Origin of the sequence: Pseudomonas sp. TWR3-1-1 (genome assembly GCF_049896545.1) — a bacterium.
GTDB classification, from domain to species: domain Bacteria; phylum Pseudomonadota; class Gammaproteobacteria; order Pseudomonadales; family Pseudomonadaceae; genus Aquipseudomonas; species Aquipseudomonas weihenstephanensis.
The window spans coordinates 735043-792713 of sequence record NZ_JAFCUO010000001.1; the positions used below are offsets into that span (position 1 = coordinate 735043).

Sequence of the window (57671 nt, forward strand, 5' to 3'; positions counted from 1 at the left end):
CAGTTCTACTCTTGCATGACCTCATACGAGGAACAGGAGGAACCCATGACATGCCCTAACACCCCCAAAGCCACTTTTCGGCCCTTGAGCACATTGCAGCACCCGCGCGAAGTCATTCGTCAGTTCACCCCGAACTGGTTTGCCGCGACCATGGGCACCGGTGTGTTGGCGTTGGCGCTGGCTTCATTGCCCGTGCAGATCCCGGGCATGTACGCCGTCGCCGAAGGGCTGTGGCTGTTCAATATAGGCTTGTTCATTTTATTCAGCGTGCTCTACGGCGCCCGCTGGGTGTTGTACTTCGATGAAGCACGGCGCATTTTCGGTCACTCCACCGTGTCGATGTTTTTCGGCACGATCCCTATGGGGCTGGCGACCATCATTAATGGCTTTCTGCTATTTGGTGTCGCCCGGTGGGGCAGTGGCATGGTGCAGGTCGCTGAAGTGTTGTGGTGGCTCGATGTGGCCATGTCGCTGGCATTCGGGGTGATGATCCCCTACATGATGTTCACCCGTCAGGAGCACAGCATCGACCAAATGACTGCGGTTTGGCTGTTACCCGTGGTGGCGGCTGAAGTGGCGGCCGCCAGTGGCGGGCAGCTGGCGCCGCACTTGAGCGATACGGTGGCGCAGTTCCATGTGCTGATTACCAGCTATGTGCTGTGGGCGTTTTCGGTGCCGGTGGCGTTCAGCATCCTGACCATTTTGATGCTGCGCATGGCGCTGCATAAGTTGCCCCACGAAAGCATGGCGGCATCGAGCTGGCTGGCCTTGGGCCCGATAGGTACCGGGGCGCTGGGTTTGCTGTTGCTGGGTGCGGATGCTCCTGCCATTTTCGCGGCCAATGGTTTTGCCGGCACAGGCGAGGTGGCCGAAGGCCTGGGGTTGATCGCAGGCATTGCGCTGTGGGGCTTCGGCTTATGGTGGATCGTCATGGCCGTGCTGATCACCCATCGTTACTACCGCGCGGGCATTCCCTTCAACCTGGGCTGGTGGGGGTTCACGTTCCCGCTGGGCGTGTACGCGCTGGCGACCCTGCGTCTGGGCAAGGTGCTGCACCTCACCTTCTTTGATGTCGCGGGCTGTGTGCTGGTGGCATTGCTGGTGCTGATGTGGCTGATCGTGGGTAAACGCACTGTGATCGGGGCGTATCGTGGCGAGCTGTTTGTGTCGCCCTGCATTGCAGGCTTGAAGAAGTAAGACGTTGCCTCGGGTTCTGTATGAAAGCACCGAGTCTGGTGTGATGCGTACAGAACCTGAGTAACGTTGTGCCTTGAGTGTTAAAACAGCACTCCAATGAGAAAGCCTCTGGCGCAACGTGAGTACATGGAAGATGAGTCACCCCTCGCAGTTCAGTTTGCTAAGGAAGCGACGCTTCCTGCCCTTCTTCGTGACCCAATCGCTGGGCGCTCTTAATGACAACCTGTTCAAACAATCGCTGATCCTGGCCATCCTTTATAAGCTCGCGATCGAGGGTGACCGAGGGATCTGGGTCAACCTGTGCGCGTTGTTGTTCATCGTGCCGTTCTTTTTGTTCTCGGCCCTGGCGGGGCAATTTGGCGAAAAATACGCCAAAGACCGTCTGATCCGCCTGATCAAACTCGGCGAAATCGCGATCATGTTGGTCGGCGCCATTGGCTTTGCATTCGATCACTTGGCCCTGATGCTGATTGCGCTGTTCGCAATGGGCACTCATTCGGCGCTGTTCGGCCCGGTCAAGTATTCAATCCTGCCTCAAACCCTGCACGACGATGAGCTGGTGGGTGGCAATGGTTTGGTCGAGATGGGCACGTTCTTGTCCATTTTGGCGGGCACCATTGGTGCCGGGATCATGTTGTCTTCCAGCCATTACGCAATGGTGGTGTCGGTGGTGATTGTGTCGGTGGCCGTCCTGGGCTATCTGGCCAGTCGCGCCATTCCGGGAGCGCCTGCTGATACACCCGATTTGCGCCTGAACTGGAACATTTTCAGCGAGTCCTGGGCCACGTTGAAAATGGGCCTGAATCAGACGCCAGCGGTGTCGCGCTCTGTGGTGGGCAACTCGTGGTTCTGGTTTGTCGGGGCCATTTACCTGACGCAAATTCCGGCTTACGCCAAAGAGTGGCTGTACGGCGATGAAACCGTGGTTACGCTGATTCTTACGGTGTTCTCGGTGGGGATCGCATTAGGCTCGATGCTGTGCGAGAAGCTGTCGGGTCGTAAAGTCGAGATCGGTCTGGTGCCCTTTGGCTCGTTCGGCCTGACCGTGTTCGGCCTGTTGCTGTGGTGGCACTCCGGGCACATGCCGCACAACATTCAGGCCAGCGACTGGTTGGACGTATTGGGTTTCAGCCAGGCGTGGTGGGTGCTGTTCGACATTCTGGGGCTGGGCGTGTTTGGCGGGTTCTACATCGTGCCGCTCTATGCGCTGATTCAGTCGCGCACCGCTGAAAACGAGCGGGCGCGGGTGATCGCGGCCAACAATATTTTGAATGCGCTGTTTATGGTGGTCTCGGCCATCGTTACGATTTTGCTGTTGAGCGTGGCCAAGCTGACCATTCCGGAGTTGTTTCTGGTGGTGTCGCTGTTGAACATCGCGGTTAACACGTACATCTTCAAAATCGTGCCCGAGTTCAGCATGCGCTTCATGATCTGGCTCCTGAGCCACTCCATGTACCGCGTGCAGCACAAAAACCTCGACGCAATCCCGGATGAGGGGGCGGCGTTGCTGGTATGCAATCACGTATCGTTTGTGGATGCGTTGTTGATAGGCGGCGCGGTGCGTCGACCCATTCGCTTTGTGATGTATTACAAAATCTACAATTTGCCGGTGCTCAACTTTATCTTCCGCACGGCCGGTACGATTCCGATTGCCGGGCGCGGTGAGGATGAAGCGATTTATGAGCGCGCTTTCAAAAAAATTGCGGAGTATTTGAAGGACGGCGAATTGGTGTGCATCTTCCCGGAAGGCAAGCTCACCACGGATGGCCAGATCAATGAATTCAAGGCAGGGGTTACGCGAATACTGGAGCAAACACCGGTGCCGGTGATTCCAATGGCCTTGCAGGGGTTGTGGGGCAGTTTCTTCAGTCGCGACCCGAACAAAGGTTTTTTACGCAGGTTGTGGTCGCGGGTGACTTTGGTGGCCGGTGAGCCGGTAGCGCCGTCTGAGGCCACGCAAAAATTATTGCGTGAGCGGGTGATGCAGTTGCGAGGTCAGAACCTGTAGTGACTGACGCAGGCTGCGAAGGGGGTGTGAATACCCATTCGCAGCCTGCGGCAGCGACTACACGGATGAGTGAGCGCTTATGCGCTCACTTTCAAACCGATCAACCCGGCAATGATCAGCGCAACGCTGGCCAGCCGGAACAGCGCCATCGATTCGCCAAACAAAATGATGCCGGCGATCACCGTGCCCACCGCACCTACACCGGTCCAGATGGCGTAAGCGGTGCCCAACGGCAGCTCTTTCATGGCCAAACCCAACAGGCCCAAGCTGACCGCCATCGCGGCAATCGTCAGTGCAGTGGGGAGAGGGCGGCTGAAGCCGTCGGTGTATTTCAGGCCTACGGCCCAGCCAACTTCAAATAGACCGGCGAAAAACAGAATAATCCAGGACATGGTTGCCTCCATCAATTGATGGGGTCGTCCCCAGAAAGTCACTCGATGAGTCGCGAGGTCGTCCTCGCAGTGCGCAGTATATTGCCCATGATTGTTCTGACAGGCAACTCTGATTTTTCATGTACGCCTTCTATTAAAGAAGGCTGCTGGCGGGCGACATTGCATCGCAGGCCAGCCTTGCCTTCTTTATAGGCGCGGGGGCTAAGGGTTATTCGATACCTTGAGGCACTTCTTCGCCACCCAGCGCTTCGAACAACTGTGGCAAGAATTCGCCGAAGGTCAGCATCATCAGGGTGAAGCTGGCATCTTGTTGGCCCAGATCGTCATCACCGCCGTTCTGCTCGGCCTCGTCTTGCAGCAGGTCTTCGAACTTCAGGCGCTTGACCACCAGTTTGTCGTCCAGCACGAACGACAGCTTGTCCTGCCAGGCCAGTGACAGTTGAGTGACGACTTTGCCGGTGCTCAGGTGCAACTGGATTTCGTCGCTGGTCAGGTCCTGACGCTTGCAACGGATGATGCCGCCGTCTTCATGGGTGTCACGCAGCTCGCATTCGTCGAGTACGAAGAAGTTATCAGCCGCTTTTTGGGTTTTGACCCATTCCGTCATGGTGGCACTTGGCGCGACTTTGACGGCCAACGGGCGAACAGGCAGCGAACCAACGACTTCGCGCAGCGTGGACAGCAAGTCTTCGGCGCGCTTTGGGCTGGAGGCGTTAACCAGAATCAAACCTTGTTTAGGCGCAATGGCGGCGAAGGTCGCCGAGCGACGAATAAAGGCGCGCGGCAAGAAGGCCTGGATGATTTCATCCTTGAGCTGGTCGCGCTCCTTCTTATAGACCTTGCGCATTTGCTCGGCTTCGATCTCATCGACCTTTTCCTTTAAGGCATCGCGCACAACGCTGCCGGGCAGGATGCGTTCTTCTTTACGGGCGGCGATCAGCAGGAAGTCCTGGCTGACATGCACCAGGGGCGCGTCTTCGCCTTTGCCGAAAGGGGCGACGAAACCGTAGGTGGCTAATTCCTGACTTGAACAGGCGCGGGCCAGTTTGGTGGCCAGTGCAGTTTCCAGCACCTGCGCATCAAAAGGCAGATCTTGGGTCAGGCGATAGATAAGCAGGTTTTTGAACCACATGGGGTGAATCACTCCTTTATACAAAGACGGCATTATTCGCTTCATGAGCTGATAGGCCAACCCTGCGCTAAGCCTTTGTCACGCATAAGAAAATTATTTTAAAAAGTGCTTGCCAGACTCAAGGTCGCTCCGTAGAATGCGCGCCACACCGAGAGTGAAAGGGTGATTAGCTCAGCTGGGAGAGCATCTGCCTTACAAGCAGAGGGTCGGCGGTTCGATCCCGTCATCACCCACCATTCGCTCACAGTGTTACGCGCAGCGGTAGTTCAGTCGGTTAGAATACCGGCCTGTCACGCCGGGGGTCGCGGGTTCGAGTCCCGTCCGCTGCGCCATATTTTTACCACAAGCCCCTTGAACGCTTGTGGTCAGGGGAAGCCCGCTGAATGCGGGCTTTTTCTTGAAAGGCTTCGAATCAGCAGTTCGCTGTTGATTCAAAGATGCAGGTCGCAGGAAACGGAAGTTTTTCTGAAGTTTTGAAAAAAACTTAATAAAAACAACCACTTACACGAAATGTGTGAGAGAATGCGCCCCGCAACGAGAGTGAAGTGAAAGGGTGATTAGCTCAGCTGGGAGAGCATCTGCCTTACAAGCAGAGGGTCGGCGGTTCGATCCCGTCATCACCCACCATTCGCTTTCAGTGTTACGCGCAGCGGTAGTTCAGTCGGTTAGAATACCGGCCTGTCACGCCGGGGGTCGCGGGTTCGAGTCCCGTCCGCTGCGCCATATTCTGAACGCAAGCCCCTTGAACGCTTGTGATCAACAAAAAGCCTGCCTTGTGCAGGCTTTTTTGTGCGCGTCTATTTTGTGGTGCGTAACCGCTTCCGCAGGCAGCGTGCGAGGGCGAAGCGTTCGTAAAAACCGCATTGGGCAGGTTGCTGCCACACGTGTTCACGCAGGCTGCTTCATCGCAAGCAGCCTGCGCCAGTTATTGCATAAACGTCATGTAGCGTTTGCGCGTGGTCTTAGAAATCCCAACGGGTGGTGACCATCACGTTGCGTGGGTCGCCGTAATACGACGAGTTGTAGAAGCCAATGTTGGTGTAGTACGACTTGTCGAATGCGTTGTTCAGATTAACGGTGGCCGACAGGTTTTCCGTGACTTGATAGCGCGCCATCAGATCCACCAGCCAATACGCCTCTTGGGAGAATTTCTCCTGGGTGGCGCCTTTGTTGTAGTTGGTCAGCACCTGCCAGCCCGTGCCCTGCCAGCGAACTCCGCCGCCCAGCGTCAATTTGTCGAGGCTGCCGGTCAGTTTGTAACGGGTATACAGGTTGATCTGGTCTTCAGGCTCCCAGGTAGAGACTTTTTTACCGCCCTGATCGCGACTGATTTTGTGGGTGTAGCCTGCTTGTAGCTGCCAGCCAGGCATTAACTCGCCAGAAATTTCTGCTTCGTAGCCTTTAGTCGTGGCTTTGATGCCTTTGTAGGCGTAATCAATGTCGGGATTAGTGGGGTGAGCGTTGTAGGCGGTGTCTGCCTCAGGCCGGTTATCCTGATGCACTTCGAAGTACGCCAGGCTTGAATTCAGACGACCGTCAAAGAACTCACCTTTAAGCCCCAGCTCATAGTTGGTGCCTTCATCCGGCTCAAGCATTTTGTTGTCGCTGTTGCGGTAGTACGACTGCGGCAAGAAGATTTCGGTGTAGCTGGCGTAGGCCGAAATATTGTCGTTGAGGTCGTAGATCAGGCCCGCATAGGGCAGCACTTTGCCGGTGTCTTTGGCCTGGCTGGTGCCGGTCAGCGTGTAGTTGGCGACGCGGGTCCCGAGCATCAGGGTCAAATCATCGGTCAGGCTAAAGCGGCCGGTGATGTAAGTGCCCGTTTGGCGTGTGGTTTCATCGTTTTTGGAGGTGACGTTACCCCAGTCGGGTTCCAGTGCGTCGCCCTTCCAGTTGTAGTAGTCATAGGCGTTGTTGATCATGACCGCGTTGGTGTAGTCCTTGCCGGTCCAGTGCGATCGGGACACCGAACCACCGATCACCAGTTGGTGCTCGCGGCCCAGCAGGCTGAAAGGGCCGGTGGCATACACGTCGCCGCTGTCACTCACGTATTCGCCGGTGTACTTGCGGGCCAGGATCTTGGCTTTGCCGGTGATTGCATCCGGGTCAAGCAGTGCCCCCAGTGGCGCGTTGTAGCCATTGATCTGGTGATTGTACTGGCCTTTGGCGACCCAGCCATTGTCGAAACTGTGCTCCAGGGTGGCGAATACGGTGCGGGTGTATTGCTCCCAACTGCTCCACTGGGTGCCGTTGTTGAAGTCGCGCGGGTTGCTGATGCGATCCCCGGCGGAGTTGAACAGCGAGGCGCTGCCTGACCAGCTTGAGCCTTTGGGGTTGTTGTCCTGATAGTCGGCGCCGAGGGTGAGCAGGGTGTCAGGCGTCAAATCGACCTCAAGAATCCCGTAATAGACCTCGCTGTCGCGTTTGTAATGGTCCATGAACGAGCGCTTGTCTTGATAGGCCGCCACGGCCCGGCCACGTACGTTGCCGCTTTCGGTCAGCGGGCCGCTGACATCGACTTCAGAGCGGTAGTTGTCCCACGACCCGGCCCCCAGATCGATATGGCCCTTGAATTCGTGGGTCGGTTTTTTGCGCACCATATTGATCGTGCCGCCAGGCCCGCCAGCGCCGGTGAGCAATCCGGTGGCGCCTTTGAGAATTTCGACGCGGTCGTAAATCGCGGTGTCGGTCAGGGTGTGGCCCGCAGAATATTGCGGGTCTTGCAGGATCGGGATGCCGTCGTACTGGAAGTTCTTGATCGCAAACCCGCGCGAATAATAGCTGGTGCGGTCGCTGTCATAGGTGGCGACGGTAATGCCGGGGGTGTGGCGCATCACGTCATCAATGGAGGTGAGGCCAAAGTCATCCATTGCCTGGCGGGTGACCACTGAAATCGATTGCGGCGTTTCGCGCGGGGTGAGCACCATGCGGGTCGCGGTGGCGATGCTGCCGGGGGTGTAAGACCCGGTGCCCTCGGTGATGGTGCCGAGCTGGTTGGCACTGACTTCGGTCGCGCCTAGCTCCATTGCACCGCTCACGGTGGGCGTCGCTTCCAGCAGATAGCCGTTCTGGCCTTTGATTACGCTGAAACCGCTGCCGCGCAGCAGGGTGTCAAAGCCCGATGCTTCGCTGTAGCTGCCGTGCAGGCCTTGGGTGGTGATGCCGTCCAGATTGTGCGACTGGAACAGGATGGCGACACCGGCAAGTTGTGCGAAGCGATTCAGTGCAGTGCCCAGTGGGCCGGCCGGGATGTCATAGGCTTGTACCGCGCTGCTGTTTTGCGCCAGCGCCGCTGTGCTGACCAGTGCGCCAGCCGCAGAAGCAACAATCAAATGGATAGCGAGCGTCAGGGGGGCGTAAGCCTTCGAGCGCAAGCGCCCTCGGGAGATTGGGGTGGTCAGCATGGTAGGCGCAGTCCTTTAGGGTCTATGTACCTACCTTGACGAGCGAGGCTCAAAAAGCGGAAGCAATGCGAATCATTATTTTTCAGGTGCGCTGTTTTTGTTGATGGAAATCAGCCAAGGCGTGAAGTGCTTGACCGTGACAGGCAAGGTTTCAACGATCAAGTTCAGTGCGCGCTCCGGGTCGTCCAGTGGTAAGACCGCCGTCACACGCAGGTCGGCCAATGCCTGGCGATCGAAGCGCATGAAGCCTGGACGATGGCGGGAAATTTCATCCAGAACCTGCGTCAGGGGCTGGTTTTCGACCACCAGTTGGTGGTGTTTCCAGGCTTGGTCAATGCTCGACGGGTCAATGGCGCCGAGCAACTCGATGGCGTCGTGCTTGATCAAGGCTTGGGAGCCTGCATTGACTTCGAGTGTTTGCTGCTCGTTTTCGCTTTGCGCCGCGACGCGCGATTCGAGCATGCTCAGCACGGTTGTGTCGCCCGTGCGCTTGACCACAAACCGGGTGCCCAGCGCACGCATGTTGCCTTGCGCGGTGAGCACGATAAACGGCCGTGCGGGGTCGTGCGCCACTTCAATCAGCACTTCGCCTTGCAGCAACTCGATACGTCGTAGTTGGGCGTCGAAATGCAGATCTACGGCGCTGGCACCGCTGAGCGTCAGGGTGGACTGGTCGGGCAGGCGCACGGTTTTCCACTCCACCGCAGCGGTGCTGATATCGGCCAGCCACACTTGCGGGTACTGACTGCGCAGTAACAGGGTGGCCGGTACGATCAGGCAGCCCGCCAGCAACAGGGCACGCAAAGTTGCCCTGCGCGGTAAGGTTTTTCGGGGTGCCGCGAAGGCCGCATTCAGTGCCGCCTTGGCAGGCGATGCTTGGGGGCGCAACGATTGCATGCGTGAAATGACCTCTTGCATGCGCGCTGCCGCCGAAGCGTGGTGGGGACTGAGGTGTTTCCAGCGTTCGAATTCCAGCCGCAGCTCATCCGAAAAACCCCCTTCATGCAGCCGAATCATCCATTCAGCCGCTTGTTCATCAATCTGTTGGCGAGAGGCAGGCATAGGGGCTCAGGTGTTCATGCTGTGGCTGCAATGCAGCAGCGCTTGAATCAGGTACTTGCGCACCGTACGGTCCGACAACCCCAGCTGGCGGCCGATATCGGCCTGGTTCAAGCCGTCCAGGTAATACAGGACGAAGGCTTGGCGAGTTTTTTCGGGCAGGCCTTCGAGAATAAATGCGATCTGCTCCAGGGCTTCCAGGGTGGCAATAATGTCTTCGGCGGATTGGTGGCCTTCCAGCGCCTCGGCGGTGAGGGCTAGCTGCGACAGGTAAGCGTTTTCAATTTTCTTGCGGCGCGCCTGGTCGATGATCAGGCGTCGGGCGGTGGTGCTCAAAAAAGCCCGGGGTTCGCGCAAGCTTGCGACTGACTCGCGGGCATTGAGAATTCGGGCGAAGGTGTCCTGCGCGACGTCGGCGGCATTTTGCGCGCAGCCCAGCTTTCGGCGCAGCCAACCCAGCAGCCAGCCGTGATGCTCACAGTAGAGGTCGGAAATCGCGGCTTGGAACGGAGGCTCACCCGAAGACATAGAACTAAGCTCAAACGCTATTGAGAATAATTGCTAATTCTGTGCTCAAGTCTTGAATAAACGCAAGGCGGGGATTTTTGATAGGGGCTGGGGCAAGCTGCGAGCGTTTGATGTGGTCATCAAAAGATCGCAGCCCGCGCGAGTCGAGCGTCAGTGTTTGGCGATCAAGTTGCCCGCGTGCAGCCCGCATTCTTTTTGCGTGGCTTCTTCCCACCACCAGCGGCCTTCGCGCTCGTGCTGGTTTGGCAACACCGGGCGGGTGCACGGTTCGCAGCCGATGCTGATAAATCCGCGCTCGTGCAAGCTGTTGTAGGGCAGCTCCAGCATGCGGATATACCCCCAGACTTCTTCGCTGCTCATTTGCGCCAGCGGGTTGAATTTGTACAGCGGGCGCTCGGGGGTTGAGAAGGCGCCGTCGATTTCCAGCGCGGCAATCTGGCTGCGCGTGCCGGGGCTTTGATCGCGACGCTGGCCGGTGGCCCACGCTTTGACCTCTGACAATTTGCGACGCAAAGGCGCGATTTTGCGCACGCCACAGCATTCGCCGTGACCGTCTTTGTAGAAGCTGAACAAGCCTTTTTCTTTGACGAACGGTTCAAGCGCGCGTTGGTCGGGTGAGATCAGCTCAATGTGAATGTTGTAGTGATCGCGCACTTGCTCAATAAAACGGTAGGTCTCAGGGTGCAGGCGACCGGTGTCGAGGCTGAAGACTTTGACGTTTTTATTGAGCTTCCAGGCCATGTCAACCAACACCACATCTTCGGCGCCACTGAACGAAATCCAGAGTTCGTCACCAAAGTGCTCAAAGGCGAGCTTGAGAATGTCCTGCGGGGATTTGCTGGCGTATGTCGCGGCGAGTTCAGCGACGTCAAACGGATGGCTCATCAGGCGGCTTCCTACAGTAAATGGCGCTGGGCGCTCTCTAGTGGCGCGATGTTAGCAAAAACCGCGTGTTACAGGGTTTGCAGCGTGTCGAGCAACACCTTCACTTTGGTGACAGATTCTTCATATTCGGCGCGCCAGTCCGAGTCCGCGACAATCCCGCCTCCGCCCCAGCAACTCACGCGCCCGTCCTTGATCAGCAGGCTGCGAATGGCGATGGAACTGTCCATTTCGCCGCGCACGTCGAGGTACAGCAATGAGCCGCAGTAGATGCTGCGCCGTGTCGGTTCCAGTTCGTCGATGATTTGCATGGCGCGAATTTTCGGTGCGCCGGTGATCGAGCCGCCGGGGAAACTGTCCCCGATCAGGTCCAGGGCATCTTTGCCTGGCGCCAGTTCGCCTGTGACGCTGCTCACCAAGTGGTGCACATTGGGGTAGCTTTCAAGGCTGAACAGCTCAGGCACACGGACCGAGCCGGTGCGGCACGTGCGCCCCAAATCGTTGCGCAGCAGGTCGACAATCATCAGGTTTTCAGCGCGATCTTTAGGGCTTGCCAGCAATTCGGCGGCGTTGGCGGCATCTTCGCCACGGTCTTTGCCCCGTGGACGGGTGCCTTTGATCGGGCGGGTTTCGACCTGATTGCGGCTCACGCGCACAAAGCGTTCGGGCGACAGGCTCACAATGGCGCCTTGCTCGGGCAGTTGCATGAAGCCTGAAAAAGGCGTCGGGCACGCTGCGCGCAGGGCGCAATAGGCGGTCCAGGCATCGCCCTCGCACTCGGCGCTGAAACGCTGGGTGTAATTGACCTGGTAGCAGTCACCGGCCTGGATGTAGTCATGAATCCGGGTCAATGCCTGCTGATACTGCTGAGCGCTGAGGTCAGGTTGCATCGGATGCTTGAGGCTGAAAGGCGCAACTGGCGCAGCGCGTAGTCGAGTGAACAGGTTGATCAGGCGTTCGCGCTCGCTCATCTCAAGGCTGGGATGGAACACCAACTGGCTGCTGGCGTGCTGATGGTCGCTGATCAATGCCCAGGCATACAGGCCAAGGCGCGCATCCGGTAACTGCAAGTCGTCGTGTGCCAGTGCGGGTAACGGTTCAAGCTTTCGCCCGAAATCGTAGCTCAGATAGCCCATCAAACCGCCTGCGAAGGGCAGCTCATGCGGTGCGGGGATTTGCGCACGGCCCAGTCGGGCCAGATGTTCCCGCAAGCGCTGCAAAAAATCGCGCCCCGATTCTTGCGGCTGCACCCACAGTTCTTCGAGCGGCCATGCGCTCATCAGGTCGTAGCGGCCGCGTTCGGCTTCGGGGCGTCCACTGTCCAGCAATACAGCGCCGGGTGCATGGCGAATCGCCGCGAAATAGTCGGCCGGGTTGGCAAGGTAAGGGAGCGGGTGAACAGAGCAGATCAACATGCGAGGCAAATCAGCCAGTGGGGCGGGGGTGGGGATTGTAATCCTGTGTGCGGCAGCAAAGCGAGTTGCGCAGCGGCTGCCGCAGGTGCTGCGGCATCACGGTTGACGTTTGCCCGGCAATCGGGCGTCGCCTGCGGCAACGCCTGTGCGGGTTTTATTCGTTGGGGTGGATATGGCCGAACAGTTCTTGCGCAAAACGCACGCGCTCCTCGGGGGTTTCCTTGATGCCTTTGGCGGCCAGCGCTTCAACGTGCGCTTCGACCGCATGGGTGCGCAGGGTTAAACCGCAGTCGTTGGCGATCTGGATGTTCAGCCCCGGACGGGCGTTCAGTTCCAGAATCAGCGGGCCTTTGTCCTGATCGAGCACCATGTCGACACCGATATACCCCAGGCCGCACAACTCGTAACAACCCGCGGCCAGCTTCATGAAACCATCCCAGTACGGCAATTGAACGCCGTCTACCGCATTGGTGGTGTCGGGGTGTTTGCTGATGATGTTGTTCAGCCAGGTGCCGCGCAGGGTCAGGCCGGTGGCGAGGTCTACGCCAACACCAATGGCGCCCTGGTGCAGGTTGGCCTTGCCGCCGGACTGGCGGGTCGGCAAGCGCAGCATCGCCATCACCGGGTAGCCCATCAGCACAATGATGCGGATGTCCGGCACGCCTTCGTAGCTGATGCTTTTGAAGATTTGATCCGGTGTCACGCGGTACTCGATCAGCGCGCGGTCGCGGTGACCGCCCAGCGAGTACAGGCCGGTGAGGATGCTGGAAATCTGATGTTCGATTTCTTCGTGGCTGATGATCTTGCCCGAGACCGTGCGAAAACGGTCTTCGAAACGGTCGGCAATCACCAAAATGCCGTCACCGCCCGCGCCTTGCGCGGGCTTGATCACGAAGTCACTGCGGCCACCGATGATGTCGTCGAGCTTGTCGATTTCTTTCTCGGTGGAGATCACGCCGTACATTTCCGGGACGTGAATCCCGGCTTTGATGGCGCGCTCTTTGGTGATGATCTTGTCATCCACAATCGGGTACAGGCTGCGTTTGTTGTACTTGAGTACGTAGTCCGCATTGCGCCGATTGATGCCCATGATGCCTCTGGCTTCCAGGGCCTTCCAGGTCTTCCAGAAGCCAAACATCAGGAGTCAGCCTTCAAGAATGCTTTGAAACGCACCAGCTCGGTCAGGCGGTAACCGCGATAACGGCCCATTGCCAGCATGAAGCCCACCAGAATCAGCAGCACCGCCGGGAAGGTGAACACGAAGTACACCAGTTCCGGGATGCTCATCACCAGATACGCCAGGGTGGCTGCGAAGAGGGTGCCGATGGCGACTTTCATCGCATGGCCGCCGCCACGTTCTTCCCAGGTGATGGACAGGCGCTCGATGGTCATGGTCAGGATCACCATCGGGAACAGGGCCACCGACAGCCCGCGCTCCAGCCCCAATTTGTGGCTGAACAGGCTGATGGCTGCGATCAGTATCACCACGAAGGTCAATACCACGGAGAGTCGCGGCAGCATTTGCAGCTTCAGGTGCTCAAGGTAGGAACGCAACATCAGCCCGAGCGCGGTTATCACCGTAAACAGGATGATGCCGAACTCCAGTTGAGTCTCGCGGAACGCCAGGGCAATCAGTACCGGGGTGAACGTGCCCAGGGTTTGCAGGCCGATCAGGTTGCGCAGCACCAGAATCACCAGCACGCCAATCGGGATCATCACCATGATCATGAACGTTTGCTGGGTTTGCAGCGGCAAGCCGTACAGCGAGTATTCGAGGAAGTTGGCGTCGGTGTTTTCGTCGGTCAGCTTGGCCAGACGGATGGCGTTCATTTCGCTGTTGTTCAGGCTGAAGGTGACGTTGGCTTTTTTGCCACCGTCGACCGAAATCATTGGCTCGTCGCCGGTCCACCACAGCAGGCGGTCAGACGGCAGGCCCTGTTCGCCGGTTTCCGGATTGAAGTACAGCCAGTCGTTGCCATTGAAGCTGCGCAGCCACAGTTCCGGGCTTTGCGGCTGGTCGGCGACCAAGCGAATGGTGTGGACTTTTTCCAGTGGTACGTGGGCAATCGACAGCAGCAGTTCGATGATTTGTGCCTTGTGCGCGGTCGACGGATCGCCGGCCAACAGCAGCTTCACGTTGTCATCGTTGGGGTTGCTCACCCGCTTGATGGTCTCGCTGATAAAGGTTTCAACGTCGGCTGAATGCTGGCGAATCGGTGCCAACAGCGCTTCGGCGGCGATTTTTTCGGGGCCTTCTACGGCAATGCTGTCGCGAAATACCGGGCCTTTGACTTTGGTTTTGTCGCCGGTGTAGCGCTTGGTCAATACCAGGCGGTAATACAGGGTTTGCTTGCCACTCACCCGCCGGGCCGACCAGGTGACCTTGCGGTTGCCATCGACCCGATTGACGCTCACCCCATAGTTATTGGAGATAAAGCTTTCATTCAGGCTGACGTAGTCGCGGTTCAGCGGCGGCACGAACATCTGGATCTTGACCGGGTCTTTGGAGCTGGCGACAAATTCGACTTTGGCGTCGATGTTCCACAGGTCGTCCGTCGCGTCTTCGGTCACAGGAATGCCGATGACGAAAATCTGATAGGCCGTAATCGAAATGCCCAGCACCACGAGGATGGTGATCAAGATTTTCAGGTGAAGGGTAAGAGCGCGCATTTCAATTACTCTGCGGTTTGAGCGTTGGCGGCGCAGGCAGGTTTGCCAGCAGCGTATTTAAGGCTTGGGTCGACCAGCGCATCAAAGCGTTTGAGCGCTTCGGAGCCGATCAACAGCGGGTATTGGAACGCACTTCGGTCGGTCAAGTTCACTTCGATGGTGCGTAAAGCTTTACCCATGCAGATTTGCAGTGAAATAACCGGGCGCGAGGTGTAGTTCTTGTCCGATTCGGGATCGTAATCACCGGAGCGGCGCTTGATCTTGCTGACCCGTGCCAGCGGACGTTCGATCGGGTGCGAGTGTGCATCATCAATGGCCAGATAAAAACGCACCCAGCTCTCACCGTCGCGCTTGAAGCGTTTTATATCACGCGCGCTGAGCGAGGCGGTTTTGGCACCGGTGTCGAGTTTGGCAGCCACTTGCAGGTTAATGCCCGACAGTTCGGCGTATTCGTTAAGGCCGTACACGGTTTTTTCGGCGCCAAGGCTCAGGCCCGGCAAGGTCAGCAGGCAAAGGCATATAAAGAAGGGGGAAAATTTCATAAATCCGGGGGCAGTCTCTTGCAATCTTCAGTTCAAGGCGACTGGCAATACAGCGCAAGTGTCCTCGTGCGGCTGCCCTATAAAGAGGGCAAGGCTGATGCGGGCGGCATTCTAACATGATGGTTTTATGACGCCAGCGCTGGCGCCGCGTTAAGCGAGGCGTGAAGCGCTCGATTAAACCCACGTCGTATTAGACGATTGTCGACAATCCATATTTATTCTTTGACGTTGAAGTCTTAAATGGCTAGTTTTGGCGCTATTGATTTCAAAGGTGTCGACAATATGCTGGATTCGCTGGAAAGTGCCGCAGTGGCTCAAGACGACTCGGAGACCTTGTCCGAGAACGTCTTCAGGCGTATTCAGGCCGCTATCGTCAAAGGCGATATTGCCCCCGGCAGCAAGATTTCCGAGCCGGAACTGGCCCGCACTTACGGCATCAGCCGCGGGCCGCTGCGTGAAGCCCTGCACCGTCTTGAAGGTCAGCGCCTGTTGGTGCGGGTGCCGCATGTAGGCGCTCGCGTCGTGTCCTTGAGCCATGCCGAGCTGATTGAACTCTACGAAATTCGCGAGTCCCTCGAAGGTATGGCCTGTCGTTTGGCCGCCGAGCGCATGAGTGATGAAGACATTGGCGAGTTGCGCCGGGTACTGGAAACCCATGAGCGCGACGCGGCCTTCCAGGCGGGCGTTGGGTATTACCAGCAAGAAGGCGACTTCGATTTTCATTACAAGATTATTCAAGGCAGCGGCAATCGGACCCTGACGCAGATGCTGTGCGGTGAGCTGTATCAATTGGTGCGTATGTACCGCATCCAGTTTTCCTCCACGCCCAATCGTCCCCGTCAGGCGTTCGCCGAGCACCACCGGATTCTAGATGCCATTGCCGACCGCGACGGCGAACTGGCCGAGTTATTGATGCGCCGCCACATTGGTGTATCCAAACGCAACATTGCGCGTCACTACCAAGACAGCGCCCAGCAGACAGCCACTCCACGAGGTGAGTCATGAGCAATAAAAACAGTCCAGGCCAACGTTTCCGTGATGCGGTCGCCAGTGAGCATCCGCTGCAAGTCGTCGGCGCCATTAACGCTAACCATGCATTGCTGGCCAAACGTGCCGGGTTCAAGGCTATCTACCTGTCGGGTGGCGGTGTGGCAGCGGGTTCGCTGGGCGTGCCGGACCTGGGCATTACCGGTCTGGATGACGTGTTGACCGATGTGCGGCGCATCACCGACGTCTGTGACCTGCCGCTGCTGGTGGACGTGGATACCGGCTTCGGCTCCTCGTTTTTCAACGTGTCGCGCACCGTCAAGTCGATGATCAAGTTTGGCGCAGCGGCGATTCACATTGAGGACCAAGTGGGCGCCAAGCGTTGCGGCCATCGCCCGAACAAAGAAATCGTCTCGCAGCAAGAAATGGTCGACCGCATCAAGGCCGCCGTCGATGCCCGAACCGATGACAGTTTTGTGATCATGGCGCGCACCGACGCACTGGCGGTAGAAGGGCTGGAATCGGCCCTTGAACGTGCAGCAGCCTGTGTTGAGGCGGGCGCGGACATGGTGTTCCCCGAAGCCATTACCGAACTTGAGATGTACAAACTGTTCGCCGAACGCGTCAAGGCGCCGATTCTGGCCAACATCACCGAGTTTGGCGCCACGCCGCTGTACACCGTTGATCAACTGCGTGAAGTCGACGTGTCGCTGGTGCTGTACCCGCTGTCGGCGTTCCGTGCGATGAACAAGGCTGCCGAAAACGTGTACGGCGCGATTCGCCGCGACGGCACTCAACAGAACGTGATCGACACCATGCAAACCCGCATGGAGCTGTACGACGCCATCGACTACCACGCGTTTGAACAAAAGCTCGATGCGCTGTTTGCCAGCAAAAAGTAACAGCGCATTAAACCGTTCTTGCCCAATCCCTAACAAATTCAAAAATTGGAGAAGCGCAATGGCCGAAGCAAAAGTATTGAGTGGTGCCGGACTCCGTGGCCAGGTGGCCGGTCAGACGGCGTTGTCGACCGTAGGCCAGGAAGGTGCCGGACTCACTTATCGCGGTTATGACGTACGTGAATTGGCCGCCCAAGCCCGCTTTGAAGAAGTGGCTTACCTGTTGTTATACGGCGAACTGCCGACCCAGGCTGAGCTGGACGCCTACACCGGTAAGCTAAAAAACCTGCGCGACCTGCCGCAAGCCTTGAAAGAGGTGCTGGAACGCATCCCTGCCGACGCCCACCCGATGGACGTGATGCGCACCGGTTGCTCGTTTTTGGGCAATCTTGAGCCGGAAAAAGACTTCACTCAGCAGCGGGACAAGACTGACCGTCTGCTGGCCGCTTTCCCGGCGATCATGTGCTACTGGTATCGCTTCAGCCATGACGGCGTGCGCATTCACTGCGTGAGTGATGAAACGTCAATTGGCGGCCACTTTTTGCACCTGCTGCACGACAAAAAACCGAGTGACTTGCACGTCAAAGTGATGAACGTGTCGCTGATTCTGTACGCCGAGCACGAATTCAACGCCTCGACGTTCACCGCCCGGGTCTGTGCCTCGACATTGTCCGACCTGTATTCGTGCATCACCGCCGCCATCGGTTCGCTGCGCGGTCCATTGCACGGCGGCGCCAATGAAGCGGCCATGGAAATGATCGAGCGCTTCAGCTCTGCGCAGGAGGCCATTCAGGGCACGCTCGGCATGCTCGAACGCAAAGACAAAATCATGGGCTTTGGCCACGCGATCTACAAAGACAGCGACCCGCGCAATGAGGTGATCAAGGGTTGGTCGAAAAAGCTCGCGGACGAAGTGGGCGACACGGTGTTGTTCGCGGTCTCCGAGGCCATCGACAACACCATGTGGGAGCAAAAGAAGCTGTTCCCCAACGCCGATTTCTACCATGCCTCGGCGTACCACTTCATGGGCATCCCGACCCCGCTGTTTACCCCCATCTTTGTCTGCTCACGCCTGACCGGCTGGGCGGCGCATGTGTTCGAACAGCGTGCCAACAACCGCATCATTCGTCCAAGCGCCGAGTACATCGGCGTCGAACAGCGCAAGTTCGTGCCAATCGAGCGTCGCTGAACAGCAGGGCTGGCGCCCCCGCCCCGGCGGTGCGCCAGCCCTCAGACCTACCCGTGATCGAGTCCCGCGCCAATGAATACTGAATTTCGCAAAACACTTCCGGGCACCCGGCTGGATTATTTCGACACTCGCGCAGCGGTCGATGCGATCAAGCCCGGCGCTTATGACACGCTGCCTTACACCTCGCGCGTGTTGGCCGAAAACCTGGTCCGTCGCTGCGATCCGGCAACCCTCAATGCCTCGCTGAGCCAGTTGATCGAACGCAAGCGCGACCTGGATTTCCCGTGGTTCCCGGCCCGTGTGGTCTGCCACGACATCCTGGGCCAGACCGCTCTGGTTGACCTTGCCGGCCTGCGTGACGCCATTGCCCTGCAAGGCGGCGACCCGGCGCAAGTCAACCCGGTGGTGCCCACGCAACTGATCGTTGACCACTCGTTGGCGGTGGAGTGTGGCGGTTATGACCCCGAAGCGTTCGAGAAGAACCGCGCCATCGAAGACCGGCGTAACGAAGATCGTTTCCATTTCATCGAGTGGACCAAAAAAGCCTTCAAAAACGTCGATGTGATCCCGCCGGGCAACGGCATCATGCACCAGATCAACCTGGAGAAAATGTCCCCGGTGATTCAGGTGCGTGACGGCGTGGCCTTCCCGGACACTTGCGTCGGCACCGACAGCCACACCCCCCACGTCGACTCGCTGGGCGTCATCGCCATTGGCGTTGGCGGGCTGGAAGCCGAAAGCGTGATGCTGGGCCGTGCGTCATGGATGCGCTTGCCTGAAATCGTCGGCGTGGAACTGACCGGCAAGCTGCAACCGGGCATTACGGCCACTGACATGGTGTTGGCTCTGACCGAGTTCCTGCGCAAACAAAAAGTGGTCGGTGCCTGGCTGGAATTCTTCGGCGAGGGTGCCTCTGCGCTGACCCTGGGCGACCGCGCGACCATTTCCAACATGGCCCCGGAATACGGTGCTACGGCGGCCATGTTCTACATTGACCAGCAAACCATTGACTACCTCAAGCTGACCGGTCGCGATGACCAGCAAGTGCAGTTGGTTGAGCATTACGCCAAGGTCACAGGCTTGTGGGGCGAGAGCCTTAAAGACGCGCAATACGAGCGCGGCCTGAGTTTTGACTTGTCGTCTGTGGTGCGCAACATGGCCGGCCCGAGCAACCCGCACGCGCGCGTGGCCACCACCGAGCTTACGGCCAAGGGCATTGCCGGTCAGTGGGACGACGTACCGGGGCAAATGCCTGATGGCGCGGTGATTATTGCGGCCATCACCAGTTGCACCAACACCAGCAACCCGCGCAACGTAATCGCGGCGGGCTTGATGGCGCGCAACGCGAATAAACTCGGCCTGACCCGTAAACCGTGGGTCAAAACCTCGCTGGCGCCGGGGTCCAAGACCGTGGCGTTGTACCTCGATGAAGCGGGGCTGACCAGCGAGCTGGAGCAATTGGGTTTTGGCGTGGTGGCCTTCGCGTGCACCACCTGTAACGGCATGTCGGGAGCGCTGGACCCCGCCATCCAACAGGAAATCATCGACCGCGACCTGTACGCCACCGCCGTGTTGTCGGGTAACCGCAACTTCGACGGACGTATTCATCCTTACGCCAAACAAGCGTTTTTAGCCTCACCACCGTTGGTGGTGGCCTACGCGATTGCGGGCACGATCCGATTCGACATCGAAAAAGACGTGCTGGGCCTGGACGCCCAGGGCAATCAGATTCGCCTGAAAGACATCTGGCCGAGCGACGAAGAAATCGACGCCGTGGTCAAGGCCGCAGTGAAGCCTGAGCAGTTCCGCCAGGTCTATATTCCGATGTTCGCCATTCACGAAGACACCGGGCCTAAAGTGGCGCCGCTGTATGACTGGCGTCCGCAAAGTACTTACATCCGTCGCCCGCCGTACTGGGAAGGGGCGTTGGCCGGGGCGCGGCCGCTCAAAGGCATGCGCCCGCTGGCGGTGCTGCCGGACAACATCACCACTGACCACTTGTCGCCTTCCAACGCGATCATGCTCGACAGCGCCGCCGGTGAATACCTGGCGAAAATGGGCTTGCCGGAAGTCGACTTCAACTCGTACGCCACCCACCGTGGCGACCACTTGACTGCCCAGCGCGCCACGTTCGCCAACCCGAAACTGTTCAACGAAATGGTGATCGAGGACGGTAAGGTCAAACAGGGTTCGTTGACCCGGCTGGAGCCTGAAGGTCGTGTGATGCGCATGTGGGAAGCGATCGAAACCTACATGGAGCGCAAGCAACCGCTGATCATCATTGCGGGCGCCGATTATGGTCAGGGATCGTCCCGTGACTGGGCGGCCAAAGGCGTGCGTCTGGCGGGTGTCGAAGCCATTGCGGCCGAAGGCTTTGAGCGCATTCACCGCACCAACCTGGTGGGCATGGGGGTGTTGCCGCTGGAATTTATGCCGGGCACCAATCGTAAAACCTTACAAATCGACGGCAGTGAAACCTACGACGTGATCGGCGAGCGCACCCCGCGTGCCACGCTGATGCTGGTGATCACGCGCAAAAACGGCGAGCGCGTGGAGGTGCCGGTGACCTGCCGTCTGGACACCGCCGAAGAAGTTTCGATCTATGAAGCGGGTGGCGTGTTGCAACGTTTTGCCCAGGACTTCCTGGAATCAGCGTCGGTTTAATCACATACCTCTGTAGGCGCCAGCGCCTACAGAGGTCACTTCACAGGACTCTGTTCTATGGCCTACGCAGCGCAAATAAAAATCCCCGCCACTTATATGCGTGGCGGCACCAGCAAGGGTGTGTTTTTCAACCTGCTTGATCTGCCAGCGGTGGCGCAGGTGCCGGGGGCTGCGCGTGACGCGTTGCTGTTAAGGGTCATTGGCAGCCCCGACCCTTACGAAAAACAAATCGACGGCATGGGCGCTGCGACGTCCAGCACCAGCAAAACAGTGATCGTGAGCAAAAGCCTGCGTGCCGACCACGACGTTGATTATCTGTTTGGCCAGGTCTCCATCGACAAACCGTTTGTGGACTGGAGCGGCAACTGCGGCAACCTGTCGGCGGCGGTGGGTTCGTTTGCCATCAGCAGTGGTTTGGTCGACCCGGCACGCCTGCCCCAGAACGGCACTGCCGTGGTGCGCATCTGGCAAGCCAATATCGGTAAAACCATCATCGCCCATGTACCGATGACCGACGGTGCGGTGCAGGAAACTGGCGACTTTGAGCTTGACGGTGTGACGTTTCCAGCGGCCGAAGTGCAGTTGGAGTTCCTCAACCCGGCAGCGGATGAAGAGGGCGGGGGCGGCTCGATGTTCCCGACCGGCAACCTGGTCGACGCGCTAGAAGTGCCGGGTGTGGGCACGCTGAATGTGACCATGATCAATGCGGGCATTCCGACGATTTTCGTCAATGCGCGTGATGTGGGTTACACCGGCGCGGAGCTGCAAAACGACATCAACAGCGACCCGAAAGCATTGGCGCTGTTCGAAACCATTCGGGCACACGGTGCGTTGCGCATGGGTTTGATTGCTCAGTTGGGCGACGCTGCCAAGCGTCAGCACACCCCTAAAGTGGCCTTTGTTGCAGGCCCGACAGAGTACGTGTCGTCTAGCGGCAAGGTGGTCAAGGCGCAAGACGTGGATTTGCTGGTGCGGGCCTTGTCGATGGGCAAACTGCACCACGCGATGATGGGCACGGCAGCGGTTGCGATTGGCACGGCGGCCGCGATACCGGGCACGTTGGTCAACCTGGCGGCCGGTGGCGAGTTGCGCAGCGCAGTGCGCTTTGGCCATCCGTCCGGGACTTTGCGCGTGGGTGCTGAAGCGCAGCAGGTTGACGGTGAGTGGACTGTCACTAAAGCCATCATGAGCCGCAGTGCGCGGGTGTTGATGGAAGGCTGGGTGCGGGTGCCCGGCGATTGCTTTTAATCGAGTGGACCTTTGGCCTTCACCCCGACCTCTGCCATAGGGAGAGGTCGGGGCGAAGGCGCAGGTTGAAACGACACAATTGAACGGGCATTCCAGACCCGCACGATCACGATGAACCTGAGGATGGAACACGACACTTACTCATTTTTGGAGAAACCCTATGAGCGCCAACGTCGACGCCAACAACCGCCCCGACTACGATCAGGTTTTGCAGGACATTGCCGATTACGTCCTCAATTACCGCATCACCTCGCCACAAGCCCTCGACACCGCCCGTAACTGCCTGATGGACACGTTGGGCTGCGGCTTGCTGGCGCTGCGATTCCCAGAATGCACCAAGCACCTGGGGCCCATCGTGGAGGGCACCCTTGTGCCGTTTGGTGCCCGAGTGCCCGGCACCTCCTTTCGCCTCGACCCGGTCAAGGCCGCCTGGGACATTGGCTGTATCGTGCGCTGGCTGGATTACAACGACACCTGGCTGGCGGCTGAATGGGGGCATCCTTCGGACAATCTGGGCGGTATTTTGGCCGTGGCCGACCACCTGTCGCAAAAGCGCGTAGCCAATGGCGAGGCGCCGCTGACGGTGCGCGCCGTACTTGATGCAATGATCATGGCCCATGAGATTCAGGGCGTTATTGCATTGGAAAACTCCTTCAATCGTGTCGGTCTGGATCATGTGCTGCTGGTGAAAGTGGCCTCGACGGCGGTCTGCGCCAAACTGATGGGGGCCAACCGTGAACAGTTGTTGTCGGCGCTGTCCCATGCCTTTGTCGACGGCCAGGCGCTGCGCACGTATCGCCATGCACCGAACGCAGGGTCGCGCAAGTCTTGGGCGGCGGGCGATGCGTCCAGTCGTGGCGTGCGCTTGGCGGACATTGCGCTGCGCGGTGAAATGGGTATTCCGGGTGTGCTGACGGCGCCGCAATGGGGTTTTTATGAGGTGCTGTTCAGTCATACCAACAAGGATCTGGCACTCAAGCCCGAAGGGCAGCGCGCGTTCAAGCTGTCACAGCCTTACGGCACGTACGTGATGGAAAACGTGCTGTTCAAGATCAGCTTCCCGGCAGAGTTTCATGCGCAAACGGCCTGTGAAGCGGCAGTGACCTTGCATCCGCAGGTCAGAGATCGTCTGCACGAAATCGAGAAAATTGTCATCACCACCCACGAATCGGCGATTCGGATCATTTCCAAGCAAGGCCCATTAGCCAACGCCGCCGATCGCGATCACTGCCTTCAATACATGACCGCCGTGCCGTTGGCGTTTGGCAATCTGGTGGCCGAGCAGTACGAGGATGACTTCCATGCCGCGCATCCGATCATTGATGAGCTGCGCGAAAAAATGGTGATTGTTGAAGACCCACGCTACACCCGTGAATACCTGGAGGCGGATAAACGCTCCATTGCCAATGCCATTCAGGTGTTTTTCAACGATGGTACGAGCACTCAGCAAGTGGTGGTGCAATACCCGATTGGCCATCGTCGTCGCCGTGCCGAAGGCATTGCGCTGCTGGAAGAAAAGTTCAAGGCCAATCTGGTCACGCGCTTTGCAAGGCAGCGTTGTGAGGAGATTTTTGCCCTTTGCAAGGATCAGGCTGCACTTGAAGCGACCCCGGTAAACCGGTTCGTGGATTTACTGGTGATCTAACACACACACCGAAGGTTGCGATCTTTGACGATGAAAAGATCGCAGCCTTTAATCGCCGCTGCGCTGTTATTTGAAGCGTCGCTCCACGCCTTTTTCGACCAGAATTTTGGCCGAGATTTCTTCCACAGAAAAATGCGTGGAGTTGATGTGCGGGATATTTTCGCGCTTGAACAGGTTTTCGACTTCGCGCACTTCAAATTCGCACTGGGCAAAGCTTGAATAGCGGCTGTTGGGCTTGCGCTCGTTGCGGATGGCGGTGAGGCGATCCGGGTCGATGGTCAGGCCGAACAGCTTATGCTTGTGTTCGCGCAAGGCCGCCGGCAGCTTCAGGCTTTCCATGTCGTCCTCGGTCAGCGGGTAGTTGGCCGCGCGGATGCCGAATTGCATGGCCATGTACAGGCAGGTCGGGGTTTTGCCACAGCGTGAGACGCCCACCAGAATCAGGTCGGCCTTGTCGTATTTGTGCGTGCGGGCGCCGTCGTCGTTGTCGAGGGCAAAGTTCACCGCCTCAATACGCTCCATGTAATTGGAGTTATGGCCGATAGAGTGGGACTTGCCTACCGAGTAGGACGAGTGTTCGGCGAGTTCCTGTTCCAGCGGGGCCAGGAAGCTGGAGAAGATGTCGATCATGAAACCATTGGACGTTGCGAGGATTTCGCGAATGTCCTGATTGACGATGGTGTCGAAGATAATCGGGCGAACTCCGTCTTTTTCGGCGGCGTTATCGATTTGTTGTACCATTGCCCGCGCTTTATCCACGCTGTCTATATAGGGTCGCGTGAACTTGCTGAAGGTCACATTTTCGAATTGGGCCAACAAACTCTGGCCGAGGGTTTCGGCGGTGATGCCGGTGCCATCGGAGATAAAGAAAGCAGATCGTTTCATTTGCGCCTTGGGCCTTAAGCTGGTGACGATTCTTGGATATGATAGGCGCGATTTTGTCGCCCTGAATGGCAGGCAGTGTCACTTATTTTCCAGGTCCAGGCCACATTCGCTGAGATGCCGCCCTTTGTAGAGCGTCCAGCGCCCTGAGCTTTTCCCAACACAGTTAGTGGAGAGATCACCTTGGTAGAGTACGTAGTTTCCCTCGATAAGCTCGGCGTCCATGATGTAGAGCATGTGGGGGGCAAGAACGCATCCCTCGGCGAGATGATCAGTAATCTTGCAGGCGCTGGTGTTTCGGTTCCCGGTGGTTTCGCCACCACCTCTCAGGCCTATCGCGATTTTCTTGAACTCAGCGGTTTGAACGATCAGATCCATGCCGCGCTCGACGCGCTGGATGTGGACGACGTTAACGCACTGGCCAAAACCGGCGCCCAGATCCGCCAATGGATCATGGAAGCCGAGTTCCCTGAGACGCTTAACGCGCAAATTCGCACCGCCTTTGCCACCTTGTCCCAAGGCAACCCGGACATGGCGGTTGCCGTACGTTCCTCGGCCACCGCCGAAGATTTGCCGGACGCTTCCTTTGCCGGTCAGCAAGAAACCTTTCTTAATATCCGTGGCGTAGAAAACGTCATTCGTGCAGCCAAGGAAGTGTTTGCGTCGTTGTTCAACGACCGTGCGATTTCTTACCGCGTGCACCAGGGCTTTGACCACAAACTGGTCGCCCTGTCGGCAGGCGTGCAGCGCATGGTGCGTTCCGAAACCGGCACTGCGGGCGTGATGTTCACCCTGGACACTGAGTCGGGTTTCCGTGATGTGGTCTTTATCACCGGCGCTTATGGCCTGGGCGAAACCGTGGTCCAGGGCGCGGTCAACCCGGACGAGTTCTACGTCCACAAGCAAACGCTGGAAGCGGGTCGTCCTGCGATTTTGCGCCGTAACCTGGGCAGCAAAGCGATCAAGATGATTTACGGCGACGAAGCCTCGGCCGGCAAGTCGGTCAAGGTGATCGACGTTGAGAAGGCCGATCGCGCGCGCTTCTGCCTGACCGACGCTGAAGTCAGCGAGCTGGCCAAGCAAGCGATGATCATCGAAAAACACTACAAGTGCCCGATGGACATCGAATGGGCCAAAGACGGTGATGACGGCAAGCTGTACATCGTGCAGGCCCGCCCTGAAACCGTAAAAAGCCGCTCCCAAGCCAATGTGATGGAGCGTTACCTGCTTAAAGAAACCGGCACAGTGCTGGTGGAAGGTCGGGCCATTGGTCAGCGCATTGGCGCGGGCAAGGTTCGGATCATTAAGGACGTGTCCGAAATGGACAAGGTTCAACCCGGCGACGTACTGGTTTCCGACATGACCGACCCGGACTGGGAACCGGTGATGAAGCGCGCCAGCGCCATCGTGACCAACCGTGGCGGCCGTACTTGCCACGCAGCAATCATCGCCCGTGAGCTGGGCATTCCGGCCGTTGTAGGGTGTGGCAATGCAACCCAGTTGCTCAAAGACGGCCAGGGCGTGACCGTTTCGTGTGCCGAAGGCGACACCGGTTTGATTTTTGAAGGCGAACTGGGTTTCGACATCAAGAAGAACTCCGTTGATGCCATGCCGGACCTGCCGTTCAAAATCATGATGAACGTCGGTAACCCGGACCGTGCGTTTGACTTTGCGCAGTTGCCGAACGCCGGTGTGGGCCTGGCCCGCCTGGAGTTCATCATTAACCGCATGATCGGCGTGCACCCTAAAGCGCTGCTCAACTACGACGGTCTGCCGCAAGACATCAAGGACAGCGTCGACAAGCGCATTGCCGGTTACGACGATCCAGTCGGTTTCTACGTTGAGAAGCTGGTCGAAGGCATCAGCACCCTGGCGGCAGCCTTTACCCCGAAAAAAGTCATCGTGCGCCTGTCGGACTTCAAGTCCAACGAGTACGCAAACCTGATCGGCGGCAAGCTGTACGAACCCGAAGAAGAAAACCCGATGCTGGGTTTCCGTGGCGCGTCGCGTTACATCAGCGAAAACTTCCGCGATTGCTTCGAGCTCGAATGCCGTGCGCTCAAGCGTGTGCGCAATGACATGGGCCTGACCAACGTCGAGATCATGGTGCCGTTCGTACGGACCCTGGGCGAGGCGAGCCAAGTCATCGACTTGCTGGCTGAAAACGGTCTGGTGCGCGGCGAAAACGGTCTGCGCGTGATCATGATGTGTGAGCTGCCTTCAAACGCGATTCTGGCCGACGAATTCCTTGAATACTTCGACGGTTTTTCCATTGGCTCCAACGACCTGACTCAGCTGACGCTAGGTCTGGACCGTGACTCTGGGGTTATCGCGCACCTGTTCGACGAGCGTAACCCTGCGGTTAAAAAGCTGCTGTCCAACGCGATTCAGGCGTGTAACAAAGCCGGTAAATACATTGGTATTTGCGGGCAGGGCCCCTCAGACCACCCGGATCTGGCGCTGTGGCTGATGGAGCAAGGCATTGAAAGTGTGTCGCTGAACCCGGACACCGTGCTGGAAACCTGGTTCTTCCTGGCTGAAGGTCAAGCCCAGGCTTGAGTCGTTGAGAGAGGAGCAGGGCGGCCGCTAGGCTGTGCTGCTCTTTATAGGCAGTGGTAGGGCGAGCGCCTGTTCGGGATCGCCCTTTTTTGTGCAAGAGCATTATGCAAAGCAGCAGTCATCTTTTTCCCGTTGCCCTGATCAGTGCCGAGCGTCGGGGTGATCTGAGCGAGGATGTTTATCGCTTAAAACCCGCTAATAGCCCGGACATCTCCGTGGAATTGGCGGTCACGCGACTGGGCATGGCGGATGCCAGCCAGGCGCGCGGTGTACCCGTGATTTTGTTGCATGGCAGCTTTTCTAACCGACGCTTCTGGTACTCACCAAAAGGTGTCGGCCTAGGCGCTTTTTTGGCCCGTGCCGGGTTTGATGTGTGGCTGCCCGAGATGCGCGGTCATGGACTGTCGGTGCGTAATCAACAGTGGCGCACCAATCGGGTGGCAGATTACGCCCGTTACGACTTACCGGCGATTGCGGCGTTTGTACGCGAGCAAAGTGGCCAAGTCCCGCATTGGCTTGGCCATTCCCAGGGCGGTATCAGTTTGGCGGCCGCATTGGGGGGGCAGTACCTGGGTGAACCTGCAGTGGCCTCCGCAGCGTTTTTTGGCTGTCAGATCAATCGCCGCTATTGGCCGCTGAAAATTCCGCCCGTGGAGTGGGGCGCTTATCTGCTCTTGAAGCGCTGCACGCAGTTGTCGGGTGTTCAGCTCAAGCGCGGCCCTGAGGACGAACCAGTAGGCATCGCCCTCGAAACCTTGCGCTGGAACGGCTTTTTGGGGCGTTTCAAGGATTCTGAGCGCGATTGGTGGGCGGGATTATCTGAGGTCCAGCTACCGGTTCTGGCTGTCGCGGCGGCAGGCGATCAGCAGACCCCTGAGTGGGCGTGTCGAAAGCTGTATGAGCAATTGGGTTCTGAGCAGCGCCAATTTATTGCTTTGGGCCGTGAGCAGGGGTTCAGTTCAGATTTTGGTCACACTGAAATGCTGGTCAGCGCGCCTGCTCAAGCTGAGGTCTGGCCGTTGGTGCGTGATTGGCTTGAGGAGCGATGCCTGAAGCAGGCAGTGAGTGAGCCGGGTTCAGGGTTTCGGCAAGTCGCGCTTGCGGCTACTATGTGACGCGATTTGCGACCTTGGTCATATTCTGTGGTCTTGGTGGTGTCGCAGTGTCAGGGTATGGCTGGTGGTGACATTTAAAGCTTGCCCGTGTGCCAACGTCTATAAACAGTAGAGTCCTTTAACTCTTCCTGCTACGCCCTCTCCACAGGAGTTTCCATGAACCACTACATCACTCCCGATTTGTGCGATGCCTACCCTGAGCTGATTCAGGTGCTGGAACCGATGTTCAGCAACTTTGGCGGTCGCGATTCATTTGGTGGCGAAATCGTCACCATCAAATGTTTTGAAGACAACTCGTTGGTTAAAGAGCAGGCAGAGCTTGATGGCAAGGGCAAAGTGCTGGTGGTGGACGGAGGGGGTTCGCTGCGCCGGGCCTTGCTGGGGGACATGATCGCCGAGAAGGCGGCTAAAAATGGCTGGGAAGGGTTGGTCATTTACGGCTGTATTCGGGATGTGGATGTCATCGCTCAAACCGATCTGGGTGTGCAGGCGCTGGCCAGTCACCCGATGAAAACCGACAAGCGCGGCTTGGGCGATCTCAATGTGGCAGTCACCTTTGCAGGCGTCACATTCCGTCCGGGCGAATTTATCTATGCCGACAATAATGGCGTGATCATTTCGCCTTCTGCTTTGAAAATGCCGGAATAATCGCCCAACTGCTAAGGATCACGGATGTTTGAGGAAGACAACGCTCAATGGGGGCTGGTGCATGCACTGGTGCTCGATGGAGAAGGCGGTGCCCGTGCGATTGCCCGTACCGAACTCAATGACCTTGAGTTAAAGAGCCATGAAAGCCTTTGGTTGCACTGGGATCGCAGTCATCCTCAAACACAAAGCTGGTTACGCAACGCCAGTGGTTTGAGCGAGTTCAGTTGTGACTTGTTGTTGGAGGAAAACACCCGTCCGCGGCTGTTGGGGCTGCCCAATAACGAGTTATTGCTGTTCTTGCGCGGGGTCAACCTCAATCCTGGTGCAGAACCGGAAGACATGGTCTCGCTACGCATTTTTGGCAGTGCGCAACGGGTTATCTCGCTGCGTATGCGGCCGTTGCGGGCCACGGATGAATTGTTGGGCGAGTTTGAGCAGGGCGAAGGTCCGAAAAATCCAGCCGAATTGATCCTTTATTTGGCTCAACACCTGACTTTAAAGGTCCAGGATTTGATCGGTGAGCTGTCCGAAATCGTCGATGACGAAGAAGATAAGATAGATGCCGACGAACGGTATACGCCCGAGCATGGTTCTATTTTGCAGATTCGTCGCCGGGCTGCCGGGCTGCGTCGTTTTCTGGCCCCGCAACGCGATATTTTTGGGCAACTGACGCGTACAAAATTGCCGTGGTTCACGGCCGACGATGCAGATTACTGGAACGAATTGAACAACAGTCTGACCCGCTATCTGGAAGAGCTTGAGCTGACCCGCGAGCGTGTGGGGCTGGTGCTGGAGGCTGAAGACCGGCGTTTGAATGTGCGCATGAGCCGCATCATGTACCGCTTCGGCGTGCTGACCGGGATCTTTCTGCCCATCACGTTTATTACCGGTTTGTTGGGGATTAACGTGGGCGGTGTTCCGTTCTCCAACGACCCCTACGGCTTTGCGGTCACCTGCGGTGTGATGCTGGTGATTGGTGTAGGGCAATGGTGGTTTTATCGTCGTTTGCAGTGGCTTTGAAAGTAGGTCATGTGACCTCGTTCATTTTGCCCGCGTCTTTCACTGACATACCGAGAGGTGCTTATGCACGATCCGTTTGAACAGTCCTTACGTGAAATGCTCAAGGCCGAGCCGTCTGCCCGTGACGACGATGCCTGCCTGGGCCGAGTGCTGAAAACCGCGAACCGTCAGGTTGGCGCGGGTGATCTTTTCAGCCTGCTGGGGCGTTGGGTACAAGCACTGATGATTGCTTTGAATAGCGGTTCGGCTCATATTGCGCCCGTTTCGCGACGCAAACCTGTTGCTCGCCCTGCTGATAAGGCTGATTGAACATGGAACTTGATCTCTGGACCCAGAGCCTGGTCACCGCAATGACCGCTCTTTGGACCAAAATTGCCAACTTCATCCCCAATTTGTTCGGGGCGTTGGTGGTGGTGCTGCTGGGCTTCGTGGTTGCAAAACTGCTTGATACCCTGCTGTCGAAGTTGCTGGCCAAATTGGGCCTTGATCGGTTGATGGGTGGGACGGGGCTGACCAAAATACTGGGCCGTGCAGGCATTCAAGTGCCGATTTCGACCCTGATCGGCAAAATTGTCTATTGGTTCATTCTGCTGATTTTCCTGGTCTCGGCCGCTCAGTCCCTTGGCCTGGAGCGCGTTTCAGCTACGTTGGACATCTTTACGCTGTATCTGCCCAAAGTATTTGGTGCCCTGCTGGTATTGCTGGTAGGTGTTCTGCTTGCGCAGTTGCTCAATGGCCTGGTGCGTGGCGCCGCCGAGAGCGTGGGGTTTGATTATGCGGGCGGTCTGGGTCGAGTGGCCCAGGGCCTGGTCATAATCATCAGCATCTCCGTGGCAATCAGCCAGCTGGAAGTGAAAACTGACCTGCTGAACCATGTGATCGTCATCGTTTTGATTACCGTTGGTCTGGCTGTTGCCTTGGCCATGGGTCTGGGAAGTCGCGAAATTGCCGGGCAGATTCTGGCCGGGATCTACGTGCGTGAGCTGTATCAGGTTGGGCAAGATGTACGTGTGGGTGAGGTAGAGGGTCAGATCGAAGAGATCGGCACGGTTAAAACCACGTTGCTGACCGAGGAGGGTGAGCTAGTCTCCATCTCCAATCGGATCTTGCTGGAGCAGCACGTGACTAGCCGCTGATGCGGCAAACCCTGCTAATGTATGCCGCCGCAAAAAAGCCCGTGTTCCGGGCTGTGGCGGACATTGACCTGACTGTCGGCACGACTCGTTTTGAATAAAGCCCAATCGCTGTCCATGCGCTACGATCCCCGCGAACTCTCTGATGAGGAGTTGGTGGCGCGCTCGCATGATGAGTTGTTTCACGTTACGCGCGCCTATGAAGAGTTAATGCGGCGTTACCAACGCACTTTGTTCAACGTTTGTTCAAGGTATTTAGGGAACGATCGTGATGCTGACGATGTCTGTCAGGAGGTAATGCTTAAGGTGTTGTATGGCTTGAAGAATTTCGAGGGCAAATCGAAATTCAAGACATGGCTATATAGCATCACTTACAACGAATGCATTACGCAGTATCGGAAGGAACGGCGAAAGCGTCGCTTGATGGACGCATTAAGTATTGACCCCCTCGAGGAAGCGTCTGAAGAGAAGGCGCCGAAACCTGAGGAAAAGGGCGGACTTGATCGCTGGCTGGTGCATGTGAATCCGATTGACCGGGAGATTCTTGTGCTGCGTTTTGTCGCAGAACTGGAATTTCAGGAAATCGCAGACATAATGCATATGGGTTTGAGTGCGACGAAAATGCGCTACAAGCGTGCTCTTGATAAATTGCGTGAGAAATTTGCAGGCATTGCTGAAACTTAGTTCAGCGCAAATAGCTCTACGTGTAGGTAAGTTCTGATAGACTTGCCGCCGAGTTGTCCCCCGGTATGTGGGACTGCTTTACAATCACCAGATGGGGATTTAACGGATGAAACTGAAAAACACCTTGGGCATTGCCATTGGTTCCTTTGTAGCCGCAACTTCGTTCGGTGCCCTGGCACAAGGCCAAGGCGCGGTCGAGGGTGAACTGTTCTACAAAAAACAGTACAACGACAGCGTCAAGCACGTAGAAGACGGTTACAACCCAGGCGCATCGATCGGTTACTTCCTGACCGACGACGTTTCGTTGAACCTGACCTACGACAAGACTAACCACACCCGTTCGAACGACGGCACTGGCCACCAGAAAATCAAAGGCGACAACTTTGGTCTGAACGCTCAGTACCACTTCGGCACCGTTGGTGACGCTCTGCGTCCATACGTTTCCGGTGGTGTTGCTCACAAGAGCATGACCAACGTGATCGAAGACGGTCACAGCGGTCGTGACCAGTCGACTTTCCTGACTGCTGGCGCTGGTGTTAAGTGGTACATCACTGACAACCTGTTTGCCCGTGCAGGCGTTGAAGCTGACTACAAACTGGACAACGGCAAGTGGGACTACGCGCCTACCGTTGGTCTGGGTGTGAACTTTGGCGGCAGCGGCGGTAAAGTAGCTCCTGCTCCAGTTCCAGCTCCAGCACCAATCGCTGAGCCAGAACCAGAAGCTCCAATCGCTGAAGTTGTTCGCGTTGAACTTGACGTGAAATTCGACTTCGACAAGTCGGTTGTTAAGTCGCAGTACATGCCTGACATCAACAACGTTGCTGATTTCATGAAGCAGTACCCTGCGACCAATACCACTGTTGCTGGTTACACTGACAGCGTAGGTCCAGACGCTTACAACCAAAAACTGTCCCAGCGTCGTGCTGACGCTGTTCGTTCAGCTCTGGTTAACCAAGGTGTTGAGTCTAACCGTGTAGCCGCTGTTGGCTACGGCGAAGCTAACCCAGTTGCTTCCAACGCAACTGAAGAAGGCCGTGCTCTGAACCGTCGCGTAGAAGCAACCGTTCAAGCTGAAGCTAAGTAATTTTTAGCTAGCCTGTACAGAAAAGCCCGGCTTAGGCCGGGCTTTTCTTTGCCTGCGATTTGGTGAAGGGTGCATTTTTGCCCCGTATGCCTTATTGCCCGCGACTGCCTCTCGCTTGCCAAGGCGATGCCCGGCTATAATCGCCGGCTCTTCCAGTTGCCTTTCGAGACCATCGAGCCCATGTATAACCTGGCCCGCCAGTTGCTCTTCAAACTCTCCCCTGAAACCTCGCATGACCTGTCCCTGGACTTGATCGGTGCGGGTGGCCGTCTGGGGCTCAACGGTTTGCTGTGCAAGGCGCCCGCCAAGCTGCCTGTGACGGTGATGGGCCTCGACTTCCCGAACCCGGTCGGTCTGGCCGCAGGTCTGGATAAAAATGGGGCGGCCATCGACGGGTTCGCGCAGTTGGGTTTTGGTTTTGTCGAAATCGGCACGGTCACTCCGCGGCCACAGCCGGGCAATCCCAAACCGCGTATTTTTCGCCTGCCTGAAGCGCAAGCGATCATCAATCGCATGGGCTTTAACAACCTGGGGGTCGATCACTTGTTGGCGCGGGTTGAGGCGGCCAAGTACAGCGGCATCCTTGGGATCAACATCGGTAAAAACTTCGACACCCCGGTTGAGCGTGCCGTCGACGATTACTTGATCTGTCTCGATAAGGTCTATGCCCACGCCAGCTATGTGACCGTTAACGTCAGTTCGCCGAATACTCCGGGGCTTCGTAGCCTCCAATTCGGCGATTCGCTCAAGCAGCTTCTGGAGGCCCTACAGCTGCGTCAGAACGAGCTGACTGAGCGTCACGGCAAGCGTGTCCCGTTGGCAATCAAGATCGCCCCTGACATGAGCGACGAAGAAACCGTACTCGTCGCCCAGGCGCTGCTGGAGACCGGGATGGATGCGGTCATTGCAACCAACACCACTCTTAGCCGCGCAGGGGTTGAAGGCATGGAGCATGGTGATGAGGCAGGCGGTTTGTCGGGTGCACCGGTGCGTGAAAAAAGTACGCACACCGTCAAGGTGCTGGCAGGCGAGTTGGCCGGGCGCATGCCCATCATCGCGGCGGGTGGTATCACCGAAGGCAAGCATGCGGCTGAGAAAATCGCCGCAGGTGCCAGTTTGGTGCAGATCTACTCGGGGTTCATTTACAAAGGCCCTGCCTTGATTCGCGAGTCGGTTGACGCCATTTCTGCCATTGCACGCCAATAAGCGCGCAATAAAAAGGGCTCCTCGAAGGAGCCCTTGGGCCGCAGCCCGCCGCCTGGATGAGACGGCAAGGTTAAATCATTGCCTATTCATGGTGGTGTCGGAATGTGCCCAGAGTTAGCCGACCGCGTGAAGTTCGTTGAGTCTGTGGATGCCCGCAGTGCCTGTCATACCGTCCCAGTTGTCGCCGCGTCCTTCGCGCCAGCCGTTAATCCAGGACTGGCGTACCGACGGTAGAGTAAAAGGGCAAAGCTCACGGGATTTCCCGCTAACGCCGTATTGGTATCCGCGTAAAAAAGCTCTTTCCAACGGATCACGCTTAAGTCTTCTCATAGGGTGTTGCCCTCACTTGTTGACTGTTTATATCGCGTCGACCTGACTCAGGTCGGGGCAGAATGCTTCTGCCGTTGGTTGCTCGCTGCCGGCGTGGCGAGCATTTTTGTTATCACCTGCGCGGTGACAACCTGAGTCCAGTTCTAACCAATGTGCTTGGGTGTGTGAATGATCGTTTTGTCATAAGGACGTAACGATAGTGGTGTTAAGGCCATAAGAAACACCGGTTTTTAGTCCCCGGATGCGACCAAAGCCTGATATGACCAGTGTTTGCAAAGATGATGAGTTTCATTCTCGACTGTGAATGACCGTCCTTTTTGCTCAGGTACTATTCGACGAAGGGTCTGAATATGTCCCTTTGTTTCAAGATAAATGATCTGCCTCTGCGTCTAAACTCTGTGTGCCTGCGGGCATGAGTGACGCCTTGGCGGGACGGCACAGTTTCGTGCCACGCGAGCGCTCTTCAAGAAAAGCGCTTGATTGAAAACGGAGCAGGCAATGCGTTGCCTCTTCACACATAGCTAAAAGCTCAGGAATCCCATGTCGGATCGTTACGAACTCTTCCTTACCTGCCCCAAAGGCCTCGAAGGTCTGCTCCTTGAGGAGGCCACCGGCCTTGGTCTTGAGGAAGCTCGCGAGCACACTTCGGCCATTCGTGGCACGGCAAATATGGAAACTGCCTACCGTCTGTGCCTCTGGTCGCGTCTGGCCAACCGCGTGTTGCTGGTACTCAAGCGCTTCCCGATGAAGGACGCCGAAGACCTGTACCACGGGGTACTGGATGTGGACTGGCAAGACCATATGGTGCCGGATGGCACGCTGGCCGTGGAGTTCAGTGGCCACGGTTCAGGTATCGACAACACTCACTTCGGCGCGCTGAAGGTCAAGGATGCCATCGTTGACAAGCTGCGCACGCCGTCGGGTGAGCGTCCTTCGATTGATAAAATCAGCCCTGATTTGCGCATCCACCTGCGTCTGGATCGCGGTGAAGCCATCCTGTCGCTGGACCTCTCGGGCAGCAGCTTGCACCAGCGCGGCTACCGATTGCAGCAGGGTGCTGCGCCACTGAAAGAAAACCTCGCGGCAGCGATCCTGATTCGTGCAGGTTGGCCGCGTATGGCTGCCGAAGGCGCGGCCTTGGCTGACCCGATGTGCGGTGTGGGTACGTTCCTGGTTGAGGGCGCGATGATCGCGGCCGACATGGCGCCAAACCTCAATCGCATCCACTGGGGCTTTGACGCTTGGCTTGGTCACGTGCCGGCTATCTGGAAAAAGCTGCATGAAGAAGCCACTGAGCGCGCTGAAGCCGGTATGGCCAAACCGCCGCTGTGGATTCGCGGTTATGAAGCTGACCCGCGCCTGATCCAACCGGCGCGCAACAACATCGAGCGTGCAGGCCTGAGCCACTGGATCAAAATCTATCAGGGTGAAGTGGCAACGTTTGAGCCGCGCCCAGACCAAAACCAAAAGGGTCTGGTCATTTGCAACCCGCCGTACGGCGAGCGTCTGGGTGATGAGGCGAGCTTGCTCTACCTCTACCAGAACCTCGGTGAGCGGTTGCGTCAGGCCTGTTTGAACTGGGAAGCGGCAGTGTTCACCGGTGCCCCGGATCTGGGCAAGCGGATGGGCATCCGCAGTCACAAACAGTACTCGTTCTGGAACGGCGCCTTGCCGTGCAAGTTGCTGCTGATCAAAGTGGTGCCAGACCAGTTCGTGACGGGTGAACGTCGCACGCCTGAGCAGCGTCAAGCCGAGCGTGAGCAGGCCGAGTCGGATCTGCCGGGCAACCTCGAAGCGCCTGGCAAGTACGAGAAGTTCAACAAGAACGGCAACCCGATCAAACCGGCACCGGTGGTGATTGAGCGGCCACGCTTGAGCGAAGGCGGGCAGATGTTTGCCAACCGCCTGCAAAAGAACCTCAAGGCCCTGGGCAAGTGGGTCAAGCGTGAAGGCATTGATTGCTACCGTGTTTACGATGCCGACATGCCTGAATACTCGATGGCCATCGATCTGTACCACGACTGGGTTCACGTCCAGGAGTACGCGGCGCCGAAATCCATCGACCCGGAAAAAGCTTCGGCCCGTATGTTTGACGCGTTGGCGGCGATTCCGCAGGCGTTGAACGTCGACAAAAGCCGCGTCATCGTCAAGCGCCGTGAGCGCCAGAGCGGCACCAAGCAGTACGAGCGACAAAGTGCGCAGGGCAAGTTCACCGAGGTCAATGAAGGCGGTGTCAAACTGCTGGTCAACCTTACCGACTACCTGGACACCGGGCTGTTCCTCGATCATCGCCCAATGCGCATGCGGATCCAGAAAGAAGCGGCTGGCAAGCGCTTCCTCAACCTGTATTGCTACACCGCCACTGCCAGTGTTCACGCCGCCAAAGGCGGAGCGCGCAGCACCACCAGCGTTGACTTGTCCAAGACCTATCTGGACTGGGCGCGCCGTAACCTGTCACTCAACGGTTTTTCGGACAAAAACCGTCTGGAGCAGGGTGATGTGATGGTATGGCTGGATGCCTGTCGCGAAGAGTACGACCTGATCTTTATCGATCCGCCGACCTTCTCCAACTCCAAGCGCATGGAAGGCATCTTTGACGTTCAGCGCGATCACGTGCAGTTGCTGGACTTGGCCATGGCGCGTTTGGCACCGGGTGGCGTGTTGTACTTCTCGAACAACTTCCGCAAGTTCATCCTTGATGAGCATCTGGAAGCGCGTTACTCGGTCGAAGAAATCACGGCCAGCACCATCGATCCGGACTTTGCCCGTAACAGCAAAATCCACCGCGCGTGGAAAATAACGGCCCGTTAAACTGCCGTATCGTCGCTGCCACTGGTGGCGACGTTTTTCCAGTGCACACAAAAACGCCCCGGTTCTCGCGAGCCAGGGCGTTTTTTGTTGCCGGTGAATGGCTTACTGAGCGATTGAAATCGCGTTGTTAGGCAATTGCGGCTGGCGATACAGGTCGAGCAGTATCTGGTCGAGTACCGCAGAAGCTCCCCAGGGGCGCGGGTCGTTAAGAATCGCGACCACAGCCCAGGTGTTGCCATTGCTGTCGCGGCTAAAGCCCGAGATAGCGCGCACTGTATTGAGGGTGCCGGTTTTGATGTGGGCCTGACCGTTCATGGCGGTGGTCTTCAGACGCTTGCGCATGGTGCCGTCTTTGCCGGCGATAGGCATGGAGCTGATGAACTCGGCAGCGTAGGGGCTTTTCCAGGCCGCCTGGAGCATCTGCGCCATTTCACGTGCGCTCACACGTTCTGCACGGGACAGGCCGGAGCCGTTTTCCATGACCAGGTGCGGAGCTGTAATGCCTTTTTTGGCCAGCCATTGACGCACGACACGTTGCGCAGCCTTGGCATCATCGCCGTCGGCGTCGGTGCGGAACTGCGCGCCCAGGCTCAGGAACAATTGTTGAGCCATGGTGTTGTTGCTGTATTTGTTGATGTCGCGAATGATCTCGGCCAGATCAGGCGAGAAGGCGCGGGCCAGTACTTTGGCGCCCTTGGGCACTGAGCCCTGGCGATCCTGACCCAGGATGCTGCCACCCAGCTCTTTCCAGATCGCGCGCACAGCACCCGCGGTGTAGGTCGCATGATCGAGCAGGGACAGGTAGGTCTGCGAGTTGCAGCCATCGCCCAGTTGCCCGTTGACGGTCACCACCACCGACCCGTCGGCTTGCGGCACCGGGTTGTAGCGCACATCGCCTGCGCATTGCTTGGAATTGACCGCTTTGACCTGGTTGTCGACGCGGATGCTGGCAATTGGCGGCTCGACCGAAATCAACACCTTGCCCGCATCGTTACGGGCAACAAAGCGCAGGGCCTTGAGATTGACCATCAAGGCATCGGGCTTGACCAGAAACGGCTTGTTTTTATCATTGCCGTCGTCGTCAAACACCGGCAAATGAGGTTGTTCGAAGAAGCCGCGATCCAGAATCAGGTCGCCGCTCACTTGTTGCACGCCATTGGCCCGCAGGTCGCGCATCAACAGCCAGAGTTTTTCCATGTTGAGCTTGGGATCGCCGCCACCCTTGAGGTACAGGTTGCCTTGCAAGATGCCGTTGTTCAGGGTGCCGTCGGTGTAGAACTCGGTTTTCCACTGGTGGGTCGGGCCGAGCATTTCAAGGGCGGCGTAGGTGGTGACCAGCTTCATGGTGGAGGCCGGGTTCATCGACACGTCGGCGTTGAAGACGGTGGGTACGCCGGGGCCGCTCAGGGGCAGCATCACCAGCGACAGTGCGTCGTTTTGCAGCTTGTTGGTTTTGAGCGCTTGTTGAACCTTGGGTGAAAGCGTGGTGTTGACCGGGGCGGCGTGAGCCCCAAAGGCGAGTGGCAGAAAAAAGCCGGCAAGTAACAGAGGACGCAAAGATTTGATCATAAGAAGTAAAACCCTGCACGCGAGGGGAAAAAATACGAGGGCATGATGATAAGTTCCCTCAATGGTCATAAAAGTGACGGCATTATGCCCCAAGGTGGCTGGACTTGTGCATTACCGTGTTACACCCATCTGTTGATTAAATGCACAAAACGATGAGCCGTCCACACGGAACCGGGCACGTGCAGCCTGAAACTGGTAAAGTGCCGCCGTTATTACTTAAGAGGATTGTTCAATGGCTACTAATCGTTCCCAGCGTCTGCGCAAAAAACTGTGCGTTGATGAATTTCAGGAGCTGGGTTTTGAGCTGAACCTGGATTTCAAAGAAGACCTGTCGGAAGAAGCTATCGACGCATTCCTCAGCGACTTCTTGAAAGACGCCATGGAAGCCAACGGCCTGGGCTATGTTGGCGGCGACGACTACGGTCTGGTTTGCCTGCAAAAGCGCGGCTCGGTCACCCCAGAGCAGCGTGCTGCAGTTGAAGCCTGGTTGAAAACTCGCACTGAGCTGACCAGCGTTGAAGTCAGCCCGTTGCTCGACGTTTGGTACCCGGAAAAGCCAATCAATCCGGTAGCCTGATGTGATGCCGGGAGGCGGCCCGTGGGGTTGCCTCTCTGCTGCTTACTGCAAGATCCTCTAGCCCGTTCGGGCGTCGCTTAAATCCTCGTTATTGTGTGTCCGCTTAATATGGCGCGATCCTGTGTGCCCGGCGCGCCCTTGGCTACCAAACGCTTCGTGCCTCCTAACAGTTGCCGCAGGCGACGTTCGATTGCCAGGCGACCGTAAACCCGCTGACGGCGGTGTCTCAGAGCCTGCGCAGCGGGTCAATGCAACTGTCGGTGCAGTCTCAGGCTAATCAGCGTGCAAAAAAAAGGACAAGGCATGTGCTTGTCCTTTTCGCAGGCGGTTAGAAATCAGTCGTAAATCACTTTCTTCTTCCAGTCGGCATCCGCGTCATCGGTTTTCAAGCCTTCAGTCAGCTCGTTGACTTCGTCTTTGGCCGGTTCAAGGTTGGTCAGCACCAGCGAGTTGGCGCGCACCAGTTGCTCTTCCATTTCTTTGAGTGCTGCGCTGTACATCGCAGGCTCTGGTTGTTTGCGCAGGTATTGAGCGCCGCGCTCATAGGCAAGACGCGCCTGGCCCGGCTGATTTTGCTGAAAGGCGAGTTGGCCCAGGTTATTGAAAAACTCGATGTGCAGCACCACGAGCAAGTGCCGAATTTCTTTGATCCAGCGCTTGGCTTCGGTGGTGGCCAGAAAGCCGTCCTGAACGGCGCGGGTGATTTGCCCGTGCAGGGTTTCCAGCAAAAAGCGCACATCTTTGGCTTTGGCTTCAGTCAGGATAGGGCCGGGCGGGTTGTTGACCGGGATCGATTCACCTTGGCCGATCAATGCATTGAGTTCAGCGACCCGGGTCTTTAAAGGCGCGCTGCTTTTTTGCAGGTGCAACAAGCGTTGTGTGGCATTAAGTTCAAGGCGTGCCAGCAGGTGTTTGAGTGCGGGCGACATCAGTTGGCCAGGGAACGTCTCGCTGACTTCGCTGCAACGACGCACACGATCTGTCAGCTCAACCTTTAAGCGGGCCTTTTCCAATTTGTTGTTTTCCACCACATGGTTCATGTAACCGATGGCGATCAATAGGACGATCCCGGCTACTACAAGCAGGGTGATCATGGATGGCGTCAACGTGAAAACCTCTTTGGATGGTCGGTGGGCTTTATTGTCTAAACGTGCAAACGGTCTTGAGGTGGCTGCCCTCGTCTATTAGAGAGGTTGGACTGCTAGCGGAAGTACAGAGTGCCACTATTGCACGGTGCCAACTATAACTCCTTGTAGGATGTCGGAATATAGGCGTCAGGACATCGGCGCCGTACGGTGTACGAAATGAGGTGAAGATGGGCGAAGTCATTGATTTCAATATATTTTCATATTGGGGTTGACGACTTATCAAACCATCCCTAGAATGCGCGCCAATTGCAGCGTAAAGCACACAGCGAAACGCGGTAACCAGTGAAGTTGTAGCGTGTCCCCTTCGTCTAGTGGCCTAGGACACCGCCCTTTCACGGCGGTAACAGGGGTTCGAGTCCCCTAGGGGACGCCATTGCGGGAATAGCTCAGTTGGTAGAGCACGACCTTGCCAAGGTCGGGGTCGCGAGTTCGAGTCTCGTTTCCCGCTCCATTTTTAAGCAGCTTCGCTTTCGGGCGGGGTTGAGTGAAAGCCAGATCATTAACTCCGGTTATGTGATTGGCACTGAAATGTACGTGTACATTTCGGGCAACGTCCCCTTCGTCTAGTGGCCTAGGACACCGCCCTTTCACGGCGGTAACAGGGGTTCGAGTCCCCTAGGGGACGCCATTATTGCGGGAATAGCTCAGTTGGTAGAGCACGACCTTGCCAAGGTCGGGGTCGCGAGTTCGAGTCTCGTTTCCCGCTCCAAATTTTGTTTTCTGACGCTTAACAGTGTTCAGGAAGCATAAAAAGATCAGCCAAGGCTGATTTTTTTTGTGTCACAAGCAGCTTTGCTTTCGAGCGAAGTTGGTGAAAAGCCAGAGCGATAACTTCGGTTACTGTGCCTGGCACTGAAATGTACATGTACATTTCGGGCAACGTCCCCTTCGTCTAGTGGCCTAGGACACCGCCCTTTCACGGCGGTAACAGGGGTTCGAGTCCCCTAGGGGACGCCATTATTGCGGGAATAGCTCAGTTGGTAGAGCACGACCTTGCCAAGGTCGGGGTCGCGAGTTCGAGTCTCGTTTCCCGCTCCAAATTTTGTTTTTTGGGGCTACGCAGTTTCAAAAAACACCAGAAAAGCAGCCTTGGGGCTGCTTTTTTTGTGTCTGCGATTTTGCAAGCCCAGCCCTGTTCAATCCGCTCTAAGCAAATAACCAATCGATCTGCAAGAAACTCACCGCTCGCGCCACAGAAGGTTCTTCTACTTCTTTATTGAGCTTCAGGATGGCGCACTACTTTGATCTTGCCCAGCAACAACACATTCGCACCTTGGCCCGCAGCTTTACCGGTCGTACTCAATGGCCCACCTGGCTATTGCTGATCGCTGTTCCCGGAGCGTGGTTTGGCCTGCTGTTCATCAGCCCGTTGATAGGGGCTTTTTGGACAATCCTTTTGTTGATACCGGTGGTCGTGTTGTGGATGTCGGTGCAGCACGAGCTGTTACACGGCCATCCCACGCGGGCGCTGTGGTTCAACAAACTGCTGGGGTATGCGCCTTTTGCCGTGTGGTACCCGTACACCTTGTACCGGGACAGCCACTTGCTGCACCACCGAGACCATGATCTGACCCTGCCCGGTATCGACCCGGAAAGCCGTTATCTGCTCAACCGCCAATGGCCTGAGTCGCCCAAACTGCTGCGTGGATTGCTCTGGCTGAACAAGACTGTGGCGGGGCGGGTATTGATCGGGCCGCCACTGGCCTTATGCGGGCTGGCCACGCAAGAGTTTGCACGCTTGCGCCAAGGTCAGCGACAGGCATGGTGCATGTGGCTGACGCACGGTTTTTGCACAGGGTTGATGTTTGCCTTTATTGCTCACTCCAGCGTGCTGTCGATCTGGCAGTACGTGTTCCTGGTATCGGTGCCTGCGCTGTCCGTGGGCGCGTTGCGTTCTTACTATGAGCATCGGCCTGCCGAACGGCCCGAACAGCGAACGGTGCTCAATGAGGCCGGTTGGCCCTGGGCGTGGCTGTTTTTGCACTTGAATTTGCATTTGGTGCATCACGACCTGCCGGGCTTACCGTGGTTTTACGTGCCGACGGTGTACCGGGCTCGGCGCGCGCAATGGATTGAGCGCAGTGGTGGCTTCTTGGTTGAAGGCTATGGCACGTTCCTGCGCAACAATAGCGTGCGCGCCATCGACAGCCCTCAGCATCCCTTTCATTAATTGCACCAGGAGTCTCCTATGTCGGGTCGTTACGCAGCCCTCGCGATGTATGTAGCGCCGCAGCCGGTGCAGGCCGCCAATGAGCAATGGCTGACACGCATCATGCAATTGCTGGGAGACACACGCGCTGATGCGCAGGGGCTTGAGCTGAGCGCGTTGTTTCGTGCGCCTGAGCTGCTGCTGACACAAACCTGCGGCTACCCGTTGATGACGCAACTGCGCGATCAGGTGCAATTGATCGGTCGTCCGCACTACGAATGGCCGCACAGCACGGGCGGCAGCCATTGCAGTGTGATTGTCTGCCGCGAACAGGATCCGCGTCGCACATTGACTCAATTTCGCGGCTGCCGCGCGGTGATCAATGACGAGCATTCCAATAGCGGCATGAACCTGTTTCGTCATCAACTGGCGCCCTTACAGCAGGGTGGGCGCTTTTTTTCGTCGGTGACAATCAGCGGGGCGCATCAACACAGCCTGCGTTGGGTCCAGGCTCAGCGCGCAGATCTGGCCGCTATCGACAGCGTGACCTTTGCCTACCTTGCGCACTACGCGCCTCAAGAAGTGGCGGGCATTCGAATCGTTGCCCGCACGGCCCCCAGCCCAACCTTGCCGTTTATCACGTCTATCGGCACGAGCGCGCAGGAGGTACAGCGCATTCGCACGGCCATGAACACGGCACTTGAACAGTTACCGCAGGTGGGCGAGTGCCTGGGGCTGCGTGAGGTGCTACCCGCCAGCCTGGCAGACTATGAATGCCTGCTCGATTACCAACGCGAGGCGACGCTTCAAGGCTTTGAGGTGCTGCAATAGCACGCCACTGTGCGCGTTTATATATCGAAAATGAATGTTTAAATCATTTTTTAATATTTAAAAGAAATAAAGGATTTTGCTAGGATCGCCGCACCGGATCACCGGACACCTTGCTTTCATCTTATTTTTTGGAGCCTGTATGTCCGGGGCCGACCTTTCTCATCGTGATTACGTGAGTCAGCTTTTCAGCGCTCACTATGTTTGGCTGCACACTCGTTTGCGGCGCAATCTGCATTCAGACAGCTACGCTGAAGACATTGCAGCCGACACCTTTGTCCAGTTGCTCAACGTGCCAACCCCAGGGGGTATTCGTGAGCCGCGGGCATTATTGACGACCATCGCACAGCGGCTGGTGTATCAACTATGGCGCCGTCGTTCGGTAGAGCGGGCCTATTTAATGACTTTACCCCTGCACGATACGCAGGACGTGCCTTGCCCCGAGTCTATGGCGCAGTTACATCAAACCTTGCGCACGGTGCAGCGTCAGCTCGAAGGGTTGCCCGACAAGGTCAAATCAACCTTTGTGCTCTCGCGGGTGAACGGCATGACCTACCCCGAAATAGCCGCGCAGTTGGGGATTTCCCAGCGCTCGGTCAGCGATTACATGAACCTTGCGCTGCGCCGGTGCTCCAAAACAGGCATTGCACCGTTTCAAGACCGCTCCTCCAAAACAAGAGAATCTGTATGAATAATCTGAAAAAGTGGCTCGGTGGCTCGCTTCTGGCGTTAGGACTCATCACGCAACCGGTTTTGGCGCAAAGCCAGAAGCCCCCTGTTTATTTCGGTGATATCACCTGGGAAAGCGGCAGTTTGATCACCGAAATGCTGCGCTTTATCACCGAGAAAGGCTACGGCGTCGCCACAGACACCTTGCCCGGCAGCACGGTCAGTCTTGAGGCCGCCCTGGCTAAAAACGACATTCAGGTGATTGGCGAAGAGTGGGCTGGCCGCAGCCCGGTGTGGCTCAAGGCGCAAGCTGAGGGCAAAGTGTTTGGCTTGGGCGATATTGTCAAAAACGCCAGTGAAGGCTGGTGGGTCCCGGAGTATGTGATCAAGGGCGATGCCGAAAAAGGCATCAAGGCGCTGGCGCCGGACTTGAAGTCGGTCAACGACCTGGCGCGCTACAAAGAGGTGTTCCGTGATCAGGAAGACCCGACCCGTGGCCGTTTCCTTAACAGCCCCACCGGCTGGACGTCTGAGATTGTGAACAGCCAAAAGCTCAAGGCGTATGGTCTGGACAAGGATTTCGTGAATTTCCGCACCGGCTCGGGCGCGGCGCTGGATGCCGAAGTCAGTTCCTCGATTCGTCGTGGCAAACCGGTGTTGTTCTACTACTGGTCACCGACCCCGCTGATTGGCCGCTACAAACTGATCAAGCTCGAAGAGCCGGCCTTTGATGCCGAGGCCTGGAAGACCCTGGCTGACGTCAACAACCCCAACCCCAAAGGCACGCGCTCGTTACCGGCGAAACTGGCGATTGGCGTTTCAGCGCCTTTCAAAGCCGAGTACCCGCAGTTGGTCGCGTTCTATGAAAAGGTCGACTTGCCCATTGATTTGCTCAACACAACGTTGGCCCACATGAGCGAAAAGCGCACGGAGCCACGCAAGGCCGCTGAAACTTTTTTGCGCGAGCAACCGCAGATTTGGCATGCCTGGGTAACCCCTGACGCGGCACAAAAAGTCGATGCAGCGCTGAACTCCAAATAACTCACTGACACGAGCACTGCATGTTTCCAGACAACATGACGTTTTCCATCGCAGGCTGGGTCAACGACGGCGTGGACGCGCTGGTCAGCCATTACGGCGATGTGTTCAGGCACATCTCCGACACGCTGCTGTGGGCCATCATCAACCTTGAAAACCTGCTGCGCATCACCCCCTGGTGGCTGATGCTGGCCATCGTGGGGGCGATTGCCTGGCACGCCACCCGTAAAGTCCTCAGCACATTGGTGATTGTTGGCCTGCTGTTTCTGGTCGGTGCCGTCGGGCTGTGGGACAAGCTGATGCAAACCCTGGCGCTGATGATGGTGGCCACGGTCATTTCGGTGGTGTTGGGGGTTCCGCTGGGTATTCTTGCGGCGCGCAACAATCGCTTGCGGTCGGTGATGATGCCCTTGTTGGACATCATGCAAACCATGCCCAGCTTTGTGTATTTGATCCCGGTGTTGATGCTGTTCGGCCTGGGCAAGGTCCCGGCCATTTTTGCCACGGTGATCTATGCCGTACCGCCCTTGATTCGCCTCACCGACCTGGGGTTGCGTCAGGTCGACCGGGAAGTGATGGAGGCGATCAACGCGTTTGGCGCCACCCCTTGGCAGCAACTGTTCGGCGTGCAACTGCCGTTGGCGATGCCGAGCATCATGGCGGGCATCAACCAGACGACGATGATGGCGCTGTCGATGGTGGTCATTGCGTCGATGATTGGTGCGCGGGGCTTGGGCGAGGACGTGCTGGTCGGCATACAAACGCTCAACGTGGGCAAGGGCCTGGAGGCCGGGCTGGCGATTGTGATTTTGGCAGTGGTCATTGACCGTATCACTCAGGCTTATGGCCGACCTCGGCATGGGCCTCAGGAATGACAGACGTGACAATCAATAAAATCGAAGTGCGTAACGTGTTCAAGGTGTTCGGCAATCGCGAAAAAGACGTCCTGGCGCTGATTCGCGAAGGCAAGAGTAAGGAAGAAGTGTTGGCCAAAACGGGTTGCGTGATCGGGATCAACGATTTGTCGCTGTCGATCCGTGCCGGTGAAGTGTTCGTCATCATGGGCTTGTCCGGTTCCGGCAAGTCGACGCTGGTGCGTCACCTCAACCGTTTAATCGACCCCACCAGTGGCCAGATCCTGGTCGACGGCCAGAACATCCTTGATTACGACATGCCCGCATTACGCCAATTCAGGCGGCACAAAATCAGTATGGTGTTCCAGAATTTCGGCCTGTTGCCGCATCGCAACGTGGTCGAAAACGTCGCGTATGGGTTAAAGGTCAGGGGCGAGCGGCAGGCGCAATGCGATGAGCGTGCACGGCACTGGATCTCCGTGGTGGGGCTGCAAGGTTATGAGCACGCCTTTGTGCATCAGCTGTCGGGGGGGATGCGACAGCGAGTCGGTCTGGCTCGGGCGTTGGCCACCGACACCGACATCATCCTGATGGACGAAGCCTTCAGCGCCCTCGATCCGTTGATTCGCGCCGAGATGCAAGATCAACTGCTTGAGCTGCAACGCACGCTGCAAAAGACCATCGTGTTTATCACCCATGATCTGGATGAGGCGCTGCGCATTGGCAATCGCATCGCCATTCTCAAAGATGGGCAACTGGTTCAGGTGGGCACCCCGCACGATATTTTGCAGGGCCCGGCCGATGACTATGTGGACCGTTTTGTGCAACGCCACCGGTCCAGCGTTTAGTCGCCGGGCATTTAGCAATACCCGCTTACCACCTCCCGTCACGTCTCATCACGTTGAATCACGCACTCGGGTTTGGCTGACGATTACCCCGTCAGCCAAACCGCCCTTTAGTGATTCAATGCGATGGATTGGCCATGAATAAACTCTCTTCCAGCCCCGATTTGATTGCCCGATACAGTCCGTTGGGCAGCTTTGTCCATCAGGACTTTGCACCTCGTCCTACCTTTCGCGGTGTCGCCATGCAGTGCTTCAACAGCCTGTTGCGCGACAAGTACCCGAACCTGAATGTGGGTGACGATACGCCGTTGTGGATCGCTGAGCCGTTCACCGTCACCCGGCAGGGGCAGCCCCCACGTTATCGGTTCATGGCGCTGGTTGAGGTACTGATCCAGGGTTACATCAATGCTGAGCCGGTGCACTTGATACAAGGCTTTCATTGCCTGACCACCGACTCAGATACATCGCTGCGCACTGCATTGCCGGTGGATATGGGCGAGGTCCAACAGCGGCTCAATGACTGCGCCGAGGTATTAATGCAAGCCTATCAGCAGGCGTTGGCGCAGTTCTGGAGCGAAGCCACTGAGCGCGGTCTCAGTCCGGTTCAATGGTTACAGCAGGTGCTGCAAGGCAGCCTGAGCGCGGTCATTGCGCAACCTGACTCATTGCTGGTTCTGCCTGATGATCAGGCCGCCGCCTTGGCGGTGGTGGCGAACTTCCCGAGCGCGGCGGCCCGCTCGAAAATGGCTGAAGAAACTCCCCTGCACGCGTATCTGATCAATATTCAATGCATTGAAGCTACGCAAACTCAGCGCTTTAAATTGCCGGGGGTAGCGCTGATCACACGTCAAATGCCTGACCGCCTGTTGGTGCTCAGCTACTCGCTGGCGCAGGGAGTCGAGGTGTTCGATTCTCTGCAACAGTTTGGTGTCGCTTTGATTGAGCGGGTGCAAGGCACATTGGCGGGGCCATCGTTTACCTGGTCGTTAGAGGAGCCAGAAGGCAATTTCTTTACCGGATTGGCGCTGACGTTGCTGGATCAACAGTTGCGTCAATTGACCCTTACGGGGCAACGCGCTCAAACAGAGCATTGGAGTATGGGGCTGTTGGCACAAACGCTTGAGACTCAGAGCGCAATGTTCACTTTTTTCACCCCGCCTGAGCGCGCCGAGCTTGATCGGGTGGTAGCAACACTTCCTGCATGGCTCAAACACGCCAGTGCACAGGATCTTATGGCGTACAGCACGCTGATGGCCGCTCAGGCGACCGGGCAGCAGCCGCATGGCGAGACCTTCATGGACGGCATCGTGTCGCTACCGGCATTCGCTGCCCAAGTACTCAATGCGCGCATCCGGCTGGACTACCCGCGCGCTGCGGTCGAGGCGTCCAGGATCGACATTCACGATGTGTCGATTGAAAGCCTTGAGCTGGGGTTGCTGACCGAAGAGGTCATTCCACTGCCCGAGTTCGCGTTGATGTACGTCGGTGGTAAACCGTCGGGCCTGATGAGCCTGAGCGCTCACGATCAGCAACCGCTGCCGGTTTGGTTGACCTCGGCCTACCTGAAAAATGTGTTGAATGAACTCGATATTGGCAGTCAATACATCGCTTTGATCAAGCGCTTAATGGTGGATGATCGGGTTGAATCGGCGCGTCGCCTGGCGCTCTACACGCAGCAATTGAGTGTGCAGCTACCCCTGCGCGCGCTGGAAAACAAAATCAGGTCTCACGCGGGTTTTACAGAGGCCGGTTGGCAAATGCTCAATCACCTGCTGAACGCTGACTCGGCGCATGATCCAGTGCATGATCGCTTGTGTGTCAGGCCGCTGGGTTTTTACGCCTATGAAGGGGCTGTGCCCAATTATGTGGCCAACATGTTTGTGCTGGGTCCCAGAGATATTCGTACGGGCCCGTTTGTGCTTTACCGTCCCTTTGCCGGTGACGCGTTGCTGGAGTTTGCAACGTGGCAAGCCTTACTGGCGGCGATCAATCAGGCGGGTGAATTGCAAGAGACTGTACTGGCTTGGCTCGATGACGATGCGCGCGGTTTATACGCAGACGGCGGTTTTGAACGACCGCACCTTGAAGGTGTGCTTCTGGAGGGTTTTTTGGCGCTCTTGCCGCGCACGCCGGCCACCCTCAGCACGGACCGTATTATTGGGGGAATGTATACGGCGATGTTTTATGCCAATGCCCAGGCATTGATCACTCTGTCAGACCGGCAAACCGTATCGCGTTCGGAGCGCCGCTGGATACTGTTCAAGCGCTATGCATGGACGATCTTTAACGGTTTGACGTTTTTTGTGAGCGGCCCGCTGCAAAAAGCCGCTTGGCTGTTTCAAATTCTGATCAGTCTTGAGAATGGCTTACAAGCCCGGATCGACGGTGACAAACAGGGCGCTGCGCAGAGCGTGATTGATCTGTTGTTCACAATCAGCCTGGCGCTCTTGCACCAAGGCATGCGGTTTAAAACCGGTGCCAGCGAGCCGCTGCGCTTTAAGCCGCCCATTGACGAACCGATGATGAACTTGCCCGAGGTTGAAAAACCGGTGCCTGTTGACGCGCCTGCAATTTCACCCATGAGCCAAAAAATGGTGTCGAGTATCAATGGGGATTCTGCGAGCCGCTTCTCGACCCTGGATGGCTGGTTCAGTGCTTCGCGCCAGCTCACGGCAAGCCAGCGCGTGAGTCTTGAAGCGTTCGCGGTAGACGTTGACCTCTCCCTGAGTACCGTGATCGAGGTGGGCCCGTTAAAAGGCGTTATCAATTATCAAGGCAAGTCATTCGTGCGACTCGACGGCAAGGTTTACCGCATCACCCGTCAGGCCGATGGTCTGGCCGTGCAGGATGACAAGCAGCCTGAGCGGCTGGGGCCAAGGCTTAAAACAGATGGCTTGGGCCAATGGGATCTCGATTTGCGCCTGGGGTTGCGCGGGGGCGGGCCGAAGAAGCGTATTCAGGCGTTACGTGCGCAAAAGAACGCAAAACTGGGCGAACTCGCCCTTGAAGAAGAACGCCTCTTGGACGAGCTTAAACGGCGTGATGCGGTGCTGAAAATCAGCGAGCAATTGCTGACAGCCAATCCTGAACGGGTAGCACAATTTGTTGACCGTTATGAGCGCGATGTCGGTCTTTGGCGAGCGACGAAACTTGAGTTGGTCAAAGTCATGGGCAAGGCCAATAAGTTGATGCCGACCGAGCGCTTTGAGCAAAAGATGCAAGAGGTGTGGCCGCGTGTCGTATTGAAGCTGTTCAGATTACAGAACTACCTGGAAGAGGCACTTCGCGTGTTACCGGTTACCCGGTTGCATGCGGATTATCTGGATGGGCTAAAGGCGGCACTGAACGGTATCCAAGAAGGTACCAGCGCGCCGTACGAGCAATGGGTTGCGCATTTAAAGCAGGCAGAAAAGTTGGAGGAGCGGCTATTTGATAATTCGGTGCTTGAGTCAGAAGCCATTACACAAGCCACGTTAAGACCTGTGACCAAAGAAAGTGCATTGGTAGAACTCATGCAGCGGCCTGATCGACAATATTTTGATCGCCATTGGGCAGTGAGTTATCTGGAAACCCTGAGTGAGCTTCTGATTCGGCGTGATGCAACGGACCTTCTGCCTGAAGAACAATATGCGTTCGATCTGTTTGGGCAAGGCACCTTGATTGATACGGCCTGGTCACAACTGTACATGCCACGCGAAGGTGCATTATTTGATCCTCAACACATCGAGTTGTTCGACAGTGCAATCGAGCAATACGCGTCCGCCGACGCCCTATGCGTGAGCCTTGAACAACTAGGCTCCGAACATTTTCGCAATGAGTACCTGCCTTCCATTCGCCGTGTGCTGGAGCATCTGAGCGGGTTTGCCGAGACACAGCTGGAAATGGTCATTCGCGAGTCAGAAAGTTCCTCATCTGAAATGGATGAACCAAGGCCGGGGCCCAGCAGCCAGATGCGGGTGACGGGTGCGAAAGCCACGCCCTTGAATCCGGCACAAAAGATCATTAAAACCACCAAAAGACAGACCTTGCTCGGCATCAAGCGTGAGTCCCCCACCGAGCCTGGCGATGAAATCGTGGATGTAACCGAGGGCATCGACCGCATGCAGGTGCGCTCCTTTCGCCAGCTCGAAAACGGGCAGTGGGAAGAGATCGGCAGTACCCGTCCTTCAACTGTTCAGGTTTCGCATGGCAAGAGTCTGGTGAGGCTGGAAGCTGACGCTCGCACCTTGCTGGGGCGTTTGGCCAAGGTGATTCAAGACAATCGGGCAAGTGCTGCGACGTCAAAAATCCCGATCGAAATTGAGGAAATACTGGCGTTCAAAGCCCGGTCGATGGAGGAGGTGGGCAAGCAGATCGAGCAGGTGGTCATGGCCACGCCTGCGGATAGCCCGACCTTGACGGAGGCGCGTAGAACCGTGGTGCTGGCATTGAGCCAAGACCTTGCGATGGGGGCAAGAGACTTGCGTGTAGAAGGCAAAAACTTGCGCATTCAGATCATCAAGCGACTGCCCCCCACCGGCCCCAATGTCGACTATTTAAAGACTCAAGGTGAGATCACTATCGCGCCGGAGGGGGCGCGGCGGCATTTGTCCAGAGGGCAGCGCAAAGATTACCTTCAGGAGTATGCGATCAGAGACAAGGACGGCAAGGTGCTGTGGTTTGCGCATTTTCACTACCCCGCGCTTGACACCCCTGCGGCGGCTTTTGATGTGGCCCACTTGAAAACCGCAGAGCAGCGAACGTTGAGTGAACAGGCGCTTTACGCCCGTGCCAAGACGGCCCACGCCTATATCGAGGTATACCGCGCCAAAGTCGATAAGGCGTTGGCACAGCGCCTTTTTCTGTCAACGCCATAGGGCCGGATAACCGGCTACCGCCTCTCATGCATGAGCATTGGTTTTAATCAGCGCATCCGGTTTGGCCAGCGCCCTGGCGCGCAGGCTAAACCGCTCTGTGATGACTAACGCAATGGACAGCCCATGAAAACACTCTCATCGACCACCGACTTGATCTCGCGTTATTACGTGATGGGCAGTTTCGCTGCCCAGACCTTTGCCCCACACCCAACGTTTCAAGGTGTAATCGCCCAGTTTTTAAACGAGCAATGGTTGGCAAAATTCCCCACCAGGCGCGTCGATATAAACCGGGTCACATTGGCCGAACAGGTGCCATTCCCGGACCCTTTTTCCTCACAGGCCGACACCGCGCCGCTGCGTTACCGCGACATGGCCCTTATCGATGTGATGATCCAGAGTTATATCGACGGTACGCCTGTACGGCTATTGCCCGGCGTGCATCGTCTGAGTTCTGACGCGCTTGTGGACGATCTGCACCTGTTGAGCGTTGGCATCGAGCAAGTGCAGAGCCTGATCAATGACTGCGCCCCGTTGTTGGTACAAGCCTACCAGTACGCGTTGACGCGCTACTGGAGTGAACAGGGGGAGCGCTCGCCCAGCCCTGTTCGATGGTTGAGCCAGGTATTGCAAGGGGGGTTGACCTCGGCCGTGCAACATTCAAATCCGCGCCGGGGGCTGAGCCCGGAGCAGGCTGTGGCACTGACGGTCGTGGCGAGCTTTCCTGATAAGGCTGAACGCTTGCTCGGCAGTGAAGAAACGCCCTTGCATGCGTATTTGGTCACCGTTGCGCGTAACCCCGCCGACCTGTCTGACGCTGTACACCTGCCGGGCCTGATGCTGGTGACGCGTCAAATGCCAGGCCGCCTGCTGGTGCTCAGTTACTCCCCGGAACAAGGGATTGAACGATTTGACTCGATTGAAGCGTTTGGTTTGTCGTTGAGTCGTTACCCTCAAAGCAGGGCGGCGGGTGATTCCTTCAACTGGGGCCTGCATGAACCCGATGGCCACTTTTTTACGGCCCTGGCGCTGACATTGCTGGACCAAAAAATCGAAGAAACCGGCGGCATCGGCATCAAGGCACAGCAAGAGCGCTGGAGCGTTGAGCAATTGGAGCTGTCGTTCGATGATGCCGGGGCAATGTTCCCTTTCTTCAGCCACCAGGAGCGGCCTTACTTCGAGCATGTGTTGTCTAAACTGCCGTCATGGCTGGCTCAGGCCAGTTCATTGGACCAACTGGCGTACAGCAAGCTGATGATTGCGCAGGTCATGTGGCAGTCTCAGAGTAAGGGGCAAACGTTTTTAGACGGTATTGCCTCGCTGCCTGCATTCGCTGGCCAGATGTTGACGGCCAGTATCAAGTTGCAACACCCCCACAGCGCGGTAGAGGTGACGCGCATTGATATTCATCAAGTGGTGATCGAAAACCTCACGCTGGGATCAACGCGCGAGGAAATCACGCCGTTGACCGAATTTGCGCTCAGTTACACAGGCGCCAAGCCGTCGACGCTGATGGCGGTTGTGGGCCGTGAGGGGGAAGCGTTGCCTGACTGGCTCACCGTGGATTACGTGAAAAACCTGGTGGACGGGCTGGACATTGGTCCGCGCTACATCGCGCTACTCAAGCAGACACTGGTAGACGATGAGGCTCAAACCGACCGCCGACTGGCGTTGTACAAAAGCCAACTGAGCCTTCAGTTGTCATTGCTGGCACTGGAAAAGAAAATCAAGGGCGAGTCCGGGTTTACGGGCAGTGGCTGGCGCCTGTTACATCGCTTGATGCGCCCTGATGCGCTGTTGTCGGCGCAAAATGGCCGCTTGTGCGTACGCCCGCTGGGCTTTCATGCCTATGCCGATGCGCCAATGAATCCAGTCGCCAACATGTTTGTATTCGGCCCGCAAGCAATCGAGTCAGGGCCTTTCATTCTGTACGCGCCTTATGCGCGTGAATCATTGCGTGAGTTTGCGACGTGGGCAGCTTTGTTAGATGCCATCAAGCAGCCTGGCGAACTCCAGAACGTGGTGCTGGCGTGGCTCGACGACCAGGCGCGTGGGCTTTACAGCGACGGTGGATTTGAACGCCCGCATCTGGAAAGCGTTTTGCTTGAGGGCGTGTTGAGCCTGTTGCCGCGTAGCCCTGCAACCCTCAGCACACAGTATTTGAGGGGGGATTATGTTGAAGCGTTGTTTCAGGCGCATGTGGACACGCTCATCACACTGGCCGATCACACGACCGTGTCGACGTCCCAGCGGCGCTGGAATTTATTCAAGCTCTGTGCGTGGACCTTGTTCAATGGCTTGACGTTTTTTGCCTGGGGGCCATGGCAACAGGCAGCCTGGCTGTTTCAGACACTCATCAGCCTGAGAGGCGGTTTGCAAAGCCTTCAGGCCGGAGACAAACAAGCATTCACACAAGCGGTCATCGATGCGTTGTTTAACATCAGCTTGGCACTGCTGCATGAAAGCCTGAATTTCAACGGCCAGCTCAATGATCGGCTGCGCATAAAAACGCCGGTCGATGAACCGGTCTTTACGGTGTTTGACGATGAGGCCGGGGCGCCGGTTGAGAAACCCGCGCCGATTGCGCTAACGCCCAAAAAACTGCCAGACAGTCACCCGGCCACCGCTGTGCAGTCTTCAGCGCTGGATTTCTCATGGTTCAGCCCTAACCTGCAACTGACCCCGCGTCAGCGTCAGGATCTTGCGACGTTTGCGGTGAATATCGACCTCAACCAGGGACTAAAAAATGAGGCAGGGCCGCTGCAAGGCATCATCAGTTATCAGGGTAAATCGTATGTGCAACTGGATGGCCAAGCCTACCGCGTGACCTCTCAAGTGGACGGCCTGGTGATACAGGACAGCAAGCAGCCTGAGCGTCTGGGGCCGCGGCTCAGGCGGATTCAGGCTGGCCAGTGGGGGTTGGACATGCGCTTGGGCTTGCGCGGCGGAAGCCCGAAAAAGCGGTTGGAACAGGCCCGCGATGAAAAAATCAAATTGTGCGATGAAATCGTCACCGAAATTGCACAGTTACAGCTTCAAGGTACTCAGCAAGAGCGTCCATTAAAGGTAACGGAGGGCTTGCTGGAGCTGAGTGGGGCGTTGCGGGCGGACTTTGTCACGCGCTATGAAGCGGACCTTAAGCCGTGGGCAGAGGGCCACAAGAAAAAGCTGGGTTTAATGGCCCGCGCAGAGACAATCATCTCGGTGCCGGGGGTCAATAAGGCGATACAAGAGGGCTGGGCAACCCTGGCGCTGCGTTATTTCAAACTCCATGGTTACCTTGAAAAACAACATAAAGCCTTGCCCATGGGCGCTTCCAGTACCGTGTACTTCGATGCCCGCGAGCTGGCGCTGCAAGGCATCAAGGCGGGAAACCCCGCGCTTTACGAACGCTGGATTGAAGAGGTCAAACAGATTGAAATACTGGAAAGCCGGTTATTCAATCAAGTGGACAATCAACTGGAAGTGCTGGGCAAAATTCGCAAGGAATCGTTGCCTAAAGGCAGTGACTTATTGACGTTGCTGGCGTACCCGTTACGTGATCTGTTTACGCGCAATTGGGTGGTTCGTTATTTGGAGACGCTCTGCGAGCTGGTGCTCAAAAAGGACGCCTCTGGTGTGACGGTTGAAGAGCAGCGAGCATTCAGCGTGATCAGCCAAAGTTCGCTGATTAACTTTGCCTGGTCGCACATTGGTTTGGCGCGTGAAAAGGAGGGTTACGCTGCTGAGCATTTTGCGTTGCTCGAAGGCTCGATCAAGGCTTACCAGGAAGTCGAAAGTATTTGCCTGAATTTGCAAACGCTGCATTCGGACTTCTTTAGAAACGAGTACCTCGCCTCATTGGAAGAAGTGGTTATTCATTTGCGTACATTTGCAGAAACGCAGTTGGCCATGGTGATTCGCGATTCGGAAAGCTCTTCTTCCGAGCTGGATGAGCCAAGGCCCGGGCCAAGCCGACTGATGAGGCCGGTGAGGACCAAATCGAAAAGTGAAATGTTGCGCCAGCGCACCTTCAAAACGATGACTGAACAGACCTTTTCCGGCACGTTGCGCGAACCCGTTGCGGGCACCTCTGCCGACATCGTGGACGTTGGAGCGCAGTCAGGCGATGGCCTGCCACGGTCGTTGGCGGCCTATCGTCGCCTTGAGGGCGATCAATGGGAGTCGATCAGCTCCAGTGGGCCACCGTCACCGATTCCCGAATTGAACTCGATGCGCAAAAACTTGGCGCGGCTGATGGGCGATGGGCGCTCGCTCCTGGCGCGCGTTGACAGCGCCATTCTTGAAAACAGAGCGCGGGCGGTGACGTCCAATATCCCGCTTGAACTTGAGGAAATCATGGAGTTCAAGGCGCGTTCGCTTGAGGCCATTGCTCAAAAAATAGATGAGGTGGTGGCCGAACAAAGTGCCGAATACACAGCGTTGGGGCAGGAAGATAAAGCCCTCACACCGACCTTGAGCCGTGAGCTTAAAGCGGGTGCTCTCAAGCTGCGTGCCGAGGGCCGGGCGTTGAGGATTAGCCGGCTCAAGCAACTGCCGCCGACGGGTGCCGGGGTTGAATACCTGAAAATGCAGGGAGAAGTGGTCATTGCTGCTGTTGGGGGGCGCCGATACCTCTCCAAGGGACAGCGCAAAGACTACCTGCAAGAGTTCAGCATCAAGGACAGGCAAGGCCACGAGTTATGGTTCGCGCATGTCCATTACCCAACGCTGGGAGCGGCGGTGAACGACTTTGACGTCGCCCATCTCAAGCTCGCGGATCAGCGTTTTTTGAGTGAAAAAGCGCTCTATGCCAAAGCCCGGGACCCGCACGATTACATCGCCGTATACCGCGCAAAAATGGACCGCGAACAGGTGATCAGAGTCTTTTTGGCGCCGCGCAAGGAGGCCTCCGGTGGCTGATCGAAGCGGGCACTCAGTCCAGTTCGTAGCGCACCGAGAGCACGCCTTTTTTTTCGGTAACCGCTAGCACTTTCACGGCTTGCAACTCGCCCAGCGAACGCACATGAGTGCCGCCGCACGGGTACCCTGGCAGGTCACCAAAACTGACCGCGCGCTGTGAGGCGTCGAGGTGCAAATGCCGGGGCAGGTCGGCGCTGATCCAGTGCGTGAGTTGTTGCTCAATGGCCCTTGCGTCCAGTGTTTGGGGCTGTTCGCCGGGTATAAAGCTGACCCGGCATTCACCCGGCCAATGGTGGGCTTTGGTGGGTATCCAGCCCGCCTGTTCGCCCACCACGCCGATCAAGTGCCCGGCCGAATGCAGTCGGGTATTCAACTGGCGACGCTGGGCATCGACGCGAACCTGTACCGGGCCAAGGGCAACGGGTTGCGTGAGGTAATGCACGATGCTGTCGTGTTCTTGCAGCGCTTTGAGTACTTCACTGTCGCCGATCCAGCCAATGTCTGACGGTTGCCCGCCACCTTGCGGGTGAAATGGCGTGGCCTGCAGGGTCACGGCAAAGCCTTCTTCGTGGGGAGTGCATTGCATCACCACGGCATCGGCAGTCAGTGCGTCGTCGGCAAAATAAAGGCGTTGAGTCATCACGGTGTCCTGATCGAATTCTTTTCTAGTATAGAAAAGCGCACTCGGTGTGATAATCCATGCAAATTTCAATGGACCTGTGCGTCATGAGCATAAATCTACCGTTGTCGTTGTTGGCTGAAATGGTCGTGTTTGTGCGGGTGGTTGAGGCCGGGAGCTTCTCTGAAGTGGCACGCCAGCTGGGTACCTCACCGTCGGCTGTCAGTCGCAGTATTTCGCGCCTTGAAAAAGCGCTGGCGCTGCGTTTGCTACAGCGCACCACGCGT

Annotated in this window: 43 protein-coding genes and 10 tRNA genes (1 of these 53 running past the window's edge); 38 read left to right on the top strand and 15 right to left on the bottom strand. The window is 57.1% G+C overall.

What is annotated here, in order from left to right; translation table 11 throughout:
- The first annotated feature begins 45 nt into the window (after window positions 1-45).
- Window positions 46-1197 (top strand): TDT family transporter, encoded by a 1152-nt coding sequence (locus tag ACP7A4_RS03520; RefSeq protein WP_059761832.1) that lies wholly within the window; start codon window positions 46-48, stop codon window positions 1195-1197.
- 133 nt (window positions 1198-1330) lie between these two features.
- Window positions 1331-3205 (top strand): MFS transporter, encoded by a 1875-nt coding sequence (locus tag ACP7A4_RS03525; RefSeq protein WP_059761833.1) that lies wholly within the window; start codon window positions 1331-1333, stop codon window positions 3203-3205.
- Window positions 3206-3282: 77 nt separating this feature from the next.
- On the opposite strand, the gene sugE is transcribed toward ACP7A4_RS03525, so the two are convergent.
- Together sugE and rdgC are read right to left on the bottom strand one after the other, a co-directional pair.
- Entirely contained in the window at window positions 3283-3597 is a 315-nt protein-coding gene (sugE, locus tag ACP7A4_RS03530; protein ID WP_048400936.1) for a quaternary ammonium compound efflux SMR transporter SugE, read from the bottom strand.
- 208 nt (window positions 3598-3805) lie between these two features.
- Complete coding sequence (rdgC, locus tag ACP7A4_RS03535) at window positions 3806-4729, bottom strand: recombination-associated protein RdgC (protein ID WP_426245553.1); 924 nt, start codon at window positions 4727-4729, stop codon at window positions 3806-3808.
- A 160-nt stretch (window positions 4730-4889) separates the two neighbouring features.
- Here rdgC and ACP7A4_RS03540 point away from each other — a divergent pair.
- The 4 genes from ACP7A4_RS03540 to ACP7A4_RS03555 all read left to right on the top strand — a co-directional run bounded on the left by ACP7A4_RS03540 (window position 4890) and on the right by ACP7A4_RS03555 (window position 5452).
- Window positions 4890-4965, top strand: a tRNA-Val gene (locus ACP7A4_RS03540).
- A gap of 19 nt (window positions 4966-4984) precedes the next feature.
- Window positions 4985-5061 (top strand) — tRNA-Asp (locus ACP7A4_RS03545).
- A gap of 219 nt (window positions 5062-5280) precedes the next feature.
- Window positions 5281-5356 (top strand) — tRNA-Val (locus tag ACP7A4_RS03550).
- Window positions 5357-5375: 19 nt separating this feature from the next.
- Window positions 5376-5452, top strand: a tRNA-Asp gene (locus tag ACP7A4_RS03555).
- A 239-nt stretch (window positions 5453-5691) separates the two neighbouring features.
- Here the strand turns inward: ACP7A4_RS03555 and ACP7A4_RS03560 are convergent.
- The 8 genes from ACP7A4_RS03560 to ACP7A4_RS03595 all read right to left on the bottom strand — a co-directional run bounded on the left by ACP7A4_RS03560 (window position 5692) and on the right by ACP7A4_RS03595 (window position 15229).
- Entirely contained in the window at window positions 5692-8133 is a 2442-nt protein-coding gene (locus ACP7A4_RS03560; RefSeq protein ID WP_426245555.1) for a TonB-dependent siderophore receptor, read from the bottom strand.
- Between the two features lie 75 nt (window positions 8134-8208).
- A complete protein-coding gene (locus ACP7A4_RS03565; RefSeq protein WP_426245557.1) occupies window positions 8209-9195 on the bottom strand; it encodes a FecR family protein in 987 nt (328 codons plus the stop codon).
- Window positions 9196-9201: 6 nt separating this feature from the next.
- Window positions 9202-9720: a sigma-70 family RNA polymerase sigma factor gene (locus ACP7A4_RS03570; RefSeq protein ID WP_059761583.1), complete on the bottom strand. Its 519-nt coding sequence runs from the start codon at window positions 9718-9720 to the stop codon at window positions 9202-9204.
- 150 nt (window positions 9721-9870) lie between these two features.
- A complete protein-coding gene (locus tag ACP7A4_RS03575; protein ID WP_426245559.1) occupies window positions 9871-10605 on the bottom strand; it encodes a phosphoadenylyl-sulfate reductase in 735 nt (244 codons plus the stop codon).
- Between the two features lie 68 nt (window positions 10606-10673).
- Complete coding sequence (gene pabB / locus ACP7A4_RS03580) at window positions 10674-12017, bottom strand: aminodeoxychorismate synthase component I (RefSeq protein ID WP_059761582.1); 1344 nt, start codon at window positions 12015-12017, stop codon at window positions 10674-10676.
- A 154-nt stretch (window positions 12018-12171) separates the two neighbouring features.
- Entirely contained in the window at window positions 12172-13155 is a 984-nt protein-coding gene (locus ACP7A4_RS03585; RefSeq protein WP_059761581.1) for an alpha-L-glutamate ligase-like protein, read from the bottom strand.
- Window positions 13155-14687 (bottom strand): inactive transglutaminase family protein, encoded by a 1533-nt coding sequence (locus ACP7A4_RS03590; protein WP_059761580.1) that lies wholly within the window; start codon window positions 14685-14687, stop codon window positions 13155-13157. Before ACP7A4_RS03590 ends, ACP7A4_RS03585 begins: the two co-directional genes overlap by 1 nt.
- Window positions 14688-14692: 5 nt before the next feature.
- Complete coding sequence (locus tag ACP7A4_RS03595; RefSeq protein WP_048362895.1) at window positions 14693-15229, bottom strand: ATP-dependent zinc protease family protein; 537 nt, start codon at window positions 15227-15229, stop codon at window positions 14693-14695.
- 282 nt (window positions 15230-15511) lie between these two features.
- On the opposite strand from ACP7A4_RS03595, the gene ACP7A4_RS03600 reads away from it, so the two are divergent.
- From ACP7A4_RS03600 to prpD, 6 genes are all read left to right on the top strand, one after another.
- Complete coding sequence (locus tag ACP7A4_RS03600) at window positions 15512-16234, top strand: GntR family transcriptional regulator (protein WP_426245889.1); 723 nt, start codon at window positions 15512-15514, stop codon at window positions 16232-16234.
- Window positions 16231-17118 carry a methylisocitrate lyase gene (gene prpB / locus ACP7A4_RS03605; protein ID WP_059761579.1) on the top strand — a complete coding sequence of 296 codons (888 nt, stop codon included), beginning with the start codon at window positions 16231-16233 and terminating at the stop codon, window positions 17116-17118. The genes ACP7A4_RS03600 and prpB overlap by 4 nt, the downstream gene beginning before the upstream one ends.
- A gap of 58 nt (window positions 17119-17176) precedes the next feature.
- Window positions 17177-18304, top strand: a complete 1128-nt coding sequence (gene prpC, locus ACP7A4_RS03610) for a bifunctional 2-methylcitrate synthase/citrate synthase (protein WP_059761578.1) — start codon at window positions 17177-17179, stop codon at window positions 18302-18304.
- A 72-nt stretch (window positions 18305-18376) separates the two neighbouring features.
- Window positions 18377-20968 (top strand): Fe/S-dependent 2-methylisocitrate dehydratase AcnD, encoded by a 2592-nt coding sequence (gene acnD / locus ACP7A4_RS03615; protein WP_426245563.1) that lies wholly within the window; start codon window positions 18377-18379, stop codon window positions 20966-20968.
- A 57-nt stretch (window positions 20969-21025) separates the two neighbouring features.
- A complete protein-coding gene (prpF, locus tag ACP7A4_RS03620) occupies window positions 21026-22216 on the top strand; it encodes a 2-methylaconitate cis-trans isomerase PrpF (RefSeq protein WP_426245565.1) in 1191 nt (396 codons plus the stop codon).
- Between the two features lie 160 nt (window positions 22217-22376).
- The gene (prpD, locus tag ACP7A4_RS03625; RefSeq protein WP_426245567.1) at window positions 22377-23861 is read left to right on the top strand and encodes a 2-methylcitrate dehydratase; all 1485 of its coding nucleotides are present in this window, start codon (window positions 22377-22379) and stop codon (window positions 23859-23861) included.
- Between the two features lie 66 nt (window positions 23862-23927).
- Here the strand turns inward: prpD and ppsR are convergent, their stop codons facing one another.
- The gene (gene ppsR, locus ACP7A4_RS03630; RefSeq protein WP_048362902.1) at window positions 23928-24746 is read right to left on the bottom strand and encodes a posphoenolpyruvate synthetase regulatory kinase/phosphorylase PpsR; all 819 of its coding nucleotides are present in this window, start codon (window positions 24744-24746) and stop codon (window positions 23928-23930) included.
- Between the two features lie 180 nt (window positions 24747-24926).
- Here ppsR and ppsA point away from each other — a divergent pair, with 180 nt between their 5' ends.
- The 9 genes from ppsA (at window position 24927) to ACP7A4_RS03675 (ending at window position 34192) form a co-directional block, all read left to right on the top strand.
- On the top strand, window positions 24927-27302 hold the full coding sequence (ppsA, locus tag ACP7A4_RS03635) for a phosphoenolpyruvate synthase (RefSeq protein WP_059761575.1): 2376 nt from the start codon (window positions 24927-24929) through the stop codon (window positions 27300-27302).
- A gap of 104 nt (window positions 27303-27406) precedes the next feature.
- Window positions 27407-28417 (top strand): alpha/beta fold hydrolase, encoded by a 1011-nt coding sequence (locus ACP7A4_RS03640; protein ID WP_426245569.1) that lies wholly within the window; start codon window positions 27407-27409, stop codon window positions 28415-28417.
- Window positions 28418-28573: 156 nt separating this feature from the next.
- The gene (gene rraA, locus ACP7A4_RS03645; protein WP_059761573.1) at window positions 28574-29065 is read left to right on the top strand and encodes a ribonuclease E activity regulator RraA; all 492 of its coding nucleotides are present in this window, start codon (window positions 28574-28576) and stop codon (window positions 29063-29065) included.
- Between the two features lie 24 nt (window positions 29066-29089).
- Window positions 29090-30085 (top strand): zinc transporter ZntB, encoded by a 996-nt coding sequence (locus ACP7A4_RS03650; protein WP_048362905.1) that lies wholly within the window; start codon window positions 29090-29092, stop codon window positions 30083-30085.
- A 63-nt stretch (window positions 30086-30148) separates the two neighbouring features.
- On the top strand, window positions 30149-30394 hold the full coding sequence (locus ACP7A4_RS03655; RefSeq protein ID WP_048362906.1) for a hypothetical protein: 246 nt from the start codon (window positions 30149-30151) through the stop codon (window positions 30392-30394).
- 2 nt (window positions 30395-30396) lie between these two features.
- Window positions 30397-31221, top strand: coding sequence for a mechanosensitive ion channel family protein (locus tag ACP7A4_RS03660; protein WP_048362907.1), 825 nt, complete (start codon window positions 30397-30399; stop codon window positions 31219-31221).
- A gap of 90 nt (window positions 31222-31311) precedes the next feature.
- The gene (gene sigX, locus ACP7A4_RS03665) at window positions 31312-31902 is read left to right on the top strand and encodes an RNA polymerase sigma factor SigX (protein ID WP_029611289.1); all 591 of its coding nucleotides are present in this window, start codon (window positions 31312-31314) and stop codon (window positions 31900-31902) included.
- A gap of 106 nt (window positions 31903-32008) precedes the next feature.
- On the top strand, window positions 32009-32986 hold the full coding sequence (locus ACP7A4_RS03670; protein ID WP_203302858.1) for an OmpA family protein: 978 nt from the start codon (window positions 32009-32011) through the stop codon (window positions 32984-32986).
- Between the two features lie 180 nt (window positions 32987-33166).
- Window positions 33167-34192: a quinone-dependent dihydroorotate dehydrogenase gene (locus ACP7A4_RS03675; protein WP_203302859.1), complete on the top strand. Its 1026-nt coding sequence runs from the start codon at window positions 33167-33169 to the stop codon at window positions 34190-34192.
- Between the two features lie 114 nt (window positions 34193-34306).
- On the opposite strand, the gene rmf is transcribed toward ACP7A4_RS03675, so the two are convergent.
- The gene (gene rmf, locus ACP7A4_RS03680; protein WP_082149364.1) at window positions 34307-34522 is read right to left on the bottom strand and encodes a ribosome modulation factor; all 216 of its coding nucleotides are present in this window, start codon (window positions 34520-34522) and stop codon (window positions 34307-34309) included.
- A gap of 540 nt (window positions 34523-35062) precedes the next feature.
- Between rmf and rlmKL the strand changes: the two genes are divergently transcribed.
- On the top strand, window positions 35063-37333 hold the full coding sequence (gene rlmKL / locus ACP7A4_RS03685) for a bifunctional 23S rRNA (guanine(2069)-N(7))-methyltransferase RlmK/23S rRNA (guanine(2445)-N(2))-methyltransferase RlmL (protein ID WP_426245573.1): 2271 nt from the start codon (window positions 35063-35065) through the stop codon (window positions 37331-37333).
- 102 nt (window positions 37334-37435) lie between these two features.
- On the opposite strand, the gene dacB is transcribed toward rlmKL, so the two are convergent.
- Window positions 37436-38902 carry a D-alanyl-D-alanine carboxypeptidase/D-alanyl-D-alanine endopeptidase gene (dacB, locus tag ACP7A4_RS03690; RefSeq protein ID WP_059761570.1) on the bottom strand — a complete coding sequence of 489 codons (1467 nt, stop codon included), beginning with the start codon at window positions 38900-38902 and terminating at the stop codon, window positions 37436-37438.
- A gap of 232 nt (window positions 38903-39134) precedes the next feature.
- Between dacB and ACP7A4_RS03695 the strand changes: the two genes are divergently transcribed.
- Window positions 39135-39479, top strand: coding sequence for a YggL family protein (locus ACP7A4_RS03695; protein ID WP_426245576.1), 345 nt, complete (start codon window positions 39135-39137; stop codon window positions 39477-39479).
- A gap of 335 nt (window positions 39480-39814) precedes the next feature.
- Here ACP7A4_RS03695 and ACP7A4_RS03700 read toward each other — a convergent pair whose 3' ends face one another.
- Complete coding sequence (locus ACP7A4_RS03700) at window positions 39815-40573, bottom strand: hypothetical protein (RefSeq protein ID WP_177332339.1); 759 nt, start codon at window positions 40571-40573, stop codon at window positions 39815-39817.
- A gap of 351 nt (window positions 40574-40924) precedes the next feature.
- Here ACP7A4_RS03700 and ACP7A4_RS03705 point away from each other — a divergent pair.
- From ACP7A4_RS03705 to ACP7A4_RS03770, 14 genes are all read left to right on the top strand, one after another.
- Window positions 40925-41000: transfer RNA gene (locus ACP7A4_RS03705), tRNA-Glu, on the top strand.
- Between the two features lie 2 nt (window positions 41001-41002).
- Window positions 41003-41078: transfer RNA gene (locus tag ACP7A4_RS03710), tRNA-Gly, on the top strand.
- A gap of 101 nt (window positions 41079-41179) precedes the next feature.
- Window positions 41180-41255, top strand: a tRNA-Glu gene (locus ACP7A4_RS03715).
- 5 nt (window positions 41256-41260) lie between these two features.
- Window positions 41261-41336 (top strand) — tRNA-Gly (locus ACP7A4_RS03720).
- Window positions 41337-41508: 172 nt separating this feature from the next.
- Window positions 41509-41584 (top strand) — tRNA-Glu (locus tag ACP7A4_RS03725).
- Window positions 41585-41589: 5 nt separating this feature from the next.
- Window positions 41590-41665, top strand: a tRNA-Gly gene (locus ACP7A4_RS03730).
- Between the two features lie 190 nt (window positions 41666-41855).
- Window positions 41856-42797, top strand: coding sequence for a fatty acid desaturase (locus tag ACP7A4_RS03735; RefSeq protein WP_426245578.1), 942 nt, complete (start codon window positions 41856-41858; stop codon window positions 42795-42797).
- A gap of 18 nt (window positions 42798-42815) precedes the next feature.
- On the top strand, window positions 42816-43607 hold the full coding sequence (locus ACP7A4_RS03740; RefSeq protein ID WP_426245580.1) for a phosphate/phosphite/phosphonate ABC transporter substrate-binding protein: 792 nt from the start codon (window positions 42816-42818) through the stop codon (window positions 43605-43607).
- A 139-nt stretch (window positions 43608-43746) separates the two neighbouring features.
- Window positions 43747-44295, top strand: coding sequence for a sigma-70 family RNA polymerase sigma factor (locus tag ACP7A4_RS03745; protein ID WP_059762797.1), 549 nt, complete (start codon window positions 43747-43749; stop codon window positions 44293-44295).
- Entirely contained in the window at window positions 44292-45314 is a 1023-nt protein-coding gene (locus ACP7A4_RS03750; RefSeq protein WP_203302893.1) for an ABC transporter substrate-binding protein, read from the top strand. The genes ACP7A4_RS03745 and ACP7A4_RS03750 overlap by 4 nt, the downstream gene beginning before the upstream one ends.
- Window positions 45315-45334: 20 nt before the next feature.
- Entirely contained in the window at window positions 45335-46186 is an 852-nt protein-coding gene (locus ACP7A4_RS03755; protein WP_203302894.1) for an ABC transporter permease, read from the top strand.
- Window positions 46183-47013 (top strand): quaternary amine ABC transporter ATP-binding protein, encoded by an 831-nt coding sequence (locus ACP7A4_RS03760; RefSeq protein ID WP_426245583.1) that lies wholly within the window; start codon window positions 46183-46185, stop codon window positions 47011-47013. Before ACP7A4_RS03755 ends, ACP7A4_RS03760 begins: the two co-directional genes overlap by 4 nt.
- Window positions 47014-47147: 134 nt before the next feature.
- Window positions 47148-51866 carry a dermonecrotic toxin domain-containing protein gene (locus tag ACP7A4_RS03765; RefSeq protein WP_426245585.1) on the top strand — a complete coding sequence of 1573 codons (4719 nt, stop codon included), beginning with the start codon at window positions 47148-47150 and terminating at the stop codon, window positions 51864-51866.
- 123 nt (window positions 51867-51989) lie between these two features.
- Window positions 51990-56765 (top strand): dermonecrotic toxin domain-containing protein, encoded by a 4776-nt coding sequence (locus tag ACP7A4_RS03770; protein WP_426245587.1) that lies wholly within the window; start codon window positions 51990-51992, stop codon window positions 56763-56765.
- 13 nt (window positions 56766-56778) lie between these two features.
- Here ACP7A4_RS03770 and ACP7A4_RS03775 read toward each other — a convergent pair whose 3' ends face one another.
- Window positions 56779-57405, bottom strand: a complete 627-nt coding sequence (locus ACP7A4_RS03775; RefSeq protein ID WP_203302898.1) for an alanyl-tRNA editing protein — start codon at window positions 57403-57405, stop codon at window positions 56779-56781.
- Between the two features lie 86 nt (window positions 57406-57491).
- On the opposite strand from ACP7A4_RS03775, the gene ACP7A4_RS03780 reads away from it, so the two are divergent.
- A protein-coding gene (locus tag ACP7A4_RS03780) for a LysR family transcriptional regulator (protein WP_059762790.1) crosses the window boundary here: on the top strand, window positions 57492-57671 show its beginning. It continues 765 nt past the right edge of the window; only the first 180 of its 945 coding nucleotides appear in the window; the start codon lies at window positions 57492-57494; the stop codon falls past the right edge of the window.

Coding starts and splice junctions, on each gene's coding strand:
- ACP7A4_RS03740 (WP_426245580.1), top strand. CDS start 42,816: ATGTCGGGTCGTTACGCAGCCCTCGCGATGTATGTAGCGCCGCAGCCG.
- rlmKL (WP_426245573.1), top strand. CDS start 35,063: ATGTCGGATCGTTACGAACTCTTCCTTACCTGCCCCAAAGGCCTCGAA.
- ACP7A4_RS03595 (WP_048362895.1), bottom strand. CDS start 15,229: ATGAAATTTTCCCCCTTCTTTATATGCCTTTGCCTGCTGACCTTGCCG.
- ACP7A4_RS03655 (WP_048362906.1), top strand. CDS start 30,149: ATGCACGATCCGTTTGAACAGTCCTTACGTGAAATGCTCAAGGCCGAG.
- ACP7A4_RS03660 (WP_048362907.1), top strand. CDS start 30,397: ATGGAACTTGATCTCTGGACCCAGAGCCTGGTCACCGCAATGACCGCT.
- ACP7A4_RS03750 (WP_203302893.1), top strand. CDS start 44,292: ATGAATAATCTGAAAAAGTGGCTCGGTGGCTCGCTTCTGGCGTTAGGA.
- ACP7A4_RS03575 (WP_426245559.1), bottom strand. CDS start 10,605: ATGAGCCATCCGTTTGACGTCGCTGAACTCGCCGCGACATACGCCAGC.
- ACP7A4_RS03760 (WP_426245583.1), top strand. CDS start 46,183: ATGACAGACGTGACAATCAATAAAATCGAAGTGCGTAACGTGTTCAAG.
- ACP7A4_RS03590 (WP_059761580.1), bottom strand. CDS start 14,687: ATGCGCGCTCTTACCCTTCACCTGAAAATCTTGATCACCATCCTCGTG.
- prpD (WP_426245567.1), top strand. CDS start 22,377: ATGAGCGCCAACGTCGACGCCAACAACCGCCCCGACTACGATCAGGTT.
- ACP7A4_RS03565 (WP_426245557.1), bottom strand. CDS start 9,195: ATGCCTGCCTCTCGCCAACAGATTGATGAACAAGCGGCTGAATGGATG.
- ACP7A4_RS03675 (WP_203302859.1), top strand. CDS start 33,167: ATGTATAACCTGGCCCGCCAGTTGCTCTTCAAACTCTCCCCTGAAACC.
- dacB (WP_059761570.1), bottom strand. CDS start 38,902: ATGATCAAATCTTTGCGTCCTCTGTTACTTGCCGGCTTTTTTCTGCCA.
- ACP7A4_RS03670 (WP_203302858.1), top strand. CDS start 32,009: ATGAAACTGAAAAACACCTTGGGCATTGCCATTGGTTCCTTTGTAGCC.
- acnD (WP_426245563.1), top strand. CDS start 18,377: ATGAATACTGAATTTCGCAAAACACTTCCGGGCACCCGGCTGGATTAT.
- ACP7A4_RS03700 (WP_177332339.1), bottom strand. CDS start 40,573: ATGATCACCCTGCTTGTAGTAGCCGGGATCGTCCTATTGATCGCCATC.
- ACP7A4_RS03765 (WP_426245585.1), top strand. CDS start 47,148: ATGAATAAACTCTCTTCCAGCCCCGATTTGATTGCCCGATACAGTCCG.
- pabB (WP_059761582.1), bottom strand. CDS start 12,017: ATGTTGATCTGCTCTGTTCACCCGCTCCCTTACCTTGCCAACCCGGCC.
- sugE (WP_048400936.1), bottom strand. CDS start 3,597: ATGTCCTGGATTATTCTGTTTTTCGCCGGTCTATTTGAAGTTGGCTGG.
- ACP7A4_RS03695 (WP_426245576.1), top strand. CDS start 39,135: ATGGCTACTAATCGTTCCCAGCGTCTGCGCAAAAAACTGTGCGTTGAT.
- ACP7A4_RS03745 (WP_059762797.1), top strand. CDS start 43,747: ATGTCCGGGGCCGACCTTTCTCATCGTGATTACGTGAGTCAGCTTTTC.
- prpF (WP_426245565.1), top strand. CDS start 21,026: ATGGCCTACGCAGCGCAAATAAAAATCCCCGCCACTTATATGCGTGGC.
- prpB (WP_059761579.1), top strand. CDS start 16,231: ATGAGCAATAAAAACAGTCCAGGCCAACGTTTCCGTGATGCGGTCGCC.
- rdgC (WP_426245553.1), bottom strand. CDS start 4,729: ATGTGGTTCAAAAACCTGCTTATCTATCGCCTGACCCAAGATCTGCCT.
- rraA (WP_059761573.1), top strand. CDS start 28,574: ATGAACCACTACATCACTCCCGATTTGTGCGATGCCTACCCTGAGCTG.
- ACP7A4_RS03525 (WP_059761833.1), top strand. CDS start 1,331: ATGAGTCACCCCTCGCAGTTCAGTTTGCTAAGGAAGCGACGCTTCCTG.
- ACP7A4_RS03560 (WP_426245555.1), bottom strand. CDS start 8,133: ATGCTGACCACCCCAATCTCCCGAGGGCGCTTGCGCTCGAAGGCTTAC.
- ACP7A4_RS03600 (WP_426245889.1), top strand. CDS start 15,512: ATGCTGGATTCGCTGGAAAGTGCCGCAGTGGCTCAAGACGACTCGGAG.
- ACP7A4_RS03585 (WP_059761581.1), bottom strand. CDS start 13,155: ATGTTTGGCTTCTGGAAGACCTGGAAGGCCCTGGAAGCCAGAGGCATC.
- ACP7A4_RS03520 (WP_059761832.1), top strand. CDS start 46: ATGACATGCCCTAACACCCCCAAAGCCACTTTTCGGCCCTTGAGCACA.
- prpC (WP_059761578.1), top strand. CDS start 17,177: ATGGCCGAAGCAAAAGTATTGAGTGGTGCCGGACTCCGTGGCCAGGTG.
- ACP7A4_RS03570 (WP_059761583.1), bottom strand. CDS start 9,720: ATGTCTTCGGGTGAGCCTCCGTTCCAAGCCGCGATTTCCGACCTCTAC.
- ACP7A4_RS03735 (WP_426245578.1), top strand. CDS start 41,856: ATGGCGCACTACTTTGATCTTGCCCAGCAACAACACATTCGCACCTTG.
- ACP7A4_RS03640 (WP_426245569.1), top strand. CDS start 27,407: ATGCAAAGCAGCAGTCATCTTTTTCCCGTTGCCCTGATCAGTGCCGAG.
- ACP7A4_RS03755 (WP_203302894.1), top strand. CDS start 45,335: ATGTTTCCAGACAACATGACGTTTTCCATCGCAGGCTGGGTCAACGAC.
- rmf (WP_082149364.1), bottom strand. CDS start 34,522: ATGAGAAGACTTAAGCGTGATCCGTTGGAAAGAGCTTTTTTACGCGGA.
- ACP7A4_RS03770 (WP_426245587.1), top strand. CDS start 51,990: ATGAAAACACTCTCATCGACCACCGACTTGATCTCGCGTTATTACGTG.
- ACP7A4_RS03650 (WP_048362905.1), top strand. CDS start 29,090: ATGTTTGAGGAAGACAACGCTCAATGGGGGCTGGTGCATGCACTGGTG.
- ACP7A4_RS03775 (WP_203302898.1), bottom strand. CDS start 57,405: ATGACTCAACGCCTTTATTTTGCCGACGACGCACTGACTGCCGATGCC.
- ppsR (WP_048362902.1), bottom strand. CDS start 24,746: ATGAAACGATCTGCTTTCTTTATCTCCGATGGCACCGGCATCACCGCC.